The sequence below is a fragment of the Mycobacterium sp. SM1 genome (assembly GCF_018361265.1).
GTDB lineage: Bacteria > Actinomycetota > Actinomycetes > Mycobacteriales > Mycobacteriaceae > Mycobacterium.
The window spans coordinates 1,204,162-1,260,863 of sequence record NZ_JAFLNH010000001.1 but is presented as its reverse complement, the minus strand read 5'-3'; the positions used below and the strand labels follow the sequence as shown (position 1 = coordinate 1,260,863).

General features: G+C 66.2%; 54 protein-coding genes and 3 pseudogenes (2 of these 57 only partly in view). 36 read left to right on the top strand and 21 right to left on the bottom strand.

The window, feature by feature from the left end; all coding sequences use genetic code 11:
- Positions 1-137 carry the final stretch of a PE family protein gene (locus MSM1_RS05935; RefSeq protein WP_213440619.1) on the top strand. 175 nt of this gene lie to the left of the window's left edge, so the window shows 137 of its 312 coding nt (coding positions 176-312); the start codon falls outside the window, past its left edge; the stop codon is at positions 135-137.
- A gap of 17 nt (positions 138-154) precedes the next feature.
- Positions 155-1,546 (top strand): PPE family protein, encoded by a 1,392-nt coding sequence (locus MSM1_RS22400; RefSeq protein ID WP_213440618.1) that lies wholly within the window; start codon positions 155-157, stop codon positions 1,544-1,546.
- A gap of 69 nt (positions 1,547-1,615) precedes the next feature.
- Here the strand turns inward: MSM1_RS22400 and MSM1_RS05925 are convergent, their stop codons facing one another.
- The gene (locus MSM1_RS05925) at positions 1,616-3,232 is read right to left on the bottom strand and encodes a hypothetical protein (protein WP_213440617.1); all 1,617 of its coding nucleotides are present in this window, start codon (positions 3,230-3,232) and stop codon (positions 1,616-1,618) included.
- A gap of 316 nt (positions 3,233-3,548) precedes the next feature.
- Between MSM1_RS05925 and MSM1_RS05920 the strand changes: the two genes are divergently transcribed.
- The gene (locus tag MSM1_RS05920; RefSeq protein ID WP_213440616.1) at positions 3,549-3,848 is read left to right on the top strand and encodes a hypothetical protein; all 300 of its coding nucleotides are present in this window, start codon (positions 3,549-3,551) and stop codon (positions 3,846-3,848) included.
- Positions 3,849-4,125: 277 nt separating this feature from the next.
- Here the strand turns inward: MSM1_RS05920 and MSM1_RS05915 are convergent, their stop codons facing one another.
- The 3 genes from MSM1_RS05915 to MSM1_RS05905 form a co-directional block, all read right to left on the bottom strand.
- The gene (locus tag MSM1_RS05915) at positions 4,126-4,602 is read right to left on the bottom strand and encodes a hypothetical protein (RefSeq protein WP_236054761.1); all 477 of its coding nucleotides are present in this window, start codon (positions 4,600-4,602) and stop codon (positions 4,126-4,128) included.
- A gap of 210 nt (positions 4,603-4,812) precedes the next feature.
- Positions 4,813-5,301: a DUF2231 domain-containing protein gene (locus MSM1_RS05910; RefSeq protein WP_213440615.1), complete on the bottom strand. Its 489-nt coding sequence runs from the start codon at positions 5,299-5,301 to the stop codon at positions 4,813-4,815.
- A gap of 70 nt (positions 5,302-5,371) precedes the next feature.
- The gene (locus MSM1_RS05905) at positions 5,372-7,519 is read right to left on the bottom strand and encodes an elongation factor G-like protein EF-G2 (RefSeq protein ID WP_213440614.1); all 2,148 of its coding nucleotides are present in this window, start codon (positions 7,517-7,519) and stop codon (positions 5,372-5,374) included.
- 400 nt (positions 7,520-7,919) lie between these two features.
- On the opposite strand from MSM1_RS05905, the gene MSM1_RS05900 reads away from it, so the two are divergent.
- Positions 7,920-8,744 (top strand): slipin family protein, encoded by an 825-nt coding sequence (locus tag MSM1_RS05900; RefSeq protein ID WP_213440613.1) that lies wholly within the window; start codon positions 7,920-7,922, stop codon positions 8,742-8,744.
- Here the strand turns inward: MSM1_RS05900 and MSM1_RS05895 are convergent.
- From MSM1_RS05895 to MSM1_RS05875, 5 genes are read right to left on the bottom strand one after another with little or no spacing between them, the layout of a single operon-like run.
- Positions 8,741-9,148: a TIGR03668 family PPOX class F420-dependent oxidoreductase gene (locus MSM1_RS05895; RefSeq protein ID WP_213440612.1), complete on the bottom strand. Its 408-nt coding sequence runs from the start codon at positions 9,146-9,148 to the stop codon at positions 8,741-8,743. The two genes, MSM1_RS05900 and MSM1_RS05895, sit on opposite strands and share 4 nt — an antisense overlap.
- A gap of 13 nt (positions 9,149-9,161) precedes the next feature.
- On the bottom strand, positions 9,162-10,019 hold the full coding sequence (locus MSM1_RS05890; RefSeq protein WP_213440611.1) for a metal ABC transporter permease: 858 nt from the start codon (positions 10,017-10,019) through the stop codon (positions 9,162-9,164).
- Between the two features lies 1 nt (position 10,020).
- Complete coding sequence (locus tag MSM1_RS05885; RefSeq protein WP_213440610.1) at positions 10,021-10,950, bottom strand: metal ABC transporter permease; 930 nt, start codon at positions 10,948-10,950, stop codon at positions 10,021-10,023.
- Positions 10,950-11,837: a metal ABC transporter ATP-binding protein gene (locus MSM1_RS05880; protein ID WP_213440609.1), complete on the bottom strand. Its 888-nt coding sequence runs from the start codon at positions 11,835-11,837 to the stop codon at positions 10,950-10,952. The genes MSM1_RS05885 and MSM1_RS05880 overlap by 1 nt, the downstream gene beginning before the upstream one ends.
- 10 nt (positions 11,838-11,847) lie before the next feature.
- Positions 11,848-12,657: a metal ABC transporter solute-binding protein, Zn/Mn family gene (locus MSM1_RS05875; RefSeq protein ID WP_307857292.1), complete on the bottom strand. Its 810-nt coding sequence runs from the start codon at positions 12,655-12,657 to the stop codon at positions 11,848-11,850.
- A gap of 553 nt (positions 12,658-13,210) precedes the next feature.
- On the opposite strand from MSM1_RS05875, the gene MSM1_RS05870 reads away from it, so the two are divergent.
- The 3 genes from MSM1_RS05870 (at position 13,211) to MSM1_RS05860 (ending at position 17,488) form a co-directional block, all read left to right on the top strand.
- Entirely contained in the window at positions 13,211-14,302 is a 1,092-nt protein-coding gene (locus MSM1_RS05870) for a S1C family serine protease (RefSeq protein WP_213441492.1), read from the top strand.
- A gap of 82 nt (positions 14,303-14,384) precedes the next feature.
- On the top strand, positions 14,385-16,151 hold the full coding sequence (gene treS / locus MSM1_RS05865) for a maltose alpha-D-glucosyltransferase (RefSeq protein WP_213440607.1): 1,767 nt from the start codon (positions 14,385-14,387) through the stop codon (positions 16,149-16,151).
- Positions 16,148-17,488 carry a maltokinase gene (locus tag MSM1_RS05860; RefSeq protein WP_213440606.1) on the top strand — a complete coding sequence of 447 codons (1,341 nt, stop codon included), beginning with the start codon at positions 16,148-16,150 and terminating at the stop codon, positions 17,486-17,488. Before treS ends, MSM1_RS05860 begins: the two co-directional genes overlap by 4 nt.
- A gap of 80 nt (positions 17,489-17,568) precedes the next feature.
- Here the strand turns inward: MSM1_RS05860 and ag85C are convergent, their stop codons facing one another.
- The gene (ag85C, locus tag MSM1_RS05855) at positions 17,569-18,561 is read right to left on the bottom strand and encodes a diacylglycerol acyltransferase/mycolyltransferase Ag85C (RefSeq protein ID WP_213440605.1); all 993 of its coding nucleotides are present in this window, start codon (positions 18,559-18,561) and stop codon (positions 17,569-17,571) included.
- A 417-nt stretch (positions 18,562-18,978) separates the two neighbouring features.
- Between ag85C and MSM1_RS05850 the strand changes: the two genes are divergently transcribed.
- Together MSM1_RS05850 and MSM1_RS05845 are read left to right on the top strand one after the other, a co-directional pair.
- Entirely contained in the window at positions 18,979-19,434 is a 456-nt protein-coding gene (locus MSM1_RS05850; protein WP_213440604.1) for a MaoC family dehydratase, read from the top strand.
- A gap of 108 nt (positions 19,435-19,542) precedes the next feature.
- The gene (locus MSM1_RS05845; protein WP_213440603.1) at positions 19,543-20,148 is read left to right on the top strand and encodes a GNAT family N-acetyltransferase; all 606 of its coding nucleotides are present in this window, start codon (positions 19,543-19,545) and stop codon (positions 20,146-20,148) included.
- Between the two features lie 105 nt (positions 20,149-20,253).
- On the opposite strand, the gene MSM1_RS05840 is transcribed toward MSM1_RS05845, so the two are convergent.
- Positions 20,254-21,012 (bottom strand): TetR/AcrR family transcriptional regulator, encoded by a 759-nt coding sequence (locus tag MSM1_RS05840; RefSeq protein WP_213440602.1) that lies wholly within the window; start codon positions 21,010-21,012, stop codon positions 20,254-20,256.
- A gap of 67 nt (positions 21,013-21,079) precedes the next feature.
- Between MSM1_RS05840 and MSM1_RS05835 the strand changes: the two genes are divergently transcribed.
- Entirely contained in the window at positions 21,080-22,522 is a 1,443-nt protein-coding gene (locus MSM1_RS05835; RefSeq protein WP_213440601.1) for a carotenoid oxygenase family protein, read from the top strand.
- Between the two features lie 188 nt (positions 22,523-22,710).
- Here MSM1_RS05835 and MSM1_RS05830 read toward each other — a convergent pair whose 3' ends face one another.
- Complete coding sequence (locus tag MSM1_RS05830) at positions 22,711-23,505, bottom strand: DUF427 domain-containing protein (protein ID WP_213440600.1); 795 nt, start codon at positions 23,503-23,505, stop codon at positions 22,711-22,713.
- A 141-nt stretch (positions 23,506-23,646) separates the two neighbouring features.
- On the opposite strand from MSM1_RS05830, the gene MSM1_RS05825 reads away from it, so the two are divergent.
- A complete protein-coding gene (locus MSM1_RS05825) occupies positions 23,647-24,531 on the top strand; it encodes an alpha/beta fold hydrolase (RefSeq protein WP_213440599.1) in 885 nt (294 codons plus the stop codon).
- Positions 24,532-24,551: 20 nt separating this feature from the next.
- Here the strand turns inward: MSM1_RS05825 and MSM1_RS05820 are convergent, their stop codons facing one another.
- Together MSM1_RS05820 and MSM1_RS05815 are read right to left on the bottom strand one after the other, a co-directional pair.
- Positions 24,552-24,764, bottom strand: coding sequence for a molybdopterin-binding protein (locus MSM1_RS05820; RefSeq protein WP_213440598.1), 213 nt, complete (start codon positions 24,762-24,764; stop codon positions 24,552-24,554).
- 64 nt (positions 24,765-24,828) lie between these two features.
- Entirely contained in the window at positions 24,829-25,422 is a 594-nt protein-coding gene (locus tag MSM1_RS05815; protein ID WP_213441490.1) for a TetR/AcrR family transcriptional regulator, read from the bottom strand.
- Between the two features lie 129 nt (positions 25,423-25,551).
- Here MSM1_RS05815 and MSM1_RS05810 point away from each other — a divergent pair, with 129 nt between their 5' ends.
- The gene (locus MSM1_RS05810; RefSeq protein WP_213440597.1) at positions 25,552-26,883 is read left to right on the top strand and encodes a cytochrome P450; all 1,332 of its coding nucleotides are present in this window, start codon (positions 25,552-25,554) and stop codon (positions 26,881-26,883) included.
- A gap of 85 nt (positions 26,884-26,968) precedes the next feature.
- On the opposite strand, the gene MSM1_RS05805 is transcribed toward MSM1_RS05810, so the two are convergent.
- Both MSM1_RS05805 and msrA read right to left on the bottom strand, forming a co-directional pair.
- Positions 26,969-27,382, bottom strand: coding sequence for a DUF6632 domain-containing protein (locus tag MSM1_RS05805; protein ID WP_213440596.1), 414 nt, complete (start codon positions 27,380-27,382; stop codon positions 26,969-26,971).
- 95 nt (positions 27,383-27,477) lie between these two features.
- On the bottom strand, positions 27,478-27,993 hold the full coding sequence (gene msrA, locus MSM1_RS05800; RefSeq protein WP_213441488.1) for a peptide-methionine (S)-S-oxide reductase MsrA: 516 nt from the start codon (positions 27,991-27,993) through the stop codon (positions 27,478-27,480).
- A gap of 80 nt (positions 27,994-28,073) precedes the next feature.
- Here msrA and MSM1_RS05795 point away from each other — a divergent pair.
- Positions 28,074-28,888: pseudogene (locus MSM1_RS05795) on the top strand (class I SAM-dependent methyltransferase).
- A 107-nt stretch (positions 28,889-28,995) separates the two neighbouring features.
- A complete protein-coding gene (locus tag MSM1_RS05790) occupies positions 28,996-29,376 on the top strand; it encodes a DUF427 domain-containing protein (RefSeq protein ID WP_213440595.1) in 381 nt (126 codons plus the stop codon).
- On the opposite strand, the gene MSM1_RS05785 is transcribed toward MSM1_RS05790, so the two are convergent.
- Complete coding sequence (locus MSM1_RS05785; protein ID WP_213440594.1) at positions 29,373-29,759, bottom strand: nuclear transport factor 2 family protein; 387 nt, start codon at positions 29,757-29,759, stop codon at positions 29,373-29,375. The genes MSM1_RS05790 and MSM1_RS05785 overlap by 4 nt on opposite strands.
- Positions 29,760-29,938: 179 nt before the next feature.
- Here MSM1_RS05785 and MSM1_RS05780 point away from each other — a divergent pair, with 179 nt between their 5' ends.
- Positions 29,939-30,856, top strand: coding sequence for a DNA-3-methyladenine glycosylase 2 family protein (locus MSM1_RS05780; protein WP_307857291.1), 918 nt, complete (start codon positions 29,939-29,941; stop codon positions 30,854-30,856).
- A 40-nt stretch (positions 30,857-30,896) separates the two neighbouring features.
- Here the strand turns inward: MSM1_RS05780 and MSM1_RS05775 are convergent, their stop codons facing one another.
- Positions 30,897-32,312: a chloride channel protein gene (locus MSM1_RS05775; protein ID WP_213440593.1), complete on the bottom strand. Its 1,416-nt coding sequence runs from the start codon at positions 32,310-32,312 to the stop codon at positions 30,897-30,899.
- 324 nt (positions 32,313-32,636) lie between these two features.
- Here MSM1_RS05775 and MSM1_RS05770 point away from each other — a divergent pair, with 324 nt between their 5' ends.
- The 5 genes from MSM1_RS05770 to MSM1_RS05750 all read left to right on the top strand — a co-directional run bounded on the left by MSM1_RS05770 (position 32,637) and on the right by MSM1_RS05750 (position 37,939).
- Positions 32,637-33,278: a TetR/AcrR family transcriptional regulator gene (locus MSM1_RS05770; RefSeq protein WP_213440592.1), complete on the top strand. Its 642-nt coding sequence runs from the start codon at positions 32,637-32,639 to the stop codon at positions 33,276-33,278.
- A 104-nt stretch (positions 33,279-33,382) separates the two neighbouring features.
- Positions 33,383-34,333 carry a class I SAM-dependent methyltransferase gene (locus MSM1_RS05765; protein WP_213440591.1) on the top strand — a complete coding sequence of 317 codons (951 nt, stop codon included), beginning with the start codon at positions 33,383-33,385 and terminating at the stop codon, positions 34,331-34,333.
- A gap of 47 nt (positions 34,334-34,380) precedes the next feature.
- The gene (locus MSM1_RS05760; RefSeq protein ID WP_213440590.1) at positions 34,381-35,319 is read left to right on the top strand and encodes a class I SAM-dependent methyltransferase; all 939 of its coding nucleotides are present in this window, start codon (positions 34,381-34,383) and stop codon (positions 35,317-35,319) included.
- Positions 35,320-35,557: 238 nt separating this feature from the next.
- Positions 35,558-36,973 carry an aldehyde dehydrogenase family protein gene (locus MSM1_RS05755; RefSeq protein WP_213440589.1) on the top strand — a complete coding sequence of 472 codons (1,416 nt, stop codon included), beginning with the start codon at positions 35,558-35,560 and terminating at the stop codon, positions 36,971-36,973.
- A 102-nt stretch (positions 36,974-37,075) separates the two neighbouring features.
- Positions 37,076-37,939, top strand: coding sequence for an SDR family oxidoreductase (locus tag MSM1_RS05750; protein ID WP_213440588.1), 864 nt, complete (start codon positions 37,076-37,078; stop codon positions 37,937-37,939).
- Positions 37,940-38,024: 85 nt separating this feature from the next.
- Here MSM1_RS05750 and MSM1_RS05745 read toward each other — a convergent pair whose 3' ends face one another.
- Both MSM1_RS05745 and MSM1_RS05740 read right to left on the bottom strand, forming a co-directional pair.
- Positions 38,025-38,846, bottom strand: a complete 822-nt coding sequence (locus tag MSM1_RS05745) for a tyrosine-protein phosphatase (protein ID WP_213440587.1) — start codon at positions 38,844-38,846, stop codon at positions 38,025-38,027.
- A 1-nt stretch (position 38,847) separates the two neighbouring features.
- Positions 38,848-40,059 carry an acyl-CoA dehydrogenase family protein gene (locus tag MSM1_RS05740; protein ID WP_213441484.1) on the bottom strand — a complete coding sequence of 404 codons (1,212 nt, stop codon included), beginning with the start codon at positions 40,057-40,059 and terminating at the stop codon, positions 38,848-38,850.
- A gap of 179 nt (positions 40,060-40,238) precedes the next feature.
- Here MSM1_RS05740 and MSM1_RS05735 point away from each other — a divergent pair, with 179 nt between their 5' ends.
- The 4 genes and pseudogenes from MSM1_RS05735 (at position 40,239) to MSM1_RS05720 (ending at position 43,791) form a co-directional block, all read left to right on the top strand.
- Complete coding sequence (locus MSM1_RS05735) at positions 40,239-40,616, top strand: hypothetical protein (protein WP_213440586.1); 378 nt, start codon at positions 40,239-40,241, stop codon at positions 40,614-40,616.
- A 161-nt stretch (positions 40,617-40,777) separates the two neighbouring features.
- Positions 40,778-41,905 (top strand): Re/Si-specific NAD(P)(+) transhydrogenase subunit alpha, encoded by a 1,128-nt coding sequence (locus MSM1_RS05730; protein WP_213440585.1) that lies wholly within the window; start codon positions 40,778-40,780, stop codon positions 41,903-41,905.
- A gap of 51 nt (positions 41,906-41,956) precedes the next feature.
- Positions 41,957-42,247 (top strand): annotated as a pseudogene (locus MSM1_RS05725) (NAD(P) transhydrogenase subunit alpha); the annotation flags it as partial.
- Between the two features lie 122 nt (positions 42,248-42,369).
- Positions 42,370-43,791 (top strand): NAD(P)(+) transhydrogenase (Re/Si-specific) subunit beta, encoded by a 1,422-nt coding sequence (locus tag MSM1_RS05720; protein WP_213440584.1) that lies wholly within the window; start codon positions 42,370-42,372, stop codon positions 43,789-43,791.
- A 40-nt stretch (positions 43,792-43,831) separates the two neighbouring features.
- Here the strand turns inward: MSM1_RS05720 and MSM1_RS05715 are convergent, their stop codons facing one another.
- Entirely contained in the window at positions 43,832-43,957 is a 126-nt protein-coding gene (locus MSM1_RS05715; protein WP_213440583.1) for a hypothetical protein, read from the bottom strand.
- A gap of 155 nt (positions 43,958-44,112) precedes the next feature.
- Here MSM1_RS05715 and MSM1_RS05710 point away from each other — a divergent pair, with 155 nt between their 5' ends.
- The 12 genes and pseudogenes from MSM1_RS05710 to MSM1_RS05655 form a co-directional block, all read left to right on the top strand.
- Positions 44,113-44,760 (top strand): TetR/AcrR family transcriptional regulator, encoded by a 648-nt coding sequence (locus MSM1_RS05710; protein WP_213440582.1) that lies wholly within the window; start codon positions 44,113-44,115, stop codon positions 44,758-44,760.
- A 125-nt stretch (positions 44,761-44,885) separates the two neighbouring features.
- On the top strand, positions 44,886-46,244 hold the full coding sequence (locus MSM1_RS05705) for an FAD-binding oxidoreductase (RefSeq protein ID WP_213440581.1): 1,359 nt from the start codon (positions 44,886-44,888) through the stop codon (positions 46,242-46,244).
- Positions 46,245-46,404: 160 nt separating this feature from the next.
- The gene (locus MSM1_RS05700) at positions 46,405-46,848 is read left to right on the top strand and encodes an SRPBCC family protein (RefSeq protein WP_213440580.1); all 444 of its coding nucleotides are present in this window, start codon (positions 46,405-46,407) and stop codon (positions 46,846-46,848) included.
- A gap of 140 nt (positions 46,849-46,988) precedes the next feature.
- A pseudogene (locus MSM1_RS21550) lies at positions 46,989-47,087 on the top strand (hypothetical protein); the annotation flags it as partial.
- Between the two features lie 450 nt (positions 47,088-47,537).
- Positions 47,538-48,278, top strand: coding sequence for an ABC transporter permease (locus MSM1_RS05690; RefSeq protein ID WP_213441482.1), 741 nt, complete (start codon positions 47,538-47,540; stop codon positions 48,276-48,278).
- A 1-nt stretch (position 48,279) separates the two neighbouring features.
- Positions 48,280-49,149, top strand: a complete 870-nt coding sequence (locus tag MSM1_RS05685; RefSeq protein ID WP_213440579.1) for an ABC transporter permease — start codon at positions 48,280-48,282, stop codon at positions 49,147-49,149.
- Between the two features lie 16 nt (positions 49,150-49,165).
- On the top strand, positions 49,166-50,476 hold the full coding sequence (locus MSM1_RS05680) for an MCE family protein (protein WP_213440578.1): 1,311 nt from the start codon (positions 49,166-49,168) through the stop codon (positions 50,474-50,476).
- Entirely contained in the window at positions 50,473-51,513 is a 1,041-nt protein-coding gene (locus MSM1_RS05675) for a virulence factor Mce family protein (protein ID WP_213440577.1), read from the top strand. Before MSM1_RS05680 ends, MSM1_RS05675 begins: the two co-directional genes overlap by 4 nt.
- Positions 51,510-53,072, top strand: coding sequence for a virulence factor Mce family protein (locus MSM1_RS05670; RefSeq protein WP_213440576.1), 1,563 nt, complete (start codon positions 51,510-51,512; stop codon positions 53,070-53,072). The genes MSM1_RS05675 and MSM1_RS05670 overlap by 4 nt, the downstream gene beginning before the upstream one ends.
- Entirely contained in the window at positions 53,069-54,667 is a 1,599-nt protein-coding gene (locus tag MSM1_RS05665) for a virulence factor Mce family protein (protein ID WP_213440575.1), read from the top strand. Before MSM1_RS05670 ends, MSM1_RS05665 begins: the two co-directional genes overlap by 4 nt.
- Complete coding sequence (locus MSM1_RS05660; protein WP_213440574.1) at positions 54,664-55,836, top strand: virulence factor Mce family protein; 1,173 nt, start codon at positions 54,664-54,666, stop codon at positions 55,834-55,836. The genes MSM1_RS05665 and MSM1_RS05660 overlap by 4 nt, the downstream gene beginning before the upstream one ends.
- A protein-coding gene (locus tag MSM1_RS05655; protein WP_213440573.1) for a virulence factor Mce family protein crosses the window boundary here: on the top strand, positions 55,830-56,702 show its 5' portion. The gene runs 690 nt beyond the window's last position; 873 of the gene's 1,563 nt are visible here — the first part of the coding sequence; its start codon is at positions 55,830-55,832; its stop codon lies beyond the right edge, outside the window. The genes MSM1_RS05660 and MSM1_RS05655 overlap by 7 nt, the downstream gene beginning before the upstream one ends.

Below are 56,702 nucleotides of genomic sequence, written 5' to 3'. Positions count from 1 at the left end.
TCGCTGCGCACGCACGCATGTACAGGGTGGCCAGCACCCAAGCCTCGGCGGTTCACGAACTGTTTGTGACCACCCTGGGCGTCAGCGCCGATTCGTACGCGCTCACCGAGTCCGCCAATGCGAGCGCCGTCGGTTAGTGAGGTGGGGTGCGGCAATGGATTTTGCGACATTACCACCGGAGATCAACTCCGCGCGCATGTATGCGGGTCCGGGCTCGGGGCCGATGCTGGCCGCCGCGGCGGCCTGGGATGGGCTGGCTGCCGAGCTGTATTCGGCTGCGGCATCATATGAATCGGCGATCTCGGGACTAACTGCCGGGTCTTGGCTGGGCCCGTCATCGGCGTCGATGACGGCCGCGGCAGCGCCCTACGTGGTGTGGCTTTCCGCCACCGCCGCGCGGGCCGAGCAGACCGCCGCCCAGGCCAAAGCGGCGGCGGCCGCCTATGAGACGGCATTCATGTCGACGGTGCCCCCACCGGTGATCGCTGCCAATCGCAGCGTGCTGATGGCCCTGGTGGCGACAAACGTTCTCGGGCAAAACACCCCGGCGATCGCGCCTACCGAGGCACAGTACGCCGAGATGTGGGCCCAGGACGCCGCCGCCATGTACGGCTATGCGGCCTCATCGGCGTCGGCGGCCACGCTGACACCCTTCGACCCGCCCGCTAGCACCACCAATCCGGGGGGACTGGCCGGCCAAGCCGCTACGGTCACCCAGGCCAGCGGCACTTCGGTAGCGTCAACCACGCAGACGGTGCTGTCGCAACTGCCCGCCGCGGTGCCCGTGGCCCTGCAAGGGCTTGCATCTCCCTTGCAGTCGACGCCGGTGGTCACATCGTCCGCGGCAGGACTCACCGGAATCCTGCAGGGCCTGGACCTTGCGGGCTACGCGGGTGCGGGCCTGGCGTCGGCTGACATCGGGACGACGTCGGGGGCCTGGGGGTCAGCATCGGAGGCCGACGCAAGAATTCTTGCCTCGCACAGCGAAATTGTCGACACTCACGATTTAATCGGCGGCACACTGGGTCAAATCACCCGCGTGGAGGGTCAAATTATGGAACGATTGGGTCAGCTGGGAGCGGTGCGCTCGGCGGTGTCGGCAGGCATGGGGGAGGCGGCCTCGATCGGGGGGTTGTCGGTGCCGATGGGCTGGGCCGTGGCGGTCCCGGCGATTCGCCCCGTCGCGGTGGCGCTGCCCGTCGCCAGCCTGAGTGCCGCGGCGGAGGTCGTCGCGGGTAGTCAGGCGAGCTTGGTCGGCGAGCTGGCGGTGGCGAGCATGGCCGGGCGTGCGATTGCCGGCACCGTCGGCCCCCGGCGGCAGCGGTTCCACACGGCCGCCGGCGAACGCGCGGCGCCGCTGACGACGGCGATTGCCCGTGGCACCCTAGAAGCGCCCAAGCACTCGGCGAGCGGCGCGGCGACGGGGATCACGGCCGAGCTACGCGAACGCGCCGCACTCCTGCGTGAACTAGCCGCACTTCGCGACTCGGGGATTTTAACCGACGAGGAATTCAGCGAGGAGAAGCGCCGCCTTTTCGGCCGCTAAACGCCTTAGCTAGCTTAGGCGTCCTCGCCGTGAATATTGAGTCAAGTATGGCGAACGAGTCGCGAATGCTCAGGCGGCGTGTAGGGCCTGTCGGGTGAGTTCGTCGATGGCGGCTTGATATGCGCGGGAGGCGTTGTGCAGCTTGGATTTTCGCGGTGGGCTGGGGTCGCTGACCTGGGCGAGTCCGGCGCGCAGCAGGTGGTCGTGGACGCGGGTGAATAAGAATGCGTGTTGCAGTCCGGTTGCGGTGACGGTGTAGCGGCGGGTGTGGGGGACGCGTTGGATGAGGCCGTGGGCGCGCAGGCGTCGCAGGTCGTAGGTCATCTGGCCGGCGGTGATGTGTTCGGCGGTCTTGCCGAGCAGGGGCGCGATCAGGGTGCGCAGGTCACGGCTGGTGAAGCCGTGGACCAGGAGCCGGTGGACGAGCAAAACCTGCAGCAGGGCGTGTACTCGGATGTCACCGAAACGCAGCCCGGGTATGCGGGTACCGGAGTCGGTGAAGACTGGTGTGGTCAGGTCGGTGAATGTTTTGGCGCCGCGGATCGGGTCGTGGCTGATGGTTTGGACGCCGAGCAGGCGCCGGTTGGCCGAAAAGCCGAGCTGCCGCAGGTCGGGCAGGCTGGTCAGCCGTTTGCAGATACCGAAGTCGCGGGGATTGTTGATGGTGGTTTCGGTGCGCAGCGCTCTCCCTTCTTTCTGGTATTGCTTGACTTTGCTGGTCTTGTAGTCCACGTGCAGTGACGGGACGACACCGTCGGTGATCACCCGGGTGCGAAACTGGCCCGGGGTCTTGCGTTTGCCGCTGCCCACGATGCGGCGGTTGAAGATCAACGAGACATGGTCGGGTCGGCCGATGTCGAGATTGTCGCGGATGACCTGCTCGAAGAAGATCCGGCCCGACACCGGGCGGTCCAGCATTTGGGTCAGCGAGAATTCGGCCTGCAGAATCGACAATTCGTAGCGGTAGCCGGCGGTGATGTCCTCATCGGTGAATGGGTTGGGCAGGATCCGCAGCCATTTACGTAGCAGCGCGTCGATCTGGTCGGGGCCAAGACTGTCGCAGATCGCCTGCAGCCGGTCGACGTCGGCGACCGAGGCGAACCCGTTGTCGAGGGCTTCGAATGCGATCCCCGCCTTGGCGGCCTGGCGTTTAGCCCATTCGTTTCCGTTGATGCACAACTTGGCGGTGTAGGGGAAGTAGGTGCAGAACTTGATGAAGAACGGGCCGAAGTCCTCATCGACGCAGTAGAAATAGAAGTGGTTGACGAACGCGGTGGATCGCACGAGCCATGCGTAGGAAGAACCGTCGCGGCTGTAGCGGCGCTGAGTACGCCAGACCAGTGCCTTCTCCTGGGCCCGGCCCACGAACAGGACCCCTTCCGGATCGGTGAACCGGGCCAGGAACCGCTGGGCCAAATCGTCTTTGCGTTCCTTGCCGAACGACACCACCTCCAGGCCCCGCGCAGCAACGAAACCGTGGATATCGGCGACGAACGCCTTCGTCATCGGATCCCTCAACGCAGTGGAGGCGTAGTGGTGGCCCCGGTGGCCGACGAAGAAGCCCTGAACCCCGCCGCCATAGGCCAGCCGTGGCATCCACACGTTCAGATACACCCGGTCGATGGACTCGACCTCGAACAGCGTGTGTTCGGACAAGACATCACCGGCACTGCGCGCTACGGTCATGATGGGCTCCGGTTCGGACGGGCGGCCAGCATTGGCCTACCAACCGCGTTATGCGGTTCATACACCCGATCGACACCAATCGACCAGGGTCTTCATCCCGCCCGGGTCGGAGCCCCCAAAGCGCCACCAGACAACATGCCCGTCGGGATGGGGCGAAGCCCGGCTTAGGGCTTATCCGACTTCGGTAGTCACAGCTGACTTTCGGCGATCACGTCGGGCCGAATGACCCTCGTCGAACCATCCCCTCGCGGCGTCGAATACCAGTAAGCCCGACGGCTCCGGTAAGCCCGACGGCTACAGAAAGTTAGGAATGCTCATGCTCGCCAAGGTTATCCAGGTGACCGCGATCGGGATCGCCGTCGCCGGTCTCGGGTGGGTGGCCGTTGTGGGTCCGGACGCGGCGCGCGCGCAGCCGGCGCGCGCGCCTCAGGATGTCAATTTCAGCTGCCCGGACATCGCGGGGATCAATTACGTGGCGGATCCCGACAACTCGAATGCGTACGACCTCTGTGTGGATGGAGTGCCGCAGCACCACTACGAATGTCCACCGGTGACGAAATTGGTCCTGACAACGCCGCCTAAATGTATGCCCTGGGGCGCCCATCACATGCCGTGATCGACGAGTGTGAAGCCAAACTGGCTTTTCTGCACGAACCTCAGGGGGCTTGGGCGACATGTCGCGGCGGCGCTGAAATGAGGCGCTCGTGGGCCTGGGGCTCGCACGCGCGGTGATCACGGCCAAGGTCACAGGATTGTCAGGGCACCTTGGGTGAGAAGCAGGGGTTAGGCGGGCTACCGGTTGGATTGTAGCCGCGCTGTTCGGGTTTGACAGGTTTGCGGTGTCCGCCACAGGCGCCGGAATCACCCTTTACCGACACACCCTTGCGGACAGGTTACGGGCGAGGTGTGCTCGGGGCCATGGTTGTCGGCGACCGATGACCGGGTCCCATGCCGCCGGGTCCCATGCCGCCGGGTCCCATGCCGCCGGGCCCCATGCCGCCGGGTCCCATGCCGCCGGGTCCCATGCCGCCGGGTCCCATGCCGCCGGGCCCCATGCCCCCGGGCCCCATGCCGCCGGGCCCCATGCCGCCGGGCCCCATGCCGCCGGGCCCCATGCCCCCGGGCCCCATCATGCCGCCGGGTCCCATCTGGTGGCGATAGTCCATGGGTGCACCTGGGCCGCGATGCGAATACGCGCAAACGAAGAACCCGGAAAAGAAAATCAGCGCGACAACAAAGGCGACACCGGCGACGATTCCCACCCAGGCCAACACCTGGTTCAGCCGGCTGGTTCGGTCATTTCGCGGCACCGCAGCGCCGGCACGTGAGTCTTTGGTCGTTCCCGTGTTGGGTCGGGGTGTTTCGGTCATGGGGAGATGATGCCTTTGCCGTCGAGCTGCGCACAGTGTCTTTGGTCCCAATGATCGGGGTAGTTATTCCCCGGCGACAGCGACCCCGAGGGCGCGGCGGGGATTTCGTCGGCCGACAGCGAAGAAAAACAGGCCGGAAGCCGACCGGTCGCAAGACCGATCGCTGGGGGGAAGCGTAGCGACCTGCGCCCGTGCATTGTGCCGTGCGCATTATGCATGTTGTGTGCCAGGCGCATTGTGCGGCCCGGGAAGTCCCCAGACGGCTCTCGCACCCGAGAAGCCGATGCGGTAGACCTGGATCGTCACGGCTATGGCGGCAGTGAGCAGCAGTACGGTGATCAGCAGCTGCACGACGGGTTTAACAGTGTGGCCGCGCTCCTGGTACAGGTGAGTCAAGCCCAGCAGGACGGCCGCGGCCATCAACGCAGCGGAGAAGTAGATCGTGGTGTTGCCGAGTGCCGTGTGGGCATCCACAGCGGGCGACTGGGGGACTCGCTCCTGCAACCACCAACCTGCACTGGTGGTGAGCGGAGTCAAGAAAAGCGTGACCGTGGCCAGTGCCAAAACGGCCCAGACCAGTCGCCGGCGGGCCGCCGGCCACAACGCGCAGATGATCACCAGGAGCGCGGTCAGTGGGGCCAAAACGATGATGAAATGGTTCAGCAGGATGTGGGCGGGTAGCCCATGCAGTGTCGACAAGGATCCTCCTTGGTCACCGATCGAGCGGCGGCGTCGGCCGCCTGTCGCAGCCGGATGGCCCGACGCGCCGCTAGGCGGTGGATTTCACCCGGGCGGCAGCGGACTCAGGCATGGGTTCGTAGCGAGCGAACGATCGGGTAAAGGATGCCGCGCCGTGCGACAGCGAACGCAAGTCGATCGCATAGCGGGTGAGCTCAATCTGTGGCACTTCGGCTTTGACCACCGTGCGCTCATGTCCGGCGGTGTCGGTACCGAGAACACGTCCGCGACGACCGGACAGGTCGCTCATCACCGCGCCGACCAGGTCATCGGGCACCAGCACCGAGATCTCGTCGATCGGCTCGAGCAAGATCACCTTGGTGGCCGCCGCGGCCTCCTTCAATGCCAGCGCGCCGGCCATCTGGAACGCGAAGTCTGAGGAGTCCACGCTGTGGGCCTTGCCATCGAACAGGGTGACACGAATGTCGACCACCGGATAACCGGCGAGCACCCCTTTTTCCATCTGCGCGCGAACGCCCTTCTCCACGCTGGGGATGAACTGCCGTGGCACCGCACCGCCGACCACCTTGTCGACGAACTCGAATCCCGAGCCTTCCGGCAGCGGCTCGACTTCGATGTCGCAGACGCCGTACTGGCCATGCCCGCCGGACTGCTTGATATGGCGGCCGTGGCCTTTTGCCTTGCCGGCGAACGTTTCCCGAAGGGGCACCCGGAGCTCCACGGTGTCCACGGTGACCCCGTACCGGTTGGCCAGCGCGTCGAGCACCACAGCGGCATGGGCCTCGCCCATGCACCAGAGCACCACCTGGTGGGTCTCCTGGTTCTGCTCAATCCGCAGGGTCGGGTCTTCGGCGGCCAGCCGTCCCAACCCGACCGAGAGCTTGTCCTCGTCGACCTTCGCGTGCGCCTGCACCGCCACCGGCAGCAGCGGTTCGGGCATCGTCCACGGTTTAAGCACGAGAGGGTCGGATTTGTCGGACAGCGTATCCCCGGTCTCGGCGTTGCTGAGCCGGCCGATTGCGCAGATGTCACCCGCCACGACGGCGGCGGCCGGCCGTTGCTGCTTGCCGAGCGGGTAGGTAAGGATACCGATGCGCTCATCCTCGTCGTGGTCGGCGTGGCTGCCCGCGGCGCCCGCGGCCGGCGCGAAAAAGGATGCAAAATGACCCGACACATGAACCGTGGTGTCGGGCCTGATAGTCCCGGAGAACACCCGGACCAGGCTGATTCTGCCGACATAAGGGTCTGACGTCGTTTTCACCACCTCTGCGAGCAGCGGCGCGTCCACATCGCATTTAAGGTTGGTGCGCGGCGCGCCGTTGGGCGTAAAGACCTCCGGCAGTGGGTGTTCCAGCGGAGGGGGGAATGCTCTGGTGGCGATCTCCAGCAGTTCCAGCGTGCCGACACCGGTGGTGCTGCACGCCGGGATCACCGGGAAGAAGCACCCCCGGGCAACCGCCGTCTCCAGATCCTTGATCAGGACCGACTCGTCAATCTTTTCACCGCTCAGATAGCGCTCCATGAGCGACTCATCTTCAGACTCCTCGATGATCCCCTCGATCAATGTCCCACGGGCCTCTTCGATCTGATCGGCGTATGACGCGTCCGGTGAGTGCGCGGTCCGGGTGCCCCCGGCGTACTCGTACTGTGTCTGTGACAGCAGTCCGATCAGCCCGTCGCCGGCGGGCAGATAAAGCGGTAAAACCTTGTCGCCGAACGCTTCCTGGGCGGAAGAAAGCGCGTTCTGGTAGTTCGCCCGGGGGTGGTCGAGTTTGGTGATCACCACGGCGCGCGGCATGCCGACCTGGCTGCACTCTTGCCAGAGGGACTTGGTGGGCTCGTCGACGCCTTCGTTCGCCGCGATCACGAAAAGGGCACAGTCTGCGGCTCGCAACCCCGCCCGCAGCTCGCCCACGAAGTCGGCGTATCCGGGCGTGTCGATCAGGTTGACCTTGACGCCGTCATGCACCAGCGGCGCCACGGCTAGACCGACCGACCGCTGCTGCCGGATCTCCACCTCCTCGTAGTCGCAGACTGTGGTGCCATCCACGATAGAGCCGGGCCGACTCAACACGCCGGCAGCGACCAGCAGGGCCTCGACAAGGGTGGTCTTGCCGCCGGCCGATGGTCCCACCAACACCACATTGCGAATAGCGGCAGGACTCTCTGCGGCGGGAGCGCCTTTGCCGCCCTGGGAATTAGTCGTCTTGTCTGCCATGGGGTTCCTCTCCTTCTACCCTGCGTAGTTTCGCTTGCCGGGTGCGCCCAAGCTCTCGGACCTAGGGACCTAGTAAGTCACCATTCCCTCAAGCGCCGTTCAGCACAAGGGCAAATACTGTTCAAGTCGGGGCGGCAACACGAGTTGCCGGATCAGTGGGCCAGCGGGCCGACCACCGCCTGTCGGCGCACCGCGAGCGGCGCCTGCAGACGACGATGCCGGGTGGCGTCGCCGGTCTCAGCGGACCCGTGGTGCTCGCCCGCCGCGGGTTCTTGTTGAAGGCGCATAAATGCCGGTGCCAGAATCGAAGGCATGAGCTCGGGCCCGAGTTGCGGCGCGAGCGTGGCCGGGGCACCCGCCGATGCGCATCTGGCGGTGACGCCCGGAAGTGGAGACGCAAATGATCACCTTTTACGTGCTGGCCAGCGCGTTCGGCGTTGGGGCGCTATGGCTGGCGACATCCGTTCGCGTCGTCAAGCAATTCGAGCAAGGCGTGGTGTTCCGGTTCGGTCGGGTGCAACCGCACGTTCGCAGCCCGGGGCTTACCTGGCTGATTCCGGTGGCCGACCGGCTGCAAAAGGTGAACATGCAGATCATCACGATGCCCGTGCCCGCCCAGGACGGCATCACCCGCGACAATGTCACCGTCCGCGTGGACGCGGTCATCTACTTCAAGGTGTCAGATCCGGTGCGGGCCGTGGTCGACGTGCAGGACTATATGTCGGCTATCGGGCAGGTCGCGCAGACCTCGCTGCGGTCGATCATCGGGAAGAGCAACCTCGATGATTTGCTGTGCAACCGCGAAGGTCTCAACCAGGGTCTGGAATTGATGATCGACAGCCCGGCACTGGGCTGGGGAATCCATATCGACCGGGTGGAAATCAAGGACGTGGTGCTGCCCGACTCGATGAAGCGGTCGATGTCGCGCCAGGCCGAGGCCGAGCGCGAGCGGCGCGCCCGGGTCATCACCGCAGACGGCGAACTGCAAGCTTCCCGCAAGCTGGCCGAAGCCGCGCACGTCATGGCCGAGCACCCGGCCGCGCTGGAACTACGGTTGCTGGAGACGGTGGTCGAGGTTGCGGCCGAAAAGAACTCCACCCTGGTGTTGCCGTTCCCGGTTGAGTTGCTGAGGTTCTTGGAACGGGGAACGCCGGCGGCCGCCGAGTCGCCGGAACCGGTGGCGGTGGCCAACGGTGCGGGTTCGGTGAGCGCATCCCCGGATTAGGCGTGCCAGCAGACCCAGTGGTGCACCGCAACCGCGATCACTGGACCATCCAGTGAAACGCCCTGGTATTGAGGATATTTGGCGCGCAGCAGCTGGTATCCGATGTGCATTGCCCGGCCGGCGCGGTGGACGGCGGCTATCCCGTCGACGCGGACCCACCACAGCTGTGTCCAATCGTCGGTGTAGTGGTCGACCAGCACGCTGACCCGCGGGTTGTGTTCGATATTGGTCAGTCGGCGCAGCCGGTGCGTAGTCTTCGGTTTTGCGTCGACGGCGGTGTAGACCACATCGTCGTGCAACGCGAACACCACGGGCACCACATGGGGCATGCCCTGAGGCGTGACGGTGGCCAGTCGGGCTACCGAGGCCTGTGCGAACCTGGCCCTGGGGTCGAAGTCGACCACCGGGCCAGCTTAGTCAGGTGATGACCGTGCCAGCATGGCCCGCGGCGGCGCCGCGGGTTTCGAGCCGCGCACGAGTCACAAGGCCGCGCCCGCGAACAACGCGGACCAGGTGGGCCAGGACGTAGCAGCCGAACGCGAAAGCGGTGACGAAGAAACCGATCGGCCAGTTCGTTTGGTATGCAGCGGCGATCGACGCCCACACGGTCGCCAGGGCGATGGCCACGGACACCGCCATGGCTCGCAGTGGCTCGCTGGTAAGACAGCGTGCGGTGGCCGGCGGCCCGACCGACAGGCTGACCATCAGCAGCGCCCCGGTGACCGGGACGGCCGCGGTGGTGGCCAGCGCGACGACCACGAGGAACGCCATGTCCATCCGGTGGCCGCGTACCCCGCGCGCCGCGGCGATCTCGGGGACAAGGGAGCTGAGCAGGAGCGGGCGGTACAGCACGGCGACCGCGACCAGACACACACCGCCGAGCACCGCGGTGATACCGATCTCGCTGCCGCTGACCCCGAGCACTTCCCCGAAGAGCAGGGAGTAAATCTCCAGGGAGTACTCGGAGCTCCAGCTGAGGAAGAGCGACCCGAGGCCGAGCATCAGCACCAGGGCCAGGGCGATCACCACGTCGTGGCGCCCACGCCGGCCAAGCATGCCGATGGCGAGCGCGGCGCCCAGCGCGAACACCCCCAGCCCCCAGATGGTGCTCAGGCCGAGCAGGCTCGCCCCGGCGGCTCCCGCGAAGGCGGCCTCCGGCACCGCGTGAGCGGCGAACGCCGAGCCGCGCAAAACAATGAAAAAGCCGACCACCGGGGCGACAAGCGCCACGATCGTCGCGACCTGCCACGCGTTGAGCAGGTAGTCGGCGAACACGTCAGCCCCGCCCGGTGGCCGCCAGCCGCGCGGCCGCCGGTTCGCCGGTGTTCGTGGCGCGGCTACATGCTCCGGGGATGCGGCTGGCGAGTTGGGCGAGCAGGTACAGCGCGAAGACCACGGCCACCACGAAAAAGCTCACCGGCCACCCTTTTCCGGTCGGCGGCCAGGTGAAACTGTCGTAGGCAAGGACGATCCCCAGCCACGTCGACGCCACCCCGACCGCCGCGGCCGCCGCCATCGCCATCGCGGGTCTCCTGGTCAGGCGCAGCGCGGTCGCCGCCGGGCCGATCAGCAGCGCGGTGCTCAGGATCGTGCCCACCGCCACCGAGGACAGCGCCGCCGCCAGGGCCAGCAGCATGAGGAAGGCCTGCCCGAGCGGCCGCACCGCGATCCCCCGGGCAACCGCCAGCTCGGCGCTGATAGTGCTGAGCAAAAGCGGCCGGTAGAGCAGGGCGAGCAGCAGCAGGCAGATCAGCCCGAGCACGATCATGGCCGGCGCGGTGACGCCATTGAGCGCGAACAGCGACCCGAACAGGATGGTCATGGTCACGCCGGTCGTGGTGTCGGCCATGGTGATGAGGTAGAGGAACAACGCCGACACGCCCAGCGCGGTGCTCAACACCAGGCCGGTGGCCACGTCGCGACCGCTTCGCCGCTGCGTGCCCGCCATCTCCATGACCCCCGCGACGAGGAACCCGGAGCCCAGGAAGCCCCACAGCGGGCCGATGTTGAGCAGGAAGGCGCCGGAGCCACCGAGGGTGCCCAGGGCTCCGAGCGCGTGCCCCGCGAACGACTGCCCGCGCAGCACGGTGATCACCCCCACCGCGCCGGAGACAACCGGCACGACGGCACCGACGAGAAGCGCCTGCCGCACGGGCTGGCTGTGGAAGAAGCCGGGCGCGAAGACGGCCTGCAGCACGGCTGTCATCACACCGTCACCGCGTGCTCGATATCGATGTCGCGGTGGCGGGTCGGCTCGGTTACCGGGACCGGGGGATTAGCCTCGGCGCTGACATGCGAGCCGGAGACGACCAGAACCCGTCCATCGACCCGCAGGACGTTAACCGGGTGTCCGTACAGCCTGCTCAGCACCTCGCTGCGCACCACCTCCTCGCACGGTCCGCTGGCCACGCGCCCACCGGCCACATACACGACCCGGTCCATGACCGGCAGCAGCGGGTTCATGTCATGTGCGGAGAGCAGGACGGCGATGCGCTGCTCGGCGGCGATCCGGGCCAGGAGGTCCACGATCTCCTGGGCGCTGTGGATGTCGAGGTTCGCCAGCGGCTCATCCGCAAGTAACAGCCGGGGACGGCCGATCAGCGCGTGCGCGATGAGCACCCGCTGCTGCTCGCCGCCGGAGAGCGTGCCCACCCGGGAGTCGGCGAAGCGCGTGGCGTCCACGGCCTCCAGCATCTCGTCGGTGAGCCGTCGGCGCTGCCGGGACGGGACCCGGAAGCCCAGGCGCTCCCCATCCAACCCCAGGGCGACCAGGTCACGGGCGCGCACCGGGGCGTCGGGATCGATAAGCAGCTTTTGGGGGACATAGCCGACCGAGCGGTGACGCCGGGTCAGCGGACGGCCCTGGACGAGGACGCGTCCGCGGGAAGGGGTCTGCAGCCCCATGATGACCCGCAGAATGGTGGTCTTGCCGGCGCCATTGGATCCGATCAGGCCGGTGAACTCCCCCGGGGCGAGGGAAAATCGCACCTCGTCGAGGATCTGTCGCCCGCCCAGCGACACGCTGACCCCCTCGACAGCCAGGACGCTGGGCCCGTTACCGGGTTCGCGGCTCGTCTCGTCGGCGGCGCTCATGACCGGCCCATCACAGGGAAGGCGCGGACTGGTGGTGGCCGATGGCGTTGCGCAGCGCGGAGACCTCGGCGGTCATCCAGGTCTGGTAGTCGTATCCGGCGGGCATGGTCTCATAGACGCCGACAATCGGGATGCCGCTCTGCGTGGCGAGTTGCTCCAGCGACCGGGTCAGCGAGTCAGTGACCTGGTGGTTGTAGACGAACGCCTGCACTTTATGCTCGGTGAACAGGCTTTTCTCGATAGCCACATCCTGCGGGGAGGGGTCGGTGCCGTTCATGATGTCGGCCTGGAACGCCCACGGGGTCAGGTTCTTGATTCCCGCGGCTTGCAGGAGGTAGTCGGCCACCGGCTCGGTCGTCGCGACGGCCGCGCCCGGGTAGGCGGCCTTCAGCTGGGCGATCGCCCGGGTCCAGGGCGTCAGCGAGTCGTCGAATGCGGTGACGTTGTGCTCGAAGTACGCCCGGTGTGCCGGGTCGATGGCGGAGAGGTCGTGTGCGATCGCCTTCGCCACCGCGGGCATGGTCGCTGGCCGGTACCACAGGTGTGGGTTGGGCGTGGAGTCGGGCAGGCCCAGCAGCTTCTGAACATCGATCACCTGGCGGTTGGCACCACCGGAATCCCGCTCGATCTTCGTCATGAAGTCGTCGTAGCCGAGGCCGTTCTGCACGATGAGCCGGGCCGCGCTCACCGTCTGCGCGACCTTGGGGTCCGCCTCGAAGGTGTGTGGATCGGTGTTGGGGTTGCTCATGATCGCCGTCACCGACACGTATTGGCCACCGATCTGGCTGATCACGTTGGCGTACTCGTTTTCTGCCCCCACCGCGGCAATCTTCGCCCCCGGCGCCTGGTTATTCTGCGTCCCCGCAGGGCCGGAGCACCCGGAAACGAGTAGCGCCGTCGCGGCTAGGGCCGCCCAGACGGCCGCGCAGCAACCACGCGACCCGACAGTTGCGATCATCGCGGCACCACCCCGTTCTTGCCTTTTGTTGTCTTGCCTTTTGTTGCTAGGAGTGATCGCGTCGCCTACTGGCGACGTCTCGCAACCGCCGGCCGAGCCCCCGGGGAGGCAAAGCCTGGTTTGCCGGCCTGAGCCGATGTCACGCGGGAACGATAACCATTTGCGGTGAACGGCGATGGACTCGCCCATTAACTTTGAGTGCGCGCCGTGGAGCGCGTAACTTTGGGCGCGGGCCCGGTCGCACAGAGCGGGCCGCGGTCCGGCCGGGAAGCATCCGGCCCCGTCGGCGTCGGCACCGGCCGGAGTCGTTTGCCGCAGCGGTGCGGCGATTAGCCTTGGCTCTGACGTCTGGTCTACGGTGTGGTGGACTCGACAGTCGAGGCGGGCCTTCGAGGCTGTGCAGGAGGTAGCAGTGATAAGCGGATCGCACCGCCGCGCACGGTGGCGGTCGTGGTGGGTATTTGGTCTAACGGCTGTGCTGGGACTGGGTCTGCTTGCGGCACCGGCCTACGCATCGCCGTCGACGCTATCGCTGGACTTGTTCCCCGAGGCACCAGAGGCACCAGAGGCACCCCCGCTCGACCCCGCGGCGATGGTGGCGCAGGTAGGCCCGGCCCTGGTCAACATCGACACCAAAATGGGCTATCAAAGTGCGGTGGGAGCCGGGACCGGCATCGTGCTCAACCCCGACGGCCAGGTCCTCACCAATAACCACGTGATCGAGGGAGCCACGAGCATCACGGCCACCGACATCGGCAACGGCCAGACCTACGACGTTGACGTCATCGGCTATGACCGCAACCAAGATGTGGCGCTGCTGCAGTTGCGCGGGGCCGGCGGACTGCCCACCGCCAACCTGGGTGACTCGTCTACGGTCGCGGTCGGGGATCCGATCGTTGCGATGGGAAACGCCGAAGGCGCCAACGGAACACCGAGCGCGGTCCCCGGCACCGTGGTCGCGCTGAACCAGACCATCTCGGCGGCCGACTCGCTGACCGGTAGTTCGGAAACGCTGAGCGGCATGATCCAGGCCAACGCCCCGATACGGCCCGGCGACTCCGGCGGGCCCATGGTCAACAGCGGTGGGCAGGTCATCGGCATGAACACCGCCGCCTCCGGCAACTTCAAGTTTTTCTCACACGGCGGGCAGGGCTTCGCGATCCCGATCAACCGCGCTCGAGCCATTGCCGGGCAGATCCAGTCCGGCAACGCGTCGGGCACGGTGCACATCGGTCCCACCGCCTTCCTGGGGGTCGGCGTCAGCAGCCAGGGCGGCAACGGCGCAAAGGTCGTGCGGGTGCTGCCGGATGCACCCGCCGCGCAGGTCGGCATCACCGCGGACGACGTGATCACCTCGGTGGACGGCCAGCCTGTTGACTCGGCCACCGCGCTGACCAACATTCTCGACCGGCATCACCCCGGCGACACCGTCTCACTGGGTTGGCACGGCCCGCTGACCGGCGAGCACACCGCGAACGTGACGCTGGCGGCGGGCCCACCCGGCTGACACCGTCCGACGGCACCCAATTCGTTTGGCACCACTCGTAATTGGGCGCGCGGTCTCAGGTAGTCGTGGCATCGTGGACGTGATGGACCACGCAGAGGACAGCGCCGCACACGATCCGGCGGAAGGCAGCCACGTCGAAGGCGGCGTGGTCGAACATCCCAGCGCCGACGACTTTGCCGATGCTGCGGCTTTGCCCGCCGACCCATCGTGGTTCAAACGCGCGGTTTTCTACGAGGTGCTGGTGCGCGCGTTCTATGACGCCAACGCGGACGGCTCCGGCGACCTGCGCGGACTCATCGACCGCCTCGACTACCTGAAGTGGCTCGGCATCGACTGCATCTGGCTGCCGCCGTTCTACGACTCCCCGCTGCGGGACGGCGGCTATGACATCCGCGACTTCTACAAGGTGTTGCCAGAATTCGGCACCGTCGACGATTTTGTCGCGCTGGTCGACGCCGCTCACCGGCGGGGCATCCGGGTCATCACCGATCTGGTGATGAACCACACCTCCGACACCCATCCGTGGTTTCAGGAGTCCCGCCGCGACCCCGATGGGCCGTACGGGGACTACTACGTGTGGAGCGACACCAGCGACAAGTACGCCGACGCACGGGTCATCTTCGTCGACACCGAAGAGTCGAACTGGACGTTCGATCCGGTTCGCCGCCAGTTCTACTGGCACCGGTTCTTTTCGCACCAACCGGATTTGAACTATGACAATCCGGCCGTGCAAGAGGCGATGCTTGACGTCATCCGCTTTTGGCTCGACCTGGGCATCGACGGGTTCCGGCTGGATGCCGTCCCCTATCTTTTCGAGCGCGAGGGCACCAACTGCGAGAACCTTCCCGAGACGCATGCGTTTCTTAAACGGGTACGCAAAGTAGTGGACGACGAGTTCCCGGGCCGGGTGCTGCTCGCCGAGGCCAACCAGTGGCCCTCCGATGTGGTCGAGTACTTCGGTGACCCCGACACCGGCGGCGACGAATGCCACATGGCGTTTCATTTTCCGTTGATGCCACGTATTTTCATGGCGGTCCGCCGCGAGTCACGGTTCCCGATCTCCGAAATCATGGCGCAGACTCCGCCGATCCCCGAGATGGCCCAATGGGGCATTTTCCTGCGCAACCACGACGAGTTGACGCTGGAGATGGTCACCGACGAAGAACGCGACTATATGTACTCCGAGTACGCCAAGGACCCCCGCATGAAGGCGAATGTCGGCATTCGCCGCCGGCTGGCCCCGCTGCTGGAAAACGACCGGAACCAGATTCAGCTGTTCACCGCGCTGCTGCTTTCCCTGCCCGGTTCACCGGTCCTTTACTATGGGGACGAAATCGGCATGGGTGATGTCATCTGGCTGGGCGACCGGGACGGGGTGCGCACTCCGATGCAATGGACGCCGGATCGCAACGCCGGCTTTTCCAGCGCTAACCCCGGGAGGCTGTACGTGCCGCCCAGCCAGGATCCGGTGTACGGCTACCAGGCCGTGAACGTCGAGGCGCAGCGCGACACCTCGACATCGCTGCTCAACTGGACCCGCACCATGCTGGCGGTGCGCCGCCGCCATGACGCGTTCGCCGTCGGGTCGTTTCGTGAACTAGGTGGATCCAACCCGTCGGTACTGGCGTATGTGCGCGAAACCGAGGGTGACACCGTGCTATGCGTCAACAATCTGTCCCGCTTTCCGCAACCCATCGAGCTGAACCTGCAGCACTGGAGCGGGTACACCCCCGTGGAGTTGACCGGGCAGGTGGAGTTCCCCCGCATTGGGCACCTGCCGTATTTGCTGACACTGCCGGGACACGGGTTCTACTGGTTCCAGTTGATCGCCGCCGAGGAGACACAATGAGCTCGCCAGCCAATTTGCCGTGGTCGGAATGGTTACCACGGCAACGGTGGTATGCCGGACGAAGTCGGGAGCTATCCAGCGTCCAGCCCGCTCTGATCGTCGCCCTTCGTGAGGATCTTGACCTGGTGTTGCTCGACGTCGCCTACACCGACGGTTCGGCGGAGCGCTACCAGGTGATCGTCAGCTGGAGTTCCGGGCCCATCGCGGAGTACACCGCGATCGCCACGATCGGAGCGGACCGGGACCGCACCGCGCACGACGCGCTGTACGAGCCGGCCGCGGCTCAGTACCTGCTGTCGTTGATGGACTCGTCGGCGGTGCGTGGTGAGGTGACATTCACCAAAGAGCCGGATCTCGTGCTGCCCTTGGACACAGCGTCGTGGGTGGCCGAGGCCGAGCAGACCAATACCAGCGTGATCTTCGAGCAAGAGGCCATTCTCAAGGTGTACCGCCGTGTCACCGGCGGTATTAATCCCGACATCGAACTAAACCGGGTGCTTGCCCGGGCCGGCAACCCGCATGTGGCGCGCCTGCTCGGCACCTACGAGGCGCTCTTGCCCGGTGATGCCGGGGCTATCCCATACGCGTTGGGCATGCTGACCACATACGCGGCAAACGCGGCGGAAGGGTGGGCGATGGCCACCGCGAGCGTGCGGGACTTATTCGCCGAGGGCGATCTGTACGCCCACGAGGTGGGCGGTGATTTCGCCGCGGAGTCCTATCGGCTCGGCGAAGCCGTCGCCTCGGTGCACGCCACCCTGGCCGATCGCCTGGGCACCTCAGAGGCCGCCTTCCCGATCGACACCATGCTGGGCCGGCTGTTTTCAACGGCGGCGGCGGTGCCGCAGCTAGCGCAGTACGTCGCCACCATCGAGCAGCGATTCCAAAAACTCGCCGATGAGACGATCACCGTGCAGCGTGTGCACGGGGATCTGCACCTAGGACAGGTGCTGCGCACCCCGGAGACCTGGCTGCTGATCGACTTCGAGGGTGAGCCGGGTCAGCCGCTGAACGAGCGGCGTGCGCCGGATTCGCCGCTACGCGACGTCGCCGGGGTGCTGCGGTCCTACGACTACGCGGCCTACGGGCCGCTGGTAGACCAGATCTCCGACAAGCAGCGGGCCGCGCGCGCCAGGGAATGGGTGGAGCGCAACAGCGCTGCGTTCTGCGACGGCTATGCGGCCGGCTCGGGAGTCGATCCGCGCGATTCGTCGTTGCTGCTGGCGGCCTACGAGCTGGACAAGGCGGTCTATGAGACGGGCTATGAGTCGCGGCATCGACCCGGGTGGCTGCCGGTGCCCCTGCGGGCGATCGGCCGGCTGTGCGGTGATCAATAGGCCTGCGGTGGCCTTCGGTGCGAATCGGCAGTCGGCAGCAGCGTCTTCAGGCGCTGCTGCCGACTGCCGGGAGCTTCGCCTTAGGCGGGGTTAGGGGTGCCGTTGAGGACCCGTTGGATGTCGGGCTTCATCGCAACCAGCTGTTCGTTCCAGTAGGGCCAGGAATGCGTCCCGTTGGCCGGGAAGTTGAACACGCCGTTGCGCCCGCCGGCGGCGAGATAGTTGTCCCTGAAGCTTTCGTTTGTGCGCAGGGTGAAGCTCTCCAGGAACTTCGCCGGCATATTGTCGCCACCGAGGTCGTTGGGGGCGCCGTTGCCGCAGTAGACCCAGATGCGGGTGTTGTTGGCGACCAGCCGGGGAATCTGGACCATGGGGTCGTTGCGCTTCCAGGCCGGATCACTTGTCGGACCCCACATGCTGTTGGCGTTGTAGCCGCCGGAATCGTTCATCGCCAGGCCGATCAACGTCGGCCACCATCCTTCAGAGGGGTTCAAGAACCCCGACAGCGACGCGGCGTACGGGAACTGCTGCGGGTAGTAGGCAGCCAGGATCAGCGCGGGACCGCCCGACATCGACAGGCCTACCACGGCATTGCCGGTCGGTGAGACCCCCTTGTTGGCTTGCAGCCAGGGCGGCAGCTCCCTGGTAAGGAACGTCTCCCATTTGTAGGTGTAGTTCTGGCCGTTACCCTGCGAGGGCTGGTACCAATCGGTGTAGAAGCTGGACTGCCCGCCGACGGGCATGATCACCGACAGGCCCGACTTGTAGTACTCCTCGAACGCCGGTGTGTTGATGTCCCAGCCGTTGTAGTCGTCCTGGGCGCGCAGGCCGTCGAGCAGATAAACGCCGTGCGGCCCGCCGCCCTGGAACTGCACCTTGATGTTGCGGCCCATCGATGGCGAGGGCACCTGCAGGTACTCGACCGGCAGACCGGGCTTTGAGAATGCGCCCGCGGTCGCCGAAGCGCCGATGGCCCCCAGCAAGCCGGGCAGCAGGGCAGCCCCCATGGCCGCGATAATCAGCCGGCGCGCCAGACCGGCCCCGGTACCGCGCAACCTTGCAACGAACTTCATAGCTCCTACCCATCCCAACTGTCATCGGCCGCACGATGCGGTCGACTGTGGTTCTTCGGCAGTCAAACACAGCGCCGCGGCCTCTCCGGGTTGTCACCGCCGCAGCCATGGATCGCGGTTGGCTAACGATTGGGAGACGCTGCGGACTCAAGCGCAGCCGACAAGCCGCGCAGCCGTCGCGCCTAGCGAAGAAGCCGGTTCACGGTGACCAGCAGCGCATCCTCGCGCCCGGACCGATGCGTGGCACCCGATGCCGCCGCACGGTGGCGGCACTCCCGCGTGCGCGCCAACGGGCCCGGGACGATCCCTTGGCCCGCGGGTCTGTGGCCGGTTAGATTCAATTGCCTTCAATTGCCCGGCTCCTTCACGGGCGTTGTGGCGCGCGTGGTTGCCGCGTGTGAAGCAGAGGAGAAGCCCATGCGTACCTTCGAGTCAGCCGCAGACCTCGCCGCGGCCAAGGGCCAGAGCATCGGACAGAGCGACTGGGTGACCATCACCCAGGAGGACGTCAACCTGTTCGCCGAGGTGACCGGGGATCACCAGTGGATCCATGTGGACCCGCTCAGAGCGGCCACGGGGCCGTTCGGGCGGACTATCGCGCATGGTTTTTTGACGCTGTCGCTACTACCGCGGTTTTGGCAGGAGATGTACACGGTCAACGGCATCAAGCTTGCCATCAACTACGGGCTGAACAAGGTCCGTTTCCCGGCACCGGTGCCGGTTGGCGCCAAGGTGCGCGCCCAGAGCTCACTGGTCGACGTCGAGGACCTTGGCAACGGCGCGGTACAGGCGACGCTGTCGACCACCGTGGAGGTCGAGGACTCCAGCAAGCCGGCGTGCGTCGCCGAGAGCATCGTGCGCTACGTATTTTGAGGTGTTCTGAGCCACCCGCCGGCGTTCTCGCTCGTATCAGCCCGTTGACCAGCCACGGCCGTGTCCGGCCGGTGGTGCTCGTGGTGCGAACGTCGCTAACCTGGCCGGGTGGCCATCCAGGCACGACCGGCGCGGAAAGCCGATATCCGCGGCCTGTCACAGGTTTTAGGAAGGGCGTTCTACGACGATCCCGTCGCGGCATGGATGATGCCCGACGCGCGATCGCGCACGGTGCGTCTGGCACGGTTGTTCGCGACGCTGACGCGGCACCACCATCTTGCCGGCGGTGGCGCGGAGGTCGCCTGCGACGGCTCGCGTATCGGCGCTGCGGCACTGTGGGATCCGCCCAACCGGTGGCGGCAGTCTCCGCGCGCGCAGCTGGTGATGTTGCCGGCGCTCATCGCCGCGTTCGGGTTTCGGTTGGCGGTGGCGCGCGGCACGATGGAAGTGCTCGAGCGCCAACACCCCGAAGAACCGCACTGGTATCTGGCGATCATCGGAAGCGACACGACGGTTCGCGGCCGGGGATTCGGGCAAGCCCTGATGCGTTCCCGGCTCGACCGTTGCGACGCCGAGCACTGTCCGGCCTATCTGGAGTCGAGCAAACCCGAGAACGTTCCGTACTACGAGCGTTTCGGCTTCACCGTCGTCGGGGAGATCATGCTGCCCGGCGGCGGCCCGCCGCTATGGCCGATGTGGCGGGCGCCGCGCTGACGGGCGCATTCTCGCAGGGATACCGCCGCGGCTAACACGATCGAGACGTTCGACGCTCGGGTAGCCACCGGGAACCCGGCCGGTGTCCGACGAGCGGGGTCGACCTCAAGGATCGGCTATTTTCGATGACCCAGGGCGAGCGGCACCGCGGTCGGTGGCGTCCGGGATGTGCCGATGACCGCGTAACATGCATGGGTTCACTGGCTTTCGAAGATGACTGTCGCCAGCCTTAAGCATCGAGGCGGTCGTCTTGGCACGGTCGTCGCCCATGCCGACGAGCAAGTCGACGGTCATCGGCCCGAGGATCTGGGTCAGTCCGTGGCCCTCGTGCCCGAAAAACCCGGCGATTTCCAGCATCACCGCTCCATGGATGAGACTCCACAGCCGGCCGGCGACCGCCAGCTCACCGTCATCGCGGATGCGGCCCGCGGTGATCATGCGGCGCACCACGGCCAGCAGCGCCTCGAAAGAGGCCGCCCGGGCAGAGCCGTCGGCGACGCTGCCGCTGACCGTGAGATCGGTGCGCCTTCGGGCAATCGTCTCCGGTGAGGAGATACCGAAAATCAGCTGATAACGCTGCGGGTTGGCCAGCGCGAAGCGGCGATAGGAGGCGCCCATGGCGAAAAAGTCCGCCACCGGATCGTCGGTCCGCGGGATCTCCGTGAGGGCTTGCGCAAACCGGGCGAACACCTCGCCGGCGATCGCATCGAGCAGACCGGTCATTCCGCCGAAATGGGTGTAGACCGCCATCGTGGAGGCGCCGATCTCCGCGGCCACCTTACGCGCCTGCAGCGCTTGCGGGCCGTCTCGCTCCAGAAGGCGAATTCCCGCCTCAATCAGCCGCTCGCGTGGGCTCGCGCTCATGCTTGCCATCCTGCCATAACCGTGTTATACCTGAAGATCGGCATAACGCCGTTATAGGAGGCCCGTCATGACGAACACCTACCTGCAGGGCCCGTTCGCCCCGATAACCGCGGAATACACGCTCACCGACCTTCCGGTAAGCGGGAAGATCCCCGAGTACCTGAACGGGCGGTATCTGCGTAATGGGCCCAACCCGATCGGGGAGGTCGATCCCGAGCTCTACCACTGGTTTGTGGGCGACGGCATGGTGCATGGCATCCGCTTGCGTGACGGCAAGGCGCAGTGGTACCGCAACCGCTGGGTGCGCGCCCCCCGGGCGGCCCGGGCGTTGGGGGAACGGCCACCGGCCAGGCATTTCGGCCCGGCGGATATCGGCGCCAACACCAACGTCATCGGCCACGCGGGCAAGACCCTCGCGCTGATTGAAGGCGGCATCGCAAACTATGAGCTCACCGACGAGCTGGACACCGTCGGCGTCTGCGATTTCGACGGCACGCTGACCGGTGGGTACACCGCCCACCCCAAACGCGACCCCGACACCGGCGAGCTGCACGCGGTGTCCTACAGCATGAACCGCGGCAACACGGTGCAGTACTCGGTGATCGGAGTCGACGGCCGGGCGCGGCGCGCTGTTGACGTGCGGGTGACCGGCAGCCCGATGATGCACGACTTCTCGCTGACGGAGCGCCACGTCGTGTTCTACGACCTGCCGGTGACCTTCGACGCCAAACAAGCCGCGGCGATGAGTGTGCCCCGCGGGCTGCGGCTGCCCGCGCGCCTGGTGCTTTCGGCGTTGATCGGCCGGGTTCGCATCCCGGACCCGATCGCCGCGCGCCAAGCCGTTCGAAACGCCTCCGACCGGCGCTTCCCCTACTCCTGGAATCCGAAATACCCGGCCCGCATCGGGGTCATGCCCCGCGACGGCGGTAACGCCGATGTTCGCTGGTTCGACGTTCAGCCGTGTTACGTCTTTCACCCGATGAACGCCTACGACGACGGCGACACCATCGTTTTAGATGTGGTGCGACACCCGAAGATGTTCGACACCGACCGCCTCGGGCCCAATGAGGGCCCGCCGACGCTGGAGCGCTGGACCGTTGATCTAACCGGCGGGAAGGTGCGGGAATCGCGCTTCGATGATCGCGGACAGGAGTTCCCCCGCGTCGATGAGCGCCTGCTGGGCAAACGGTACCGCTACGGGTATGCGCCCACGTTCGGGGTGGATGCGTTAGACGGCGATGCGCTGCTCAAGCATGACTTCCTCCGCGGCACCACCCAGTCGCGTTCGTTTGGCTCAGGAAAGATGTTGGGCGAGTTCGTGTTTTATCCCTCGTCGGCTGATGCGGCAGAGGACGACGGGGTGCTCATGGGCTACATCTACGACCGGTCAACCGATCGCAGCGAGCTGGGCATCCTCGACGCCCAAACCCTGCAGAGCATCGCCAGCGTCGCGTTGCCGCATCGGGTACCCGCCGGCTTCCACGGCAACTGGGTACCGGATGCCAACTGAACGCAACTAAACGGCAAGGGCGGCTGGGGCCTCCGCTCACCCGTGAACAGCGGTTGCGGCCGCGTCACCCGGCCCACTGCACACAGTGCCGTCCCGATCACTGCGCATGTCAAGGGCCGGCACGGCCCACACGCGGGGCCGTCTGCCGCGCTGCTCGCCGAGCGCGCGTCGAGGCGGGGCGGGCACCGTCAGCCCGACCACGCAGTGACCGGGCGCCGGCGGCGCTCGCCATCGACGATGACGTCCACGCGCTCATCGAAAAAGGCGATGCGGTCCCGCACCGGCTCGGCGTCATGCAGCGGCTCGGGATACGACCAGGCCAGATCGGCCGGGCCGCCGGGCACCGAATAGTAGCTTGCCCGGCCCTTGTATGCGCAGTAGGTGACGGTGTCGCTGGGCTCGAGCTCGACGGCAACGTCGGCCCGCGGCAGATAGAACCGCACCGGCAGCAAGGTCTCCAGCAACAGCATCGGTCGCGACGACTCGGCCAGCAGCCGGCCATCCAACTCGATTCGGACGTGTCGACTGCTGGCGAGGACGTCGATCCGGGTGAACGGGTCATGCGGGTGCGCGACGACGGGCTCGTCTTCTTCGCGCCAGTCGAACGCGCCGAAATCGAGCACCACATAGCCGGCCAGGTCGGGGTCGTGCGGGCGGAACGCCGCCGCCGGGCGCCTGGCCCCGGCGGCGGTGACGTCGAGCACTTCGCCCGCGCAACCATGCGCGGCCACCACGGCCGTCGGGTCCCGCGGCGGCCGGGCGCCGGGCTCCGCGGCTGTGCTGGCGGGTTGCAGCTGCGCCAGCACAGCCGATTCGGGTACCGCGTACGTCGGGACCACGCGGCGCGGTTCCCAGACCAGCCGGCCGGCATCGGTATCGGCGATCAGCTCGCCGGCGAGGTAAGCGCGAAGCCGCTTTTCGGTGGGTTCATAGCGCAGGCAATCCCGTGCACCGCCGAGCAGATCGGCCATCCTGATGCCCATGTGCTTTATTGTGGCGGCCTTATCGTGAGGGCTTGCCGACGGCCCGGTTACGGCGCCGGGTCGATCGCCGCGCCGGCGGCGGTGAACGTGCGACACCGCACGGTCAGGCTTGCCGGCGGACAATCCGCTAAGTTCTCACCCGTGGTCCCCATGCCGGCCCTGGAGGGCGTTGAGCACCGGTTTGTAGACCTGGGCAACGGTGTCACGATTCACGTGGCAGACGCCGGTCCCGCGGATGGGCCGGCGGTGATGCTGGTGCACGGCTTCCCGCAGAACTGGTGGCAGTGGCACGGGCTGATCGGGCCGCTGGCCGCCGACGGCTATCGCGTGCTGGCCCCGGATCTGCGTGGCGCGGGCTGGAGTTCGGCGCCGCGTTCGCGTTATCTGAAGAGTGACATGGCCGAGGACCTGGCGGCAGTCGTGGAACGCCTGAGTGTCGGTCCGGTGAAGCTCATTGCCCACGATTGGGGTGGGCCGGTCGCGTTCATCCTGATGTTGCGACACCCGGCGAAAGTGAGCGGGTTCTTTGGGCTGAACACCGCGGCGCCCTGGACGACTCGTGACCTGAGGATGCTGCGGAACCTGTGGCGGTTTTGGTACCAGATTCCCATCGCCCTGCCGCTCATCGGCCCCCGCCTGATCACCCGCCCCGGCGCGCGTTACTCGCGGATGCTGATGTCGTGGGTGGGTGCCGGGTTCACACCGCCCGACGAGGACATCCGAATCTACGCCGCATGCATGCGCGAACCCGGGCACGCGGTGGCCGGGTCGCGCTGGTACCGCAGCTTTCAGGCCACCGAGGCGCTGCGCTGGCTGCGCGGCGAATACGATGATTTCCGGGTTGACGTGCCGGTGCGCTGGTTGCACGGCACCGGCGACCCGGTGATCACCCCGGATCTGCTGCGCGGATATTCCCGGCGGGCAACCGATTTCGAACTCGAGTTGGTTGATGGTGCCGGCCACTGGATTGTCGAACAGCGACCCGATCTGGTGCTGGACCGGGTCCGTTCCTTCCTTCAGGCCTAAGGCAGCGCGGCGGCGGGCGGTTATTCGACGCCGATCGTCACCTCGGTCGATTTGATGAGCACCGTGGCGGGCTGACCGACTTTCAGGCCGAGTTCTACCGCGGCATCCTTGGTGAGCGACGACGTGATGACCTGATCACCGCCGTCGAGCCGCACCTTCACGATGGCCATCACACTGCCGAGGTCAACCTCGGAGATGGTTCCCTTGAGCTGATTTCGAGTCGACAGCCGCATCGCAGTCCTCCAATCGACGGCAACCAAGTCGAGCCTAAGCCATGAGCATGGCCGGTATCGTGGCTCAGCGTCGAGGGCCGAGCAGCGCAAGGCACGCATCGAGCGCCGGCTCGACGATCTCTCGGACGTCTTTGCCGTCTTCCACGGCCAGCGCGGTCAGTTCCCGTAGCCCGCCCAGCAGGATCACCGCCAATGGCGGGCTCAGCGGCGGCAGGCTTGCCCGGCGGAACCCGGGGCTGCCGCTGAGCTCGATCAGCAGGTTCGTCAACAGCCGCAACCCATCGCGCTGCACGGGACGCCCCGCCGAACCGAGTGAGGGCAGGTCACGTATCCAGCTCAAGGTGATAGCCGGACGAGACGCGATGTTTTCGACGTAGGCCTCGACCGCCTGACGGATCTGCTGAGGCCAGTCGGCGTGGGGATCGACCGCGGACCGGATATCCTGGGCCAGCCTCTCGGTTTCGGCGCGCAGCAACTCGAGGAAGCATTGCTCCTTGCCGGCGAACTGGTCGTAGAAGGTGCGCTTCGAGGTGCGGGCATGACGAACGACGTCGGCCACCGTGGTCGCGCGATACCCGCGCTCGCTGATCGACGCGGCCAACCCGTCGAGCAGCCGCCGCCGGAACGGATCGACGTCGATGAGAACGTCGTCGGGCATCGCTGTCACCACCGCGCCCCCTTTGGCGGAGTCGCCACCCGTCCAGCTTGTCAAGCTTGGTACCACAGAGTACCATAGCCGGATAAACCTGTGGTACACCGCGGTACCACGACGTTGTGGAGAGCCGCCTTGACTGACGCAGTCGCCGCCGCGCCGACGTCGCCGGCAACCGAGTTACCGCCGGGAGTCCGGATTCCCAAAGCACTCCTGGGAGCGGCGTTCTCGATTTCGCGACGGCGCACCACGGCGCACCTGGTGCGCCGCTACGGCGATGTTTTCACCGTGGACCTCCCCATCTGGGGCCGCACTGTCGTGGTCGCCGATCCGCAGCTGGCCAGGCAGATCTTCACCACCGGCCCGGAGGATCTCGGCAACATCCAGCCCAACCTGAGCCGGCTGCTCGGGCCGGGTTCGGTGTTCGCGCTCGACGGCGACGACCATCGTCGGCGGCGACGGCTGCTCGCACCGCCGTTTCACGGCAAGAGCGTCAAGAACTTCGAGAGCATCATCGAGGATGAGACCCTGCGCGAGACCGCCGGCTGGCCCGACGGGGAGCAGTTCGCGACCCTGCCGTCGATGATGCGGATCACGCTCAACGCCATCCTGCGCGCGGTGTTCGGAGCCGCTGGCGCCGAACTGGATGAGCTGCGGCGGCTCATCCCGCCGTGGGTCACGCTAGGTTCACGGCTGGCGGCGCTGCCGAAGCCGGCGCGGACCTATGGTCGTTACAGCCCTTGGGGACGGTTGGCGGAGCGGCGGCGCAGGTATGACATCGTCGTCGACAAGCTAATCGAGGGCGAGCGCGCGGACCCGCATTTCGAAGAGCGCACCGACATCCTGGCGCTGATGCTGCGCAGCACTTACGAGGATGGCTCAGCCATGTCGCGCCAGGATATCGGTGACGAGTTGCTGACACTGCTAGCGGCGGGGCACGAAACGACCGCGGCGACCTTGGCCTGGGCGTTCGAGCGGCTGAGCCGGCACCCTGATGTGCTCGCAGCGCTGGCCGCGGAGGCCGCCACCGATGCCAACGAACTGCGTCAGGCGGCAATCCTCGAAGTCCAGCGGGCAAGAACGGTCATCGACTTCGCCGGGCGCCGTGTCGTCGCCCCCGGGTACCGGCTTGGTGAATGGGTGATTCCCGGGGGCTATTCGATCGTCGTCAACATCTCCCAGATACACGCCAACGCCGACGTGTTCGCCGGCCCCGAGCGATTCGACCCGGGGCGCTACCTCGGCGCCAAGTTGCCTACCTTTGCGTGGATCCCCTTCGGCGGCGGCACCCGTCGCTGCGTGGGAGCCGCATTCGCCACCATGGAGATGGACGTGGTATTGCGAACCGTGTTGCGGCACTTCACTATTGAAACGACTACCGCACCGGGGGAGAAGTGGCATGCCCGTGGTGTTGCCTTCACACCCAAAAATGGCGGACGCATCGCGGTGCATCGGCGCCATCGCTGAGACCCGGGCCCACTTGGCGGGCGCGCATCGAGGCGGCAACCCGGCTTTGCGGGCCGCGGCCCGGGCCGGCCGTGACGGGCGCCGATCAGGTGGGTGTTTTCGCCGGTCGTGGTAGCTCGGCGCGGACCATTAACCACCCCAGCACGACCCCGATGACGAGAAACGTCGGCACGTCACCGGTGAAGTGGGCCCGTTCGGTCGTGTCGACAACCGCCTCAACCGCCATGACGCCGCCGTGCACGAGGCTCGAGACCGCCGTGAACCAGATCAAGCTGCGGTGCGCCAGCGGATTGCGGGCCGCGACTATCAGGAAGACGCCGAGTGTGACGTAAATTCCGAGAAGCATCAGGGGGTAATGCGAATGCCCGTGGCCCCATCGCCAGCCGGAAGGCCGCATCTGACCCTGGGCGTAAATCCCGAAAATAAAAAACAAGCCGATCACCAAAAGCGCGACGCGTAACGGCGCTAGCGCGCGGGCGCCCTTCCTGCCCTCCGACATCGTGTACCACTCCGTAACAGCAGCCTGGCGAGGTGAGCCAGTATACGGCCACCGCGCTCGGTTGTGCAGCGGCGGGCAGTGACGGATGGGCGAGGTTACCGTTCGGCGGCAGTTCGCCGGGGCAGCTTCCAGTGCGGGCGCACGTAATGGCAGGTGTACCCGCCGGGATGACGCTGCAGATAATCCTGGTGCTCGGGCTCGGCTTCCCAAAAGTCCCCGGCGGGGCTGACCTCCGTCACCACCTTGCCGGGCCAGAGCCCCGACGCGTCGACATCGGCGATGGTTTCCAGCGCGATCCGCTTCTGCTCATCGTCAAGGTAGAAGATCGCCGATCGGTAGCTGGTGCCGATGTCGTTTCCCTGCCGGTTCTTCGTGGTGGGGTCATGGATTTGAAAAAAGAATTCCAGCAGCGTGCGGTAGTCGGTGCGCGCGGCGTCATACACGATCTCTATCGCTTCGGCGTGGGTGCCGTGGTTGCGGTAGGTCGCGTTGGGGGTATCACCCCCGGTATAGCCAACCCGGGTCGACACCACGCCGGGCAGCTTGCGGATCAGATCCTGCATGCCCCAAAAGCAGCCGCCGGCAAGAATAGCCCTGCTGTACACCGCCATGTTTCTCCTTTCGGCCATCATAATGGCCAGCGGGGGTGGCTCGCGTACGACTAGGGTCAGCACCCGTGACGACCGAACGGGTGAGCGCCCGCTTGAGTGGGCCCCCGCAGACCGCTCTGGCAACGCTGTACGCCAAGGCCTTAGACGCCGATTCCGCACATCCGGTTCTCGGTGATCGACATGCGAAAGACATCGTCGAGCGTCTCGACTATGACTGGCGCAGAACGGGCATCACGGCTAAGAACTCCCCGTCGGTGACAATGCGCGCAGCGCACTTCGACGCCTGGGCGCGTCAAGCTCTGGCGCGGTATCCGCGGGCAGTGGTGCTGGATCTGGGTTGCGGTCTGGACAGCCGGTTTTTGCGGATACATCCCGCCCCGGGCGTCGACTGGTACGACGTCGACTATCCCGAAGTTGCCGAACTGCGCACGCAGCTGTTGCCGGCACGGGACCATAGCCATGTCGTCGGCGCTTCGGTAACCGATACGGCGTGGCTGTGCGACCTGCCCGCCGACCGGCCGGCGTTGATGATCGGCAACGGCTCACCATGTATTTGACGAAGCGGCAGGGAATTGCTCTGCTGCGACGCGTGGTCGACCGGTTCCCGTGCGGCGAGTTGCAGTTCGACGTGTTCAGCCGGCTGGGCATCGCGTGGCAATGGCTGAACACCCCGGTGCGGCGCTCGGGGTCGACGCTGCACTGGGGTATCGACGGGCCCGGCGAGATCCTTCAGGCGGTGCCAGGTACCCGGCTGCTGGCCTGGGCGCGATGGTTCGAGTCGGACTTCTTCAACCGGCTTCCGTGCCGCTACCGGGCGTTGGGACGGCTCATGTCTCTGGTTCCGGCCCTGGCCAACATGTCCCAGTACCACCGCTACGCATTCGGGCCGGCCTGAGCCGCGCGGGGTGGGAATGCTCACCGCGTATCGGCGTTGCATCTGCAATCCGCGTGCCAGCGTGACGACGGGTAAGGACGGATAAGACGGATAAGGAGGTGTCGCCGATGAGCGATCGCATGATCTTGCAACCCAGCGCCGAGCACCCGATCACCATTGAGCCGACCACAGCGCGGGTCCGGGTGCGCGTCAACGGCGAACTCGTCGCCGACACCACGGCGGCGCTGCGGCTACAGGAGTCCACTTACCCCGCCGTGCACTACATTCCGATGAATGACGTCGCCCAAGAGATGCTGCGGCGCACCGGCACCACGACCTACTGCCCCTTCAAGGGAGAAGCCAGCTACTACAGCGTGACTACCGCGTCGGGCCGCACCGTGGACGATGCGATCTGGACTTACGAGCAGCCCTATCCCGCGGTCGCGGCGATAGCCGGGCATGTCGCCTTCTACCCCGATAAAGCCGAAATCACCCTCAGCGCCGATTAAGTGAACACCTCTTCCACCAGCCGGGTATTGCTGTACTCCCGCAGGGAGTGAATCAAGCCGTCACGGGTTTCAAAGAGGAAGACATACGGGCTGGCGTAGGGCACGCCGTCGGCGGTCACCCCCTCGCTTTGCGCCTCGATGACCACGCTGTCGCCGTCGGTGACACACCGGATCAGATCAAGAGCGGTCTCGACGCGGCGGTTGCGCTGGTCGATCTCCCGGCGCAGGGTCGCCTTGCCGATCGCAGCCCGGGTCACGACGCTCCAGTAGGTGAAGTCGTCGCTGAGCAGCCCGAAGCACTCATCGAGGTCCCCGCCCTGACACAGGCACTGCAGGAAGGTCCACGCCAGTTCGGCCTGCGGGTTGTCAAACGGCGTGGTCATCGGCGCCGCCCCCGCCCATGGCGTCGCGGTGCACCGTCATCGGCGCGGATCACAGTGCCATCCTGTCTTTGCGGGCAGCCGTGGTCAATCATGCGCTGTGTGCCGCCAGGCGCCAGCGCTGTACCGAGCCTATGATGATCGTCGCGATTCGCGCTGCAATCCACGATTAGGGGACGCGAGTGGTGGCGAAGAGAACCCGCCGAGTCACGTTCCCGGGCGTGGTCAGTGTGGGAATCACCCTGGCGCCGCTGCGCCGCGGTCCGCGCGACCCGTGCTTTCAGGTTTCGCCCGATGGCACGATCTGGCGGACCAGCCTGTTGCCCACCGGGCCGGTCACAGCGCGGATCAGCCGTGCGGCAGCCACCGCGGTGGACTGTGTCGCGTGGGGAGAAGGAGCCGAGGAGTTTCTGGACACGCTTCCGGCGCTGCTGGGCGCCGATGACGACGCGTCAGACTTCAAGCCGCGGGACCCAATTGTCGCCGCTGCGCACCGGCGGATGCCGCACCTGCGGCTGGGCCGGACCGGCCGGGTGCTGGAAGCGCTCATCCCGGCGGTCCTTGAACAGCGGGTGCCCGGCGCGGACGCATTCCGGTCGTGGCGCGCGCTGGTGTCCAAGTTCGGCACGCCGGCGCCCGGACCGGCGCCGGCGGGGATGCGGGTGCCGCCGTCCGCCGACGGGTGGCGGCAGATTCCGTCGTGGGAGTTTCACCGGGCCAATGTCGATCCGCGACGGGCCCGCACCGTAATCGCCTGCGCGCGCCGGGCGGCGTCGCTTGAGCGACTGGTGTCGCGCCCGGCGGCGCAGGCGCTGGCGGCGCTGATGTCGGTGCCGGGAGTGGGGTCGTGGACCGCGGCCGAGACCGCTCAACGGGCGTTCGGCGACCCCGACGCGGTGTCGGTGGGTGACTACCACATCCCGAAAATGATCGGCTGGACACTGCTGGGACACCCCGTCGCCGACGCGGTCATGCTCGAGCTGCTGGAGCCGATGCGACCGCACCGGCATCGGGTGATCCGCTTGCTGCAGGCCAGCGGCGTGGCCTACGAGCCACGGCGCGCGCCGCGCCTGGCGGTGCAAGATATCGGCTCACTGTAGGGGCTCACTGTAGGGGTCCCACTTATAGGGTGCAGTCCGGTCAGTGTTGCGCCGCCCGCTGCCGCTCGGCTTCGGCGGCCTCACGGTTGAGGCGCTGCGCCCGGTAGATGGTCACCTTCGTGCGCGACATGAGCAACGACGCGATCCCCACCGCGATGATTGCTCCCGGCACCACCGAGAACGATCCGGTCATTTCCGCGACCATAAGCATGACGGCCAGCGGCGCGTGGGCGACACTGCCGAAGCAGGCCATCATCCCCACCACGACGAATATCCCAGGGGAGTCGGGCACGCCAGGGAGGTGAGATAACTCGCCTAGCCGCCACACCGCGGCCCCCACAAAGGCCCCGATTACCATCCCCGGTCCGAATATCCCACCGGATCCGCCGGTACCGATGGACAGCGATGTGGCGACGATCTTGGCGAATGGGAGGACGACGACAATCCACAACGGAATGCTCAAGAGGGATTCTTTGTTGGTGGCCAGCTGTATCCAGCCGTAGCCGCTGCTGAGGACCTGCGGGATCAGCAGTGCCAATAACCCGACCGCCAGCCCGCCCATCGTGGGCTTGAGCACCGGGCCGCCGGGCAACCGATCGGTCAACGCCTCGGTGCCATAGAAGATGCGGGCGTAAAGCCAGCCGACCCCTGCCGCCACGATGCCAAGCACGACGAACCACAGCAGCGGCCACGCTTCCTCGAATCGGTACTCGGCATCGATGTAGCCGAACATCGGGTCGAAGCCCAAAAACGAGCCGAGCACGGCATATGCTGTGGCCGAGGTGATGAAACCCGGATACAGCGTGCGGTATTCGAAATCTCCCCGGTAAACGATCGACGCGGCCAGCACCGCCCCACCCAGGGGTGCGCCGAAGATGGCCCCGATACCCGCGCCGATGCCCAAGGAGACCAGGACCCGGCCGTCATCATCGGCCAGGTTCAGCCGGCGGGTCAGCAGCGAACCGAAGCCGGCCGAGATCTGGGCCGTGGGCCCCTCACGGCCGCCGGAGCCGCCCGAGCCGATGGTCAGCGCGCTGGCCACGATCTTCACCAGCACAACCCGGGCGCGGATGGCACGCGGGTTGGTGTGCACGGCCTCGATCGCGCTGTCGGTGCCGTGGCCTTTAGCTTCGGGCGCGAACCTGGCCACGATGAACGCCGAAACCAGCGCGCCCGCCGTCGTTACCAAGGGGATCGCCCATGGCCGGCGGTAGCCGGCGGACCCGGGGCTGTTGCCCTCACCGAGCGGCGTGGGGATGTGGTAGCCGGCCAGACCACCGAGCAGCAAGGCGGTGGTGTATTTCAGGGCCAGATAGAAGGCGAGCGCCCCCAGGCCGGCGATGACACCGACCGAGATGCCCAGAACGAGCCACTTGCGCAGGTATTCGGCATCCCGGACGAATGCGCCGAACCGTCCAGCGGCGCTGTCACGGCCGCTGGCTCCCTTATCCGGCATGGTTTCAGACCTTAACCGGGTGAGGGTTGCGGGCGCACGGCGGACCAAGACCATGGCCCAAGACAATCGGCGTGATCAGACCGGCAGAGTCCGACAGCAATTGGTGTGCCCCGGTCATGGCCACGGCCGCATTCACGGCGTTGCTGCGACGCCACGACGGCCAGGCTCGAGGCGCCCGAGGGCTTTCATGCCGGTCGGTATTTTTCGCGACGGCGCGTGACGCCCGTACCGAGCGGTTGGGTCCATGCCCGACAATTACCGGCGACTGCGCGGCCCGTCGTTTGCCGGGGAACTGGCTTCATTGATCTGTGGCACAATTCGGCTGTGCCGCAAACGGCGAGGCGGGGGCCGGGTCGTCCTCCCGCAGCGAAAGCGGCGGAAACGCGAAAACGGATCATTCGCGCTGCTCGCGAGGTGTTCAGCGAACGCGGCTACGACGCCGCGACGTTTCAGGCCATCGCGGTACGCGCCGATCTGACCCGCCCGGCGATCAACCATTACTTTCCCAACAAGCGGGTGCTGTATCGGGAGGTCGTGGAGCAAACCAACGATCTGCTCGTCACCGCGGCCATCGAGCGCGCACAGCGCGAGACCACGCTGCCGGGGCGGTTATCGGCGTTTATCAGCGCTGCGATTCAGGCCGATGCCGAGAATCGATCCGCTGCGGCGTTTCTGGTTACCTCCATGCTGGAATCGCAGCGGCACCCCGACATCAGCGGAGGCGAGCACGAAGCCCTGCGGGCGGTCCGGGCGTTTTTGGCTGGGGCCGTCAACGAGGCGATCGAGCGCGGTGAGCTCGCCATCGACGCCGATGCGTCTTCGGTGGCCGAGACATTGCTGGCCGTGCTATGCGGCGTCGGCTTCTACGCCGGATTCCTAGGGGAGCGTCCGCAGGTGCGGGCCGTCAGCGAAGGGCTGCGTCAATTGCTGGCCGGTGCGCTGAGCCGGGCCGAACCGCAAGGCTGAGGTGAACGCGCCCCCACGATCCGCTCGAACACGGCCGGACCACAGTGACGTCGCCCACACCGTCGTATAGCTTGCCTATGTTATTCGATAGTATGGCTCACGATATGACTGATCTGAATGAAGTGGTTACGACGCGGACCGAAGGGGATAGCTGGGCCATCACCGAGAGTGTCGGCGCCACCGCGTTATCGGTCGCCGCTGCCCGGGCGGTCGAGACGGCGTCGCCGGCTCCGCTGATCCGCGACGAGTTCGCCCGCGTGCTGGTGTCGTCGGCCGGGCCGGCGTGGGCGCGGCTCGCCAGCCCCGACATGGACTGGATCGCCGATGACGAGCACGGGCGTCGAGCCCACCGGGTGAGCTGCGACTACCAGGCCGTGCGCACCCACTTTTTCGACGAGTACTTCGAGGCGGCGGCCCACGACGGCATTCGTCAGGCGGTAATCCTGGCCGCGGGCCTTGACTCCCGGGCCTACCGCCTGAACTGGCCGGCGGGCGCCACGGTTTATGAGATCGACCAGCCTCAGGTGCTGGAGTACAAGGCCGGGATTCTGGAAGCGCATGGGGTCTCCCCCAGGGCGCGGCGCCACGCGGTCGCGGTGGATCTACGCGACGACTGGTCGGCGGCGTTGACCACCGCCGGTTTCGATCACACCCAGCCGACGGCGTGGCTTGCCGAGGGGTTACTGCCGTACCTGCCGGCCGACGCCCAAGACCGGCTTTTCGAGATGGTCACCGCGCTCAGCGCGCCGGGCAGCCGGATCGCCGTCGAGGTGTTCAGCTTCGACGCCCACAACCAGCGCTCCCGGGCGGCGCGCCGAGCGCGGTGGGCACGGATACGAAAGCGGCTGGGTCTGGATGTCAACGTCGAAACGCTGACCTATGGCGACTCGGGCCGCGCGGATGCCGTCCAGTGGCTCGCCGACCACGGCTGGCGGGTGCACGCCGTCGATAGCCGTGACGAGATGGCCCGGCTGGGCCGGCCGATACCCGAAGACCTGCTCGATGAGACCGTGAGCAGCACGCTGGTGCGGGCGTGTTTCGGCGCGGCCGGCTGATCGCGACCGGCATTCGCAGCTAACGCATTCGCAGAAAGCGGGAGCCCATGAGCACGATGCGCACCGATGACGACACCTGGGACATCACCACCAGCGTCGGCAGCACCGCCGTGATGGTGGCCGCCGCCCGAGCCATCGAAACCGACCGACCCAATCCCCTGATCCGCGACCCCTACGCGAAGCTGCTCGTCGCTGGCGCCGGTACCGGCGTGTGGGAGGCGATGCTCGACGACTCGATGGTCGCCAAGATGGAGTCCCTCGACGCGGAAAGCGCGAAGCTCTTCCACCACATGCGCAACTACCAAGCCGTTCGGACACATTTCTTCGACGATTACCTCACCGACGCGGTACGGTCCGGAATTCGGCAGGTAGTGATCCTGGCCTCGGGGCTGGATTCCCGTGCCTACCGGCTGGCTTGGCCGGCTGGCACCACCGTGTTCGAGATCGACCAGCCCAAGGTGCTCGCCTACAAGGCCGAGACACTCGCGGCGCATGGCGTGACGCCGTCCGCCGACCGCCGGGAGGTTCCCGTCGATCTGCGGCAAGACTGGCCGGCCGCGTTGCTGGGCAAGGGTTTTGACCCGGGCGCCGCGACGTCATGGCTTGTCGAAGGGCTGCTGATGTACCTGACCGCCGAGGCGCAGGATCGGCTGCTCGAGCGGATCACCGAACTGAGCGTGCCCGGCAGCCGGATCGCGGTCGAGACCGCGGCCAGCCACTCCGATGAGCGGCGGCGGGAAATGCGGGAGCGGTTCCAGAAAGTGGCCGACGAGCTGGGCATCAAGCAGACCGTGGATATCCAGGACCTGATCTATCACGACGAGAGCCGCGGGCTCGTCGCCGAGTGGCTCGCCAAGCACGGCTGGCGGGCTGCCGCCCGGAATTCGGCGGACGAGATGTGCCGACTGGATCGTTGGATTGACGGTGTGCCGATGGGTGATGACAAGGATGCGTTTGCCGAGTTCGTGACGGGGGAGCGGCAGTAAAGCCAATCCGGCGACGATCCGGGTCGGTCGGACCGATGCGAAGAAGACAAGCGAATTCGCCGAGCCCCCGCGTGGACGCCCGGGCGACGGCGCGTCTCGCGGTCGGCAGTATCGTGACGGCGGAAAAGCCTCGACCGAAAGGCCCCGACCACGGTGGTTGTCGGCGCGGGCCAACACCTGTTACCCAACCGGGTGGTTGGTTAGGATTGGCATTCCGGCGGTCAGAAAGGGGACCCCAATGATGACTGAAGCCACCGCCCAATCCGCTGAGGTGACCGCATCGGCCGGTCCGGACATCCCGAAGACAGTGGCTCACCTGCGGGAAACATTCGCCACCGGACGGACCCGGGCCCGTGAGTGGCGGCGTGCCCAGCTGCGTGCCATCGAGCGGATGATGGCCGAGAACGAGTCCGCGATCGCCACCGCACTCGCGCAGGATCTTGGACGCAAGCCCTTCGAGGCGTGGATGGCCGACATCGCGGGCACCGCGGCCGAGGCGCGGTATGCGGCCAGACACGTAGGCAGGTGGATGCGCCGCAAGTACCGGCTACTCGAGCGCGCGCAACTGCCCGGCCGCGGCTGGGTGGAGTACGAGCCCTACGGGACGGTGCTGGTCATCGGGGCATGGAACTACCCGTTTTTGCTGACGCTGGGTCCGGCTGTCGGGGCAATCGCCGCTGGAAACACCATGGTGCTCAAGCCCTCTGAAATCGCCGCGGCGTCGTCACGATTGATGGCCGAACTGGTGCCGCGCTACCTGGACACCGACGCGATCGCGGTGATCGAGGGTGACGCCGCCGTGAGCCAGCGCTTAATCGCCCAGGGGTTCGATCGGGTGGCGTTCACTGGCGGCACCGAGACCGGTCGCAAAGTCTACGAAGCCGCCGCGCCTTCCCTGACCCCGGTCACCCTCGAGTTGGGTGGCAAGAGCCCGGTGATCGTCGCGGCGGACGCAGACGTGGATGTCGCGGCGAAGCGGATCGCCTGGATCAAACTGCTTAACTCCGGCCAGACGTGCATCGCGCCCGATTATGTGCTGGCCGACGCGAAGATCCGCGATGAGCTCGTGGCCAAGATCGGCGCGGCCATCACCAAGTTCCAGGCCGACGAGCCCGGCGGAATGCGCATTGTCAACCAGCGCCAATTCGATCGGCTGGCCGACTGCCTGGCCAAGACGAAGGGCACGATCGTTCTCGGGGGCGCATCCAACGCCGCCGATCTGCGGATTCAGCCGACCGTGGTCGTCGACCCTGATCCCGGCGAGCCACTGATGACGAACGAGATCTTCGGCCCGATCCTGCCGGTGATCTCCGTCGCATCACTTGATGAGGCAATCCGGTTTGTCAATTCCCGGCCAAAGCCGTTGTCAGCGTACCTGTTCACCAAAACGCGTGCTGTGCGCGAACGGGTGATCAGGGAGGTGCCGGCAGGTGGCATGCTGGTCAATCACCTTGCTTTCCAATACTTCACCTCCAAGTTGCCGTTCGGCGGGGTCGGTCCGTCGGGTATGGGTGCCTACCATGGCCGCTGGGGCTTCGAGGAGTTCAGCCACCGCAAGTCGGTGCTCACCAAGCCGACCCGACCCGATTTGTCGAGCTTTATCTACCCCCCGTATACAGAGAGGGCGCAAAAGTTGGCGCGCCGGTTGTTCTAGTCCGGCCACGAGTGGCAGCCGGACCATGACCCCGGTCGGCGACGAGGAGGGCCGGGCGGCCCGAGGAGGAGTCGGACCGTGACACCCGCAGAAAGGAACCTTATGCCCGGAGTACAGGACCGTGTCATCGTTGTTACCGGAGCCGGTGGAGGATTGGGCCGCGAGTATGCCCTGACTTTGGCGCGCGAAGGCGCGCGCGTCGTGGTCAATGACCTCGGTGGGGCCCGGGACGGCACCGGTGCCGGCTCCGCGATGGCCGACCACGTGGTCAGCGAAATCAAAGCGGCCGGCGGCCGTGCCGTCGCCAATTACGACAGCGTCGCCAGCGAGGAAGGCGCGGCCAATATCATCACGACCGCGCTCGAGGAGTTCGGCGCAGTGCATGGCGTGGTGAGCAACGCCGGTATCTTGCGCGACGGCACCTTCCACAAGATGTCGTTCGAAAACTGGGACGCCGTGCTCAAGGTCCATCTTTACGGCGGCTATAACGTGCTTCGGGCGGCCTGGCCGCACTTCCGCGAGCAGAGCTACGGCCGCGTTGTCGTCGCTACCTCGACCAGCGGGCTGTTCGGGAACTTCGGGCAGACGAACTACGGGGCGGCCAAGATGGGGTTGGTCGGCATGATCAACACCCTGGCGCTGGAAGGCGCCAAATACAACATCCATGCCAACGCGGTCGCGCCGGTGGCCGCGACCCGGATGACGCAGGACATCTTGCCGCCGGAGGTATTGGAGAAGCTCAAGCCCGAGTTCGTCGCACCGGTGGTGGCGTATCTGTGCACCGAGGAATCCAGCGACAACGGATCGGTGTTCATCGTCGGCGGCGGAAAAATACAACGAGTGGCGCTGTTTGAGAACGACGGCGCCAGTTTTAAGAATCCGCCGTCGGTGGACGAGGTGGCTGCGCGGTGGGCGCAGATTACCGACCTGTCCAACGCCAAGCAGGCCAGCTTCTCGCTGCGCTAGGAACGCCTTGACCGGCATCTTGACCGCTTGCGCCGAGGGGATTGGCACCAGCCGGGCGGTGGGGCGGCTGCCGCGTGTTACGGGTTCAGCTGAGCAGGGCACCGCGCACCCGAGTCACGTCGGTCGCGGTGACGCCGGCGGCGCGCAGGTAACCATCCAGCGAACCGTAGGATTGATCGATTGCCTGCCGCGCGGCCGCCAGGTACTCTTCACGCACACCGAGGACCTCCCCGCAGAGGCGGGCTTCGACGAACGTGACCACCTCGGGGGTTAGCCCGGCGTCCGCGCGCTGCGTCACCATCTCCAGAATCCGCGACCGCAGGCAAGGGGCAGCGTCGTTGCTGCGCAAGTAGTCCGCCAGGATCGCGTCACGCTCGACACCGATCGCCTCCAGCACGACCGCGACGATGAAACCGGTGCGGTCCTTGCCCGCAAAGCAGTGCGCCAAGAGCGAACGCCCGGCGGCTAGCAGCGAAATCACTTGTCTTACAGCGTGTTCTGCGCCGTTAGCGGTTGGGAAACGCCGGTACTCCTCGATCATGTAACGAGCCGCGGCCCTCTCCGGCGGTTCATCGTCCCGGTTCTCGGCCAGCAGTTGCCGGAATGCCTGCTCATGCGGCGCTGTGCCATTCGCATCGGCCTGGTCGGCGCCCAGGTCGGGGAACGGCAGCAGGTGGATATCGACACCATCGGGAACCCGGCCCGCTCCCCGCCGGGCGACCTCACGGGGTGAGCGCAGGTCGGCCACGTCGGTGACGCCTAGCCGGGTCAAAGCCGCCCGGCCATCGTCGTGGAGGCGGCTCAGTTCGCTGGAACGGAACAGTCGTCCGGGACGCAGCCCGTCAACGCTTTCTGCGACGTCACGAAAGTTCCACGCCCCCTTCAGTTCCCGAGAAGATGCAGCCATATTAAGTGACCGCCGCAGCCAAAGCGCTTTTCTCCCTGGTGATCTCAGCACGGGCGATGGTTCGCAAATGCACCTCGTCCGGTCCGTCGAAGATCCGCATCGCCCGGTGCCAGCCGTAGAGCCGAGCCAGGGGGGTGTCGTCACTGACGCCGGCCGCGCCATGAACCTGGATGGCTCGGTCGATGACATTGCAGGCTACCTGGGGGGCCACCGCTTTGATCTGCGAGACCAGCAGGTGGGCTGCTTTGTTACCGTGCTGGTCGATGGTCCAGGCCGCCTTCTCACATAGCAACCTGGCCTGGTCTATTTCATTGCGGGACTTGGCAATTGCGTGTTGCACCACACCCTGCTCGGCCAGTGCGCAACCGAACGCCACTCGCTTGCGGGCTCGGTCCACCATCAGCGCCAGCGCGCGTTCAGCGGCGCCCAACGCGCGCATGCAGTGGTGGATTCGGCCCGGCCCCAGCCGGGCCTGAGCGATCGCGAAGCCGGCGCCTTCTTCACCGAGCAGATTGCTGACGGGTACCCGGGCATTGTCGTAGATCACCTCGCAGTGCCCGTGCTGGTCCTGCCAGCCGAACACCGGCGTGGAGCGCACGATCGTCACCCCCGGCGTATCCGTCGGCACCAGGACCATCGACTGCTGGCGATGAGCGGCGGCGTCGGGGTTGGTGCGGCCCATCACGATAAGGATCTTGCAGCGCGGGTCGGCCGCCCCCGAGGTCCACCACTTGTGGCCATTGATGACGTAGTCGCCGCCGTCGCGGGTGATGGTGGTTTCGATGTTGCGAGCATCGCTGCTGGCGACCGCCGGCTCGGTCATCGAGAACGCGCTGCGAATCTCGCCGTCGAGCAGCGGGCGTAGCCATTGGGCGCGCTGCTCCTCGGTGGCGAACATATGCAGGATCTCCATGTTGCCGGTGTCCGGCGCGGCACAGTTGAGCGCTTCCGGGGCGAGCTCCATGCTCCAGCCGGTCTGTTCGGCCAGCGGGGCGTACTCCAGGTTGGTCAATCCCGACTCGGCCGGCAGGAAAAGGTTCCACAGCCCGCGCTCTTTGGCTTTGATTTTCAGTTCTTCGACGATCGGTGGCACGGTGTGGTCGTGTGGCCCGGCTTCTTGCCGGTAGCGGTAGTAGTCGGCTTCGGCCGGAAAGACGTACTTGGTCATAAAGTCGGACAGGCGCTTCTGGTAGTCGGCGGCCTTGGCCGACATCGCAAAGTCCATGCGCGTCACGATAGGCCACTGCGGGTCCGTGGCGATGCGCCGGGTGCGCAGCTTCGCTGCCCGGCGTCAGGGCCACGAACCGGCGGGGTCGTTCGGATCAGCGACTCCGCGAAAGTCACAACCGCTTCTTGTGATTTCCCAGTGCAATGCCCTCTACCGACAACGGCGTGGGCATCGAACTCTTAAAGAGTGAGGGATTGCAGGCGGACGGACTCAGAAGGAGTAGTGCGATGCCTTTATTGTCGGCCGGGCAAACTTATGCATTCACCAATACGGTAAGGGCCGAATCGGTTTTGCCGCCCGAGATCGAAGCCGAGGATCTACGGGCAGCCGAGGCTACCGGTGACCATGGGGCCAGTTCGACCACCCTGGCCACGGTCCCACGGGCCGCATCGTGGAGGAGCGCCGCGACCGTTATCGCCGCGGCGGCCCTGGGACGAACATTCGCGGCTTCACCGTTGGATCTTCATCCACCGCTGCGCTATCCGCCGCGCTTGGACTTTCTTGAGCACTCCCGAATGAGGCGAGAAATGCATCGGCTGTGAGCACCAGATAACTGCGGCAGTTCGGGTGGGCTTATTTTCATTCATTGGCACGTCCAGCCCCGGACGGCCAGCATCAGCAGCATGCGAGACGAAACACCGGCCAGGCTAGGGTTTAGAGCACGAGCTATCGAATACGAAGTCCAAAGGCAGATGCACGCGCGATGACACAGACACAGACGCAGACGACGGTCGGGGTGGTTGCCGAGTCCCGCTCCGACGAGCGGCGGGTGGCACTGGTGCCGAAAGCGGTGGCGTCGCTGGTGAATAGTGGTTTGGCGGTCGTGGTGGAGTCGGGTGCGGGGAAGCGGGCGATGCTTCCCGACGAGTTCTACACGGCAGCCGGCGCCAGCATCGGGGACGCGTGGGCGGCTGACGTCGTTGTCAAGGTCGCGCCGCCGACCCCTGAGGAGGTGGCCAAGCTGCGCCGCGGGCAGGCGCTGATCGGTTTCCTCGCGCCGCGTGTTGCCGGCAACCAGATCGATGCCCTGGCTGCAGCCGGCGTGCAGGCATTCGCCCTGGAAGCGATCCCGCGGATCTCACGGGCGCAGTCGATGGACGCGCTCTCGTCGCAAGCCAATGTGGCCGGGTATAAGGCGGTACTGGTGGCCGCCTCGGAGCTGACCCGTTTCTTTCCCATGCTGACGACGGCGGCCGGCACGGTGAAGCCGGCCACCGTGCTGGTGCTCGGCGTTGGTGTTGCGGGGCTGCAGGCGTTAGCTACCGCGAAACGGCTAGGTGCGCGCACAACCGGCTATGACGTGCGCCCGGAGGTCGCCGAGCAGGTGGAGTCGGTTGGTGCGCATTGGCTGGACCTGGGCATCGCGGCGTCCGGTGAGGGTGGGTACGCCCGCGAGCTGACCGAGCAGGAGCGGGATCGGCAGCAGAAGGCGCTGGAGCAGGCGATCACCGGTTTCGACGTGGTGATCACCACCGCGCTGGTTCCGGGACGGCCGGCGCCGCGGCTGGTGACCGCCGAGGCGGTAAAGGGGATGAAGCCCGGCAGTGTCGTGGTGGATCTTGCCGGGGAGTCCGGGGGCAACTGCGAACTCAGTGAGCCCGGCCGGACCGTGGTCAAACACGACATCACCATCGCCGCGCCGCTGAACTTACCGGCGAGCATGCCGGAACACGCCAGCGAACTCTACAGCAAAAACATCACGGCGCTGCTGGACCTGCTGATCAAAGACGGCAAACTGGCCCCTGACTTCGACGACGAGGTGGTCGCCGCGGCCTGCGTGGCCCGCGCCGGCGACGATGCGGAGCGCGGCGACGGGGAGGAGCGGCGCTGATGATGGCGCCGGCGACGATGCGGAGCGCGGCGACGAAGGGAGAGGCCAGCCATGTATGACGAACTGCTGTCCAACCTGGCGATCCTGGTGCTGTCCGGGTTTGTCGGCTTTGCGGTGATCTCCAAGGTGCCCAACACGTTGCACACCCCGTTGATGTCGGGCACCAATGCCATCCACGGGATCGTGGTACTGGGCGCGTTGCTGCTGCTCGGGCGTATCGAGCACCCGCCGGCGGTGTTGCAAATCGTCTTGTTCGTCGCGTTGGTGTTCGGCACGCTGAACGTGATCGGTGGATTCATCGTCACCGACAGGATGCTGGGGATGTTCAAGGGCAAGAAGCCACACCGTGGCAAATCCGGCGACACGAACCAGGAAGCAGCCCTAGAGGGCGGCGTTCCCGGCCGTGCGGCGGTGACGGGGGGCGCCCGGCGATCGGGCCCGGCTGACACGGACGGACAGGGCCGATGAATTACCTGGTCACGCTCCTCTACATCATTTCGTTCGCGCTGTTTATTTACGGGCTGATGGGCTTGACGGGTCCCAAGACCGCGGTGCGGGGCAATCTGATCGCCGCCGTTGGGATGGGGATCGCGGTGGTGGCCACGCTGATCTTGATCCGGCACACCACCCAATGGGTGTTGATCGTCAGCGGCCTGGTGCTCGGCGTGGTGCTGGGTGTCCCGCCGGCCCGGTTCACCAAGATGACCGCGATGCCCCAGCTGGTGGCCTTCTTCAACGGTGTCGGTGGCGGCACGGTGGCGTTGATCTCGCTATCGGAATTCATTGAAACTACGGGGTTTTCCGCGTTCAAATATGGCGAGTCACCGACCGCGCACATCGTGGTGGCGTCGCTGTTCGCGGCGATCATCGGGTCGGTGTCGTTCTGGGGCTCGTGCATCGCGTTCGGCAAGCTGCAGGAGATCCTGCCCGGTCGGCCCATCGGAGTCGGCGCCGCACAACAGCCGCTCAACGTGCTGCTGCTGGTCGCGGCGGTGATGTGCGCGGTCGTCATCGGCCTGCATGCGCACCCCGGCAGCGGCGGGGTGCCGCTGTGGTGGATGATCGGGCTCTTGGCCGCCGCCGGCGTGCTGGGGCTGATGGTCGTGCTGCCTATCGGGGGCGCGGATATGCCGGTCGTCATCTCCATGCTCAACGCGTTGACCGGGCTCTCGGCGGCGGCGGCGGGGCTGGCGCTGAACAACACCGCGATGATCGTGGCCGGCATGATCGTCGGCGCCTCCGGCTCGATTCTGACCAACCTGATGGCCAAGGCGATGAACCGCTCCATTGTGGCCATCGTCGCCGGTGGTTTCGGTGGCGGGGGAGTCGCCGTCGCCGCCGCCGGCGGCGACAAGCACGTCAAGTCCACGTCCGCCGCGGACGCAGCCATCCAGCTGGCCTACGCCAACCAGGTGATTGTGGTGCCGGGCTACGGGATGGCGGTCGCGCAGGCCCAGCACGCCGTCAAGGACCTGGCCACCATGCTCGAAGCCCGCGGGGTACCGGTCAAATACGCCATCCACCCCGTCGCCGGGCGCATGCCCGGGCACATGAATGTGCTGCTAGCGGAGGCCGAGGTCGACTATGACGCGATGAAGGACATGGACGACATCAACGACGAGTTCGCCCGCACCGACGTCGCGCTGGTCATCGGCGCCAACGACGTCACCAATCCGGCGGCGCGCAACGAGCCCAACTCGCCGATTTACGGCATGCCCATTCTCAACGTGGACAAGGCGAAATCGGTGATCGTGCTCAAGCGTTCGATGAACTCCGGGTTCGCCGGGATCGACAACCCACTGTTCTACGCCGAGGGCACCACCATGCTGTTCGGCGACGCCAAGAAATCAGTGACCGAAGTGGCCGAGGAACTCAAAGCGTTGTAGCCCGGCGAGCGCCCGGGCGGACTCGGGTGGATGCCACCGATCAGACCGGAGGATATGCCGGGGGTGGGTAGCCGTTGCCGTCGACCACGCCGCGAAAGCCCCACGTCATGTAATTGAAGAAGAACTCGATCTCGTCGCTCATGTCGTAGTCAGGATTCGGATCCATCTGGCCACCTCTCGAGTCGCGACTTCGTGCAGCAGTGTACTCCCACCGGTGAGCACGGCGACAGCCAACAAGCGCATTGCCTACACTGTCCAACTAGTTGATAGAGACCTGGTAGAGACCACGTCAAGAGCCGGCCGTGCTGATAGCGAGTAGACATGCCATCCGAAAACGGGGTTTCCCGCCGCGAAGAGTTGTTGGCGGTGGCCACCAAGCTGTTTGCAGCCCGCGGGTATCACGGCACCCGCATGGACGACGTTGCCGATGTGGTCGGGTTGAACAAGGCGACGGTCTACCACTACTACGCCAGCAAGTCGCTGATCCTGTTCGATATCTACCGTCGCGCCGCCGAGGGAACGCTGGCCGCCGTGCACGACGACCCGTCCTGGACCGCCCGCGAAGCGCTGTACCAATACACCGTCCGGCTGCTGACCGGGATCGCGCAAAATCCCGAACAGGCCGCGGTGTACTTCCAAGAGCAGCCCTATATCACCGAGTGGTTCACCGAAGAGCAGGTCGCCGAGATCCGCGAGAAAGAAGCCCAGGTCTATGAGCATGTGCATGGCCTCATCGACCGCGGCATCGCCAGCGGCGAGTTCTATGACTGCGACTCGCACGTGGTGGCCTTGGGCTACATCGGGATGACGCTGGGCAGTTATCGCTGGCTGCGGCCCAGTGGGCGGCGCACGGCCAAGGAAATCGCGGCCGAGTTCAGCACCGCGCTGCTGCGGGGGCTGATCCGTGACGAATCCATCCGCAGGGAGTCGCCGCTGGGCCCCCGAGCCGAAACCGAGGCAAGCCGGTGATCTGGATGGTCTTCAGTTATGCCCCCGGGTAACTCGATGTCGCACCATGTCGATGTCGCACCCCTTATCGAGGACGGTCAACCGTCCGACCGCCCCGGTGGGAGCCGTTGCGATACAGCGACGCCATGACGGCGGGCCTTCTGCAACGCCTGGCGGCCACGGTGGGCTCACCTCATGTGCTAACCGACGCCGACGTGCTGGCCGGCCGTAGCGTCGACTACACCGGCCGCTACCGGGGACGCGCCAGCGCGCTGGTCCGGCCGGGCTCGGCGGAGGAGGTCGCTGCGGTGCTGCGGGTGTGCCGCGACGCCGGGAGGCATGTCACGATCCAGGGCGGTCGCACCTCGCTGGTGGCGGGCACCGTGCCGGAGCACGACGATGTGCTGCTGTCCACCGAGCGGCTGTGCGCCGTCGGCGATGTCGACACCGTCGAGCGGTGTATCCGGGTCGGCGCCGGTGTCGCGCTTTCCACGGTGCAGCGGGCCGCGGCCGCGGCCGGTTTGCTGTTCGGTGTGGACCTGGGGGCCAGGGACACCGCGACGGTGGGCGGCATGGCCGCCACCAACGCTGGCGGGCTGCGTACCGTCCGCTATGGAAATATGGGGGAGCAGGTCGTCGGCCTGGAAGTCGCGCTGCCCGACGGCTCGTTGCTGCGCCGGCACAGCCGGGTGCGTCGCGACAGAACCGGCTATGACCTGCCGGCGCTGTTCGTCGGCGCCGAAGGCACGCTGGGTGTCATCACGGCGCTTGACCTGCGCCTGCGCCCTATTCCGCGATATCGGGTGACGGCCATATGCGGGTTTGCCGAGCTCGAGGAGCTCGTCGACGCCGCCCGGGTGTTACGCGACGTCGACGGGATCGCGGCCCTGGAATTGATCGACGGCCGGGTGAGTGCGCTGACCCGCGAGCACGTGGGGGTGCCGGCGCCCGTCCGGGGCGAATGGCTGCTGTTGGTCGAGCTGGCCGCCGACGAGGATCAGACGCGGCGGCTCGATGCGGCGCTAAGCGGCGCGCGGATGTGCGACGAGCCCGCGGTCGGTGTGGATGCGGCTGCGCGGCAGCGCTTATGGGCGGTGCGGGAATCGATCGCCGACGTCCTCGGTGTGTTCGGGCCGCCACTGAAGTTCGACGTTTCGCTGCCGCTGTCCGCGATCAGCGAGTTCGCTCGCAAAGCGACGGCTTTGATTCAGGCGCGCATTCCCGAAGCTTTGCCGGTGTTGTTCGGCCACGTCGGCGAGGGCAACCTGCACCTCAACGTGCTGAGATGCGCGCCGGAGCGCGAGCCCGAAGTGTACCCGGCGATGATGGATCTCGTCGAAGCCGCCGGCGGCAACGTGAGCTCCGAGCACGGGGTGGGCAGCCGCAAACGCGCCTACCTCGGCATGTCGCGCGAGCCTGCCGACATCGCCGCGATGCGGAGCGTCAAGGCCGCTTTCGATCCAACCGGTTACCTCAACGCCGCGGTAATGTTCGACGTGTCCTAGCCCGGTCTGCTGGCCTGCCGGCCCGCCGGCCCGCTTCGACGAGGCAGAAGCTACCCACGGCTTGCGTGGTGTCAATCGAGTGAAACCCCTGCCGGGGCTTCCCATTCGCGAACCCACGCAGGCTTCGAAGCCACGCAGGCTTTCCCGATATGCTCGGCCTATGCCGTTCGTGAGCAAGACCGTCGAGGTCGCCGCCGACGCGGCCTCGATTATGGCTATAGTGGCGGACTTCGAGTCGTATCCGCAGTGGAATGAGGAGGTCAAGGGTCTTTGGGTGTTGGCCCGCTACGCTGACGGGCGGCCCAGCCAGCTGCGCATCGACACCGCGGTCTCCGGCATCGAGGGCACCTATATCCAGGCCGTGTACTACCCGAGCCCGACTCAGATTCAGACCGTCATGCAGCAGGGCGACTTGTTCACCAAACAAGAGCAGCTCTTCAGCGTGGTAGAGCTCGGCCCCACATCGTTGCTGACGGTGGACATGGACGTGGAGCCCGCCATGGCGATACCGTCACCGATGGTGAAAAAGGCGATCAACAACGCGCTGGACTACCTGGCCGACAACCTCAAAAAGCGGGCCGAGCAGTTGGCGGCCGGCTCCTAATCGCCCCTGGCGCCTCGCCCCTGGCGCCGGTGCGTTAGACGAAGGCCCGCCTCCCGGTAGCAGCGGCCGCCGTGGTGTGCGGACGTGGCCGCAGGCCGCGCTGGCTTTCGGCGGTTTTACGGCGGCGAGCAGCCCAAGGTGTGTTCCCGGTCGCCGCTCGCGGCGTCGATGAGAACATGCGTGACGTGCCTGTGGGTACGGTGGGTGAAATTGTCTACCGGGAACCGACATTGGTGAGCGGCGCCACGGGGCTGGCGATTGCCGATGCGTTACCGGGCGACCCGGCGGGCAAGGTGCTCAAGGCCGAGCGGTGGGCGCGCTCCGGGGCATCGCAGACGCGCAACGCCTGAAGCGCCGCTCTCCCAGGGGCAGCCCCCAAGGCCCGACAAATCGTTTGGCGACTATCCCGTATCCCGCTGGGAAACTGGCGAGGAAATTGACACAAGGCTAATAGCGCGGATAGGGCACTTCCCCGACCAACCATCGGGTACAGTCCTGTGGTCTCCCTTACTACCTGCGAGTAAGGAGGCGGCGGTCACGCACCTAGGGCTGGGACAAGCGGGAGGCGTGAGGCATCAGGTGGCACGACGCCGGAACATTCGCGGTCTCGTCGAAAGGAGACAGCGGTGACGGCAGCGACCAGGCCGGGGTTGCTCGATTACGTGCGCGATCGGACGGCGGCACCGCTGATGACGATCGGCGGCTTTTTCCGGATGTGCGTGCTGACCGGCAAGGCGCTGTTCCGATTTCCGTTCCAGTGGCGTGAGTTCGTCCTGCAGTGCTGGTTTCTGATGAGGGTCGCGATCTTGCCGACCATGGCGGTTTCGGTACCGGTGACGGCGCTGTTCATCTTCACGTTCAACGTGCTGCTGATCCAGGTCGGCGCCGCGGACATCTCGGGGGCGGGCGCCGGGATTGCGGTGATCACCCAGATCGGCCCGATCGTGACCGTGTTAGTGATCGCGGGCGCAGGGGCCACGGCCATCTGCGCCGACCTGGGCGCACGCACCATCCGTGAGGAGATCGACGCCATGGAGGTGCTCGGCATCGACCCCATCCACCGGCTGGTGGTGCCCCGGGTGCTTGCCGCGGCGCTGGTCGCGACGTTGCTCAACGGTCTGGTGAGCATGGTGGGGCTGGTCGGCGGCTACCTCTTCGGCGTCTACCTGGAAAACGTCTCGGGCGGAGCTTATCTCGCCACGCTGACCCTGGTCACCGGCCTGCCCGAAGTGGTGATCTCGACGGTCAAGGCCATGACGTTCGGGCTCATCGCCGGCCTGGTTGGCTGCTACCGGGGCCTGACCGTGCGCGGCGGCGCCAAGGCCCTGGGCACCGCCGTCAACGAGACCGTGGTGCTGTGCGTGGTCGCGCTCTACGCGGTCAACGTGGTGCTGACCGCCATCGGTGTGCGATTCGGGTCGGGGCACTGACATGACGACGGCCCAAATACTGCGCGCCCGCTTCCCGCGGACGGTCGCCAACCTGCGCCGCTACGGCGGCGCTGCGACCCGCTCCCTGGACGAGGCCGGGAAGCTGGGCTGGTTCACGCTGGTCGGCGGTCGCGACATCGCGTGGGCACTGGCCCGCTACCGCCGGGAAATCCTGCGGCTGATCGCCGAGGTCGGCATGGGCACCGGCGCCATGGCCGTCGTCGGCGGCACCGCGGTGATCATGGCTTTCGTGACATTGTCCTCGGGGTCGCTGGTCGCTATCCAGGGCCTTGCGTCGCTGGGCCAGATCGGTATCCAGGCGCTCCTCGGCTTCGTCGCCGCGCTGATCAACGTGCGGCTTGTCGCACCCGTCGTCGCCGGCGTCGTGCTCGCGGCCACGGTCGGCGCCGGCGCCACCGCCGAGCTGGGCGCCATGCGGATCAGCGAGGAGATCGACGCGCTGGAGGTGATGGGCATCAACTCGATGGCCTATCTGGTGTCCACCCGGGTGCTGGCCGGGCTGGTGATCATCATCCCGCTTTACTCGCTCGGGCTCATCATGTCGTTCCTGTCGCCGGCGGTCGTCACGACGGTGCTGTACGGGCAGGCCGCGGGAACCTATAACCACTACTTCCGGACATTTCTGCGCCCCAACGATGTTTTCTGGTCATTCGGGGAAGTCGTCGCTCTCGCCGCCATCGTGATGCTCACTCACTGTTACTACGGCTATAACGCTGCCGGCGGCCCGGTCGGTGTCGGTGAGGCTGTGGGCCGCTCCATGCGTTTCTCGCTGGTCTCGGTGAATGTCGTGATCCTGCTGGCCGAAATGGCGCTCTACGGCGTCGACCCGAACTTCAATTTCACCGTGTAGGCCGACGGGGAAAGCCATGACTGCGCCGCACGGGAAGCCGAACAAACCCCCCGCCCGGCCGTACCGATTGATCGGCGTGGGGGTTTATCTGATCGCCGCGCTGGTGGTGTGGTTGGTCTATCTGCAATACAAAGGGGATTTCACGCCGAAGACGCCGTTGACAATGATTTCCTCCCGCGCGGGCCTGGTGATGGATCCGGGTGCGAAGGTCACCTATAACGGGGTGCAGATCGGCCGGGTGGCAAGCATTTCGGAGATCAGACAGGACGGCAAGCCGGCGGCTAAGTTCATCTTGGACGTCCATCCGAAGTACCTGAAGCTTATTCCGGCAAACGTGGACGCAAGGATCGTGGCCACCACGGTGTTCGGCCAAAAGTACGTGTCCTTGACGTCGCCGAAACGTCCTACACCACAACGGATCACACCACAGAAGGTGATCGACGCCAGGTCGGTGACAACGGAGATCAACACGTTGTTCCAGACGATCACGTCGATCGCCGAGCGGATAGATCCCGTCAAGGTCAACCTGACGCTGAGTGCGGCCGCGCAGGCGTTGAGCGGGCTGGGGGATAAGTTCGGCGAGTCACTGGTCGACGCAGACGCTGTCCTCGACGATGTGAATCCGCAGCAGCCACAAGTCCGCCACGACATCCAGCAGTTGGCGGCTCTGGGCGATATCTATGCCGACAGCGCTCCGGATCTGTTGGAATTCCTCACCAATGCGGTGATCACGGCGCGCACGATTCACCGCCAGGAAAAAGATCTGGACGAGGCGTTGTTAGCGGCGAGTGGGTTGGGTAACACCGGCGCCGACATTTTTCACCGGGGCGGGCCATACCTGCAGCGCGGGCTCGCCGATCTGGTGCCCATCGCCCAGCTGCTCGACACCTACAGTCCCGAACTGTTTTGCACGGTCCGCAACTATCACGACGTGGAACCCAAGATCTTTCAAGTGACGGGTGGCCGCGGGGGGTACGCGCTGCGAACCAATACCGAGGTGCTATCCGGGTTGGGCGCGATACTGACCCCCGCCGGCCTGACCGGAACGGTTCTGAGCCAGGGGCTTTTAGGGCTGGCCGGACTGGTGGGCGGAGCGCCAAATCCCTATATCTATCCGGAGAATTTGCCGCGGGTGAACGCGCACGGCGGCCCGGGAGGGGCGCCGGGTTGCTGGCAGACGATCACCCGTGATTTCTGGCCCGCGCCGACGTTGGTCATGGACACCGGCAACAGCGTCGCGCCGTATAACCACATCGAGACCGGCTCACCGTACGCAATCGAGTATGTGTGGGGCCGTCAGGTAGGGGATAACACGATCAACCCATGAAAATCACCGGTATCTTAGTCAGATTCAGCATTTTCTCGTTGGTGCTGCTGATCTTCACCGCCGTGATCGTGGTGGTGTTCGGTCAGCTGCGCTTCGAGCGGGCGTACAGCTACTCCGCGGAGTTCAGCAACGCCAGCGGGCTGCGCGAAGGCCAGTTCGTGCGCGCCTGCGGGGTCGAGGTCGGCAAGGTCACACGCGTACGGCTTATCGACGGCGGCAAACGGGTACGGGTCGATTTCACGGTCGACCGCTCGGTGCCGCTTTACCAGTCGACGAGCGCGGCGATCCGTTATCTGAACCTAATCGGTGACCGCTACGTGGAGCTCAAGCGCGGGCAAGGCGAAGCCGCTGACCGGATTCTGCCGCCGGGTGGCTTCATCCCACTGTCACGGACGCAGCCCGCCCTGGATCTGGATGCGCTCATCGGCGGTTTCAAGCCGTTGTTCCGGGCGCTCGATCCGCAGAAAGTCAACGCCATCGCATCGGCCATCATCACCGTGTTTGATGGTCAAGGCGGCACCATCAACGACATCCTCGAGCAGACCGCGCAGGCCACGTCGTATATCGCCGAGCGTGACCGGGCGATCGGTGAGGTGATCAAGAACCTCAACACCGTGCTGGACACGACGGTCCGGCATCGCCAGGAGTTCGACCAGAGCCTCGACAACTTCGAGAAGCTGATCAGCGGGCTGAGCGATCATGGCGGCACGCTGGCGGCAGGCACCGCGCACATCAGCGACGCCGCCGGCACTCTGGCCGACCTTCTTGCCGACGACCGTGCTTTGCTGCACAAGGAATTGAACTACTTGCAGGCTGTCGCGCAACCGATCATCGATCAGCGCGATAGCTATGACGATCTTTTCCGCCGGGCCCCGGGCGCGCTGAACGCAATTGGGCGCGTCGTCGGCGCATACGGCGACTGGGTGAACTTCTACGCCTGCGACGTCACGATCAAATGGAACGGGCTGCAGCCGGGTGGCCCGGTCCGCACGGTCAGGATTTGGCAGCAGCCCAGCGGTAGGTGCACGCCGCAATGAGAGCACTCGAACCGCCGAACCGGCTTCGCATCGGGCTCATCGGCATCGTCGTGACGGTGCTGCTCATCGCCGTGGGCCAAAGCCTCACCAGCGTGCCGATGCTGTTCGCCCAGCCCAGCTACTACGGGCAGTTCACCGACACCGGTGGGGTGGATACCAACGACAAGGTGCGCATCTCCGGCGTGGATGTCGGCACCGTGGAGGCGCTCAAGATCGACGGCGACCATATCCTGGTCAAATTCTCAACCGGCGGCACCACCATCGGCACCGAGAGCCGGCTGGCGATCAAAACCGACACCATCTTGGGCAAAAAAGTGCTCGAGATAGAGCCCCGGGGCACCCAGGAGCTACGGCCGGGCGCCGTGTTGCCGTTGGGTCAAAGCACCAGCCCATACCAGATTTACGACGCTTTTTTCGATGTCACCAAGGCCGCCGCCGGCTGGGACATCGACACCGTCAAACGGTCGCTGACGGTGCTGGCGCAGACCGTCACCGAGACCTATCCGCACCTGAGTCCCGTCCTGGAGGGTCTGGCCAAACTCTCCGACACCATCGGTAACCGTGACGAAGAAGTCAAACATCTACTCGCGCAAGCCAACAAGGTGGCCAGCGTGCTCGGTGACCGCAGCCAGCAGATCGACCGGCTGCTGGTCAACGCGAAGACGCTGCTGGCCGCGTTCAACCAACGCAGCCGCGCCATCGACGCGCTGCTGAGAAATGTGTCCGCGGTTTCGGAGCAGCTGCGAGGGCTGATCGACGACAACCCGAACCTGAATCATCTCCTAGAGCAGTTGCGAACGGTAAGCGACCTGCTGGTGGCACGCAAGGACGACCTCGCCCAAGTCCTCACCGCCCTCGGCAAAGCCGCCGCGGCCATCAACGAAGCCGTCGCGTCGGGACCGTATTTCAAAGTGGTTCTGTCCAACCTGCTGCCGTCGTGGATTCTGCAGCCCTGGGTCGATGCCGCCTTCAAAAAACGCGGTATCGATCCCGAGGACTTCTGGCGCAGTGCGGGGCTACCCGCCTTCCGCTGGCCCGACCCCAACGGCACCCGTTTCCCCAACGGCGCGCCACCGCCCGCGCCACCGGTCCTGGAGGGCACCCCGGATCATCCGGGACCGGCCGTCCCGCCCGGCTCCGCGTGCTCGTACGCGCCGGCACCCGACGCACTGCCGCGACCGTGGAACCCGTTGCCGTGCACAGCTGTCGATGTGGGCCCCTTCGGGGGCAGCTTCCCGGCGCCGATTGATGCGCAAACCTCTCAGCCGAATCCCGAAGGCGTGCCGCCGGCACCCGGCATCCCGATCGCCGGGCGGCCCGGTGAGCCGCCGCCGGATGTCCCGGGCACGCCCGCACCGCTGCCGCCGAACGCGCCGCCGGGCGCGCGCAGCGAGAACCTGGCACCGGCCGGCCCGACGCCGCCACCGTCAACGTTCGCGCCGGGGCTGCCACCCGGGCCGCCGGCGCCGCCGGGACCGGGACCGCAGTTGCCCGCCCCGTTCATCACGCCCGGGGGCACCGGAGGCAGTGGAGCTGAGACGGGAGGTAGCCAGAATTGAGCACCGTCTTCGATATCCGCAACCTGCGGTTGCCGAGAATGTCGCGGGCCTCGGTGATCATCGGATCGCTCGCGGTGGTGCTGGCCCTCGGCGCAGCGTTCGCCGGCAGGCAGCTGTACCGGGAGTTGACCAACAACACCGTCGTGGCTTATTTCCCCCAGGCCAACGCGCTCTATGCCGGCGACAAGGTGCGGATCATGGGGGTGCAAGTGGGCTCGATCGACAAGATCGAGCCGGCCGGCGACAAGATGAAGGTCACCTTTCACTACCGCAACAGGTACAAGGTGCCCGCCAACGCCTCGGCGGTCATCCTCAACCCCACCCTGGTGGCGTCGCGTTTCATCCAGCTGGAGCCGCCGTATCGAGGTGGTCCGGTGCTCGCCGATAACGCGGTGATCCCGATCGAGCGCACCCAGGTGCCCACGGAATGGGACCAGTTGCGCAACAGCGTCACGAACATCATTTCCAAACTCGGTCCGACGCGAGAGCAGCCCACCGGACCCTTCGGGGAGGTGATCGAGTCGTTCGCCGACGGGCTGGCCGGCAAGGGCAAGCAGATCGGCGTCACGTTCGAGAGCCTGTCACGAGCGCTGAGCGCGCTGAACGAGGGCCGGGGCGACTTCTTCGCGGTGGTGCGCAGCCTGGCGCTGTTCGTCGACGCCCTGCACAAAGACGATCGGCAGTTCGTCGCGTTGAACAACAACCTGGCCCAGTTCACCGCCGGCCTGACTCGATCCGATCGGGACCTGGCGACCGCGACACAGCGGTTCGACACCCTGCTATCGACGCTGCGCCCCTTCTTGGCCAAAAACCGCGAGGTGCTCACCCACGACGTCGACAACCTGGCTGCGGCCACTACGGCGCTGGTTCAACCCGAGCCGTTAAATGGTTTGGAGACCGGGCTGCACGTCCTGCCGACAGCGGCGGCCAACGTCAACCAGATCTACCATCCGGCGCATGGCGCGGTGGTGGCCGTCGCGGCCCTACAGAACTTCGCGAACCCGGCACAGTTCATCTGCAGCTCGATTCAGGCCGGAAGCCGGCTCGGCTATCAAGAGTCCGCCGAGCTGTGCGCGCAATATCTGACGCCGATCCTGGATGCGATCAAGTTCAACTACCCGCCGTTCGGGCTCAACCTGTTCAGCACCGCCGCGACACTGCCCAAGGAGATCGCCTACTCCGAGCCGCGGCTGCAGCCGCCCAACGGCTACAAGGACACCACGGTGCCGGGGATCTGGGTGCCGGACACGCCGTTGTCGCACCGCAACACCCAGCCCGGCTGGGTAGCCGCGCCGGGCATGCAGGGCACGCAGGTGGGGCCGATCACGGCGGGTCTGCTGACCCCCGAGTCGCTGGCCGAACTGATGGGCGGCCCCGACGCGCCGCCTCCGCCGGCAGGGCTGCAAACCCCGCCGGGACCGCCGAACGCCTACGACGAGCAGCCGGTGTTGCCGCCGATCGGCGTGCCGGCCCCGCAGGTGCCGATCCCCCCGCCGCCACCGGCACCGGGGGTGGTCCCGGGTCCGGTCGCCCCGACGCCCGCGCCCGCCGGAGCGCCGCCGCCCGCGGCGGTGTCGACAGGGGCGGGCTCATGAGCAAGGTGCTCACGCTAGTTGGCCGGGCCCGCTACCGCGGCCGCCAAGCTCTGGCCCTGCTGGCGATCGCGTTGCTGGTGAGTTCTTGTGGCTGGCACGGAATCTCGAATGTGTCGATCCCCGGTGGCCCGGGCACCGGACCCGGCTCCTACACGATTTACGTTCAGGTCCCGGAGACGCTGGCGATCAACGCTAACAGCAAGGTATTAGTGGCCGACGTTGTGGTCGGCAAGATACGCGCGATCCAATTGAAGAACTGGATCGCCACCCTGACGCTGGGTTTAGACAAGAGCGTCAAGCTCCCCAAGAACGCGCTCGCCAGGATCGGGCAGACGAGCCTGCTGGGTACCCAGCATGTGGAGCTGGCGGCGCCGGCGAACCCTTCCCCGCAGCCGTTGCAGGAGGGCGACACCATCCCGCTGCGGAACTCGTCGGCTTACCCCAGCACCGAGCAAACCCTGGCCAGTCTGGCCCTGATCTTGCGAGGCGGAGGTGTCCCCAACCTCGAGGTGGTGCAGAACGAGCTCTACTACCTCGTAAAGGGGCGTGCTGGGCAGATCCGTGCTTTGCTCGGCAAGCTGGACGCCTTCACCGCCCAAGTGAACGGGCAACGTGACGACATCACCCGCGCGATCGATTCCACCAACCGTCTGTTGGCGTACGTGGGTCCCCACTCGGACGCTATCGATCGGGCCCTCACCGAATTCCCGCCGTTGATCAAGCATTTCGCAGACAAACAGGACCTGTTGATCAACGCGGTCGGCGCCCTGGGGCGCCTCAGCCAAGAAGCCGACCGGTACCTGTCGGACTCGCGGGTCAGCCTCGACCAAAATGTGCAATCGCTGCAGTGCCCCCTGCGAGAGCTTGGCCGCGCCGCGCCGTATCTCTTGGGGGCGTTGAAGATCCTCGGTACCCAGCCTTTCGACATCGACAGCGTGCCGAAGTTGATGCGAGGTGACTACATGAACTTGTCACTGACGCTCGACCTGACGCTGAGCGCCGTGGACAACGCGTTTCTCACCGGAACGGGGTTTTCGGGGGCGCTGCGCGCGCTGGAGCAATCCTATGGGCGCGACCCCGAAACCATGATTCCCGACGTTCGCTACACGCCCAACCCCAACGACGTGCCCGGCGGGCCGCTGGTGGAAAGGGCGGATCGGCGATGCTGAGCATACTTACCAAACGCCAGCTGACCGCGTTCGGCATCCTGACCGTGGTCGCGATCGTGGTGCTGGGCTGGTATTACCTACGGATCCCGACCCTGATGGGGATCGGGCAATACACGCTGAAGGCCGATCTTCCGGCTTCGGGCGGGTTGTATGCCACCGCCAACGTGACTTATCGCGGGATCACCATCGGCAAGGTCACCGCCGTCGAGCCGACCGAGACGGGGGCGCGGGCCACCATGAGCATCGCCAGCCGGTACAAGATCCCGATCGACGCGTCAGCGAACGTGCATTCGGTTTCCGCGGCCGGTGAGCAGTATCTGGACCTGGTATCGGTGGGCAACCCGGGCAAATACCTGTCGGCCGGGCAGACGATCACCAAGAGTAGCGTGCCCTCGGAGATCGGGCCCGCCCTGGACACCGCCTACAAGGGGCTGGAAGCGCTGCCCAAGGGCAAGATTTCCGCATTGCTTGACGAGACGTCGCAAGCGGTCGGCGGTCTGGGACCCGCCCTGCAACGGCTCGTCGATGCCACTCAGGCGATCACCCGGGACTTCAAGAGCCACATCGGCGATGTCAACGACATCATCCAAAACTCCGGGCCGGTCATCGACAGCCAAGTCAACTCCGGCGACGCGATCGCACGGTGGGCGCGCAACCTCAACAGCCTGGCCGCGCAGGCCGCGGACACCGACCAGCACCTGCAGAGCATCCTCGCCCAGGCCCCTCCGACCGCCGATCAGGTCAACGCGGTCTTCAGCGACGTCCGCGAGTCGCTTCCGGAAACGCTGGCGAATCTTGCGATCGTGCTGGACATGCTCAAGCGCTACCACAAGGGCCTCGAGCAATACCTGGTGTTTTTGCCGCAG

Coding starts and splice junctions, on each gene's coding strand:
- MSM1_RS05850 (WP_213440604.1), top strand. CDS start 18,979: ATGCGTACCTTCGAGTCAGCCGCAGACCTCGCCGCGGCCAAGGGCCAG.
- MSM1_RS05680 (WP_213440578.1), top strand. CDS start 49,166: ATGACTGCGCCGCACGGGAAGCCGAACAAACCCCCCGCCCGGCCGTAC.
- MSM1_RS05750 (WP_213440588.1), top strand. CDS start 37,076: ATGCCCGGAGTACAGGACCGTGTCATCGTTGTTACCGGAGCCGGTGGA.
- MSM1_RS05740 (WP_213441484.1), bottom strand. CDS start 40,059: ATGTCGGCCAAGGCCGCCGACTACCAGAAGCGCCTGTCCGACTTTATG.
- MSM1_RS05760 (WP_213440590.1), top strand. CDS start 34,381: ATGAGCACGATGCGCACCGATGACGACACCTGGGACATCACCACCAGC.
- MSM1_RS05715 (WP_213440583.1), bottom strand. CDS start 43,957: ATGGATCCGAATCCTGACTACGACATGAGCGACGAGATCGAGTTCTTC.
- treS (WP_213440607.1), top strand. CDS start 14,385: ATGGACCACGCAGAGGACAGCGCCGCACACGATCCGGCGGAAGGCAGC.
- MSM1_RS05700 (WP_213440580.1), top strand. CDS start 46,405: ATGCCGTTCGTGAGCAAGACCGTCGAGGTCGCCGCCGACGCGGCCTCG.
- MSM1_RS05900 (WP_213440613.1), top strand. CDS start 7,920: ATGATCACCTTTTACGTGCTGGCCAGCGCGTTCGGCGTTGGGGCGCTA.
- MSM1_RS05755 (WP_213440589.1), top strand. CDS start 35,558: ATGATGACTGAAGCCACCGCCCAATCCGCTGAGGTGACCGCATCGGCC.
- MSM1_RS05805 (WP_213440596.1), bottom strand. CDS start 27,382: ATGTCGGAGGGCAGGAAGGGCGCCCGCGCGCTAGCGCCGTTACGCGTC.
- MSM1_RS05915 (WP_236054761.1), bottom strand. CDS start 4,602: ATGACCGAAACACCCCGACCCAACACGGGAACGACCAAAGACTCACGT.
- MSM1_RS05775 (WP_213440593.1), bottom strand. CDS start 32,312: ATGCCGGATAAGGGAGCCAGCGGCCGTGACAGCGCCGCTGGACGGTTC.
- MSM1_RS05840 (WP_213440602.1), bottom strand. CDS start 21,012: ATGAGCGCGAGCCCACGCGAGCGGCTGATTGAGGCGGGAATTCGCCTT.
- MSM1_RS05920 (WP_213440616.1), top strand. CDS start 3,549: ATGCTCGCCAAGGTTATCCAGGTGACCGCGATCGGGATCGCCGTCGCC.
- MSM1_RS05675 (WP_213440577.1), top strand. CDS start 50,473: ATGAAAATCACCGGTATCTTAGTCAGATTCAGCATTTTCTCGTTGGTG.
- MSM1_RS05660 (WP_213440574.1), top strand. CDS start 54,664: ATGAGCAAGGTGCTCACGCTAGTTGGCCGGGCCCGCTACCGCGGCCGC.
- MSM1_RS05905 (WP_213440614.1), bottom strand. CDS start 7,519: ATGGCAGACAAGACGACTAATTCCCAGGGCGGCAAAGGCGCTCCCGCC.
- MSM1_RS05730 (WP_213440585.1), top strand. CDS start 40,778: ATGACACAGACACAGACGCAGACGACGGTCGGGGTGGTTGCCGAGTCC.
- MSM1_RS05880 (WP_213440609.1), bottom strand. CDS start 11,837: ATGAGCGCCGCCGACGAGACGAGCCGCGAACCCGGTAACGGGCCCAGC.
- MSM1_RS05690 (WP_213441482.1), top strand. CDS start 47,538: ATGACGATCGGCGGCTTTTTCCGGATGTGCGTGCTGACCGGCAAGGCG.
- MSM1_RS05835 (WP_213440601.1), top strand. CDS start 21,080: ATGACGAACACCTACCTGCAGGGCCCGTTCGCCCCGATAACCGCGGAA.
- ag85C (WP_213440605.1), bottom strand. CDS start 18,561: ATGAAGTTCGTTGCAAGGTTGCGCGGTACCGGGGCCGGTCTGGCGCGC.
- msrA (WP_213441488.1), bottom strand. CDS start 27,993: ATGGCGGTGTACAGCAGGGCTATTCTTGCCGGCGGCTGCTTTTGGGGC.
- MSM1_RS05705 (WP_213440581.1), top strand. CDS start 44,886: ATGACGGCGGGCCTTCTGCAACGCCTGGCGGCCACGGTGGGCTCACCT.
- MSM1_RS05830 (WP_213440600.1), bottom strand. CDS start 23,505: ATGGGCATCAGGATGGCCGATCTGCTCGGCGGTGCACGGGATTGCCTG.
- MSM1_RS05685 (WP_213440579.1), top strand. CDS start 48,280: ATGACGACGGCCCAAATACTGCGCGCCCGCTTCCCGCGGACGGTCGCC.
- MSM1_RS05670 (WP_213440576.1), top strand. CDS start 51,510: ATGAGAGCACTCGAACCGCCGAACCGGCTTCGCATCGGGCTCATCGGC.
- MSM1_RS05790 (WP_213440595.1), top strand. CDS start 28,996: ATGAGCGATCGCATGATCTTGCAACCCAGCGCCGAGCACCCGATCACC.
- MSM1_RS05820 (WP_213440598.1), bottom strand. CDS start 24,764: ATGCGGCTGTCGACTCGAAATCAGCTCAAGGGAACCATCTCCGAGGTT.
- MSM1_RS05710 (WP_213440582.1), top strand. CDS start 44,113: ATGCCATCCGAAAACGGGGTTTCCCGCCGCGAAGAGTTGTTGGCGGTG.
- MSM1_RS05815 (WP_213441490.1), bottom strand. CDS start 25,422: ATGCCCGACGACGTTCTCATCGACGTCGATCCGTTCCGGCGGCGGCTG.
- MSM1_RS05925 (WP_213440617.1), bottom strand. CDS start 3,232: ATGACCGTAGCGCGCAGTGCCGGTGATGTCTTGTCCGAACACACGCTG.
- MSM1_RS05785 (WP_213440594.1), bottom strand. CDS start 29,759: ATGACCACGCCGTTTGACAACCCGCAGGCCGAACTGGCGTGGACCTTC.
- MSM1_RS05720 (WP_213440584.1), top strand. CDS start 42,370: ATGAATTACCTGGTCACGCTCCTCTACATCATTTCGTTCGCGCTGTTT.
- MSM1_RS05745 (WP_213440587.1), bottom strand. CDS start 38,846: ATGGCTGCATCTTCTCGGGAACTGAAGGGGGCGTGGAACTTTCGTGAC.
- MSM1_RS22400 (WP_213440618.1), top strand. CDS start 155: ATGGATTTTGCGACATTACCACCGGAGATCAACTCCGCGCGCATGTAT.
- MSM1_RS05885 (WP_213440610.1), bottom strand. CDS start 10,950: ATGACAGCCGTGCTGCAGGCCGTCTTCGCGCCCGGCTTCTTCCACAGC.
- MSM1_RS05765 (WP_213440591.1), top strand. CDS start 33,383: ATGACTGATCTGAATGAAGTGGTTACGACGCGGACCGAAGGGGATAGC.
- MSM1_RS05860 (WP_213440606.1), top strand. CDS start 16,148: ATGAGCTCGCCAGCCAATTTGCCGTGGTCGGAATGGTTACCACGGCAA.